Raw genomic sequence first — 57,240 nt, forward strand, 5'->3', positions numbered from 1 at the left:
GCGTGCGCTTCGGCGAGTCGCCCGGCGCCGTCAACGCCGCGAGCTACGCGCAGGCGACGGGCGTCGTGGTGCGGGCCCGGGTCACCACCAGCCGCACCCGCGTGACCACCCGCTTGGGGAAGGCCTTCCGCCTGACCGGCACCTACGCGCCGGTGAACGACGGCGTGCAGGTGGACGAGCGGGTCGGCCGCTCGTGGAAGTTCGCGGCCGACCGCATCGACACGCGGGCCGGGCGCTACACCGCGACCGTCACCCCGCACCGGCGAGGCCGGCTCGTCTACCGGGTCCGCGCCGGGGGCAACGTCTCCGTCGCGGCCGCCGTGACGATCCAGGTGGAGGTGGTCTGACGTGCGCCGCACGATCGTTCCGGTCCTGTCGGCAGCCCTGCTGGGGCTGACAGCCCCGCCTGCCTCGGCCGACACGGGCGGGACGCCGACCGCGACCCCCGCTCCGGAGGCGGTCTACGTGGTCGCGCGCTCGTGGCCGGGCTACTACGACACCAACGTGCAGGAGGTGTGGGCGGTCTCGCCCGACGGCGCCCGCCGGGAGCTGGTCGGTGCGGTGCGCGGCACCGTCGCCGCGGTCGGGCCGACGGGCGACCGGGTCGCCGCCTGGGACGCGACCGACGACACCACCGCGCGGACACTGTTCGTCAGCGGTCTGGACGGCCGGTCGAGGCGCGCCGTCGCACGCTTCGGGGCGGACTCCTTCGGCGGCGAGGTCTCGTGGTCGGCCGACGGGACCACCCTGCTCGTCAGCGAGGGCGACAAGCTGTGGCTCGCCCACGTCGACGGCGAGCCGCCGGTCGAGGTCGCGCACTCGGAGGGCCTGTCGGGCGCGGCGTTCGACCCGCACGACAGCGGCGCCTACGTCGCCAGCACCGGCAGGCAGGTCGTGCACGCCCGCCTCGGTGAGGTGCCCGTGCCGGTGCCCGGCACCGAGTCCGAGGGGTCCACCGCGGCGCGACTCTCGCCCGACGGCTCGCGACTCGCGTTCTCGCGGTTCCGCTGGACCGACGCGACGCACAAGACGGCGGTCAACGACGTCGTCGTGCAGGCCCTCGACGGCTCGCAGCAGACCGTGCTCTCCTCCACCGAGCTGCCTGCCGGCACCACGTGGTCCGCTGACGGCACGTCGCTCTACGGCCTGCGGGGCGTCAACCCTCCGGGGCAGAGCTTCGGCCCTGCGGACGTGTTCCGCTCGCCGCTCGACGGCTCGGTCGCGGTCGACGTGACGGAGACCCCCGACCTCGACGAGGTGGCGCTCATGGGGGTCGGGACGAGGTCGGCCTGGGCGGCAGCGCCGACGGTCAACAGCATCGAGCTCGCCGCGAGCGCACTGACGCTGTCCTTCACGCCTGCGACCGGGACCACCGTGCGCGTCTACACCTCGCCGAGCCTGGTGCCCGCCGCACCGGGGACCCTGGTGGCCGACGCCGCCACGAGCCCGCTGGCCGTCCCGGTCGAGCCCGACGAGGCGGTGACGCTGACCCTGGTGTCGATCGACGCCTCTGGGACGGAGGTCGGTCGCGCAGTGGCGCACGCCGAGGCCGTCCGGCCGGCCGTCGTGACGCTTCCTCCGACGACGTCCACGGCCACGGCGGACCTCGCCTTCCCCGTCTCCTTCTTCCCACCCGACGAGCGGCTCATCACCAGCTACGACGCCGAGTACGCGGTGCGTAGCCCCAGCGGCGCCCTGTCTGCCTGGACGACCTACCAGCAGACCGGCTCGTTCGCTCCGGCGCGCCCCGGCACGACCTACGTCCTGCGGGCGCGCGTCCACGACCGCTTCGGCAACGCGGGCGGCTGGGTGGTCGGGCCTGCCGCGTCGGTGCCGTTCGACGACACGGCCGGCCGCTACTCCGCGGGCTGGCGCCTGCAGCACGTCAAGAGCCGGTTCCTCGGGACGCTGCACACCACCAGCCGCCCCGGCTTCTCAGTGGTCTTCCGTGGCACGGGCAGCCAGCTGCGTCTGGTCGGAGACCGCGGCCCGACCGCGCTGCGGTTCCGGGTCTACGTCGACGGCAGGGCCGTCGCGGTGGTCGACCCGCGTGCGGCGCGCGCGGCCGTGCGCAAGGTCCTCTGGTCGACGCACGGTCTGCGGCGGGGGCGCCACGTCGTGAAGGTCGTCGCGTTGAAGACGCCGCACGGTCGTACGTTGGCGCTCGACGGCTTCGTCGCGGCGCCCTAGGTGCCGGTGCGCTCCGCGGCGTGACGCTCGGCGACGACGCCCTCGAGGAGGACGGCCACTCCGTCGTCGTCGTTGCTCGCCGTGACGAGCTCGACGGCGGCCAGCACGTCGGGGTGGGCGTTGGCGACGGCGTAGGCGGTGCCGGCCCACGCCAGCATCGGCAGGTCGTTGGGCATGTCACCGACGGCGACGACCTGCTCCGGCCCGAGGCCGCGCTCCTCGCAGAAGCGCGCCAGGGTGCTGGCCTTGGTGACGCCGGCTGCCGAGATCTCGAGCAGCGCGTGCGGGCCGCGCGTGGAGTGCGTCGCGGTCACGGTGTCGCCGAGCACCTCGCGGGCAGCTTCGAGCAGCTCGTCGGAGTCGTGGTCGCTCGAGCGCACGAGCAGCTTCGCCACCGGCGAGTCGACCAGCTCGGCGATGGCGGCGACGCGCACGTCGGGCATGTCGGCGTCGGAGACGTAGTCGGCCTCGCGGCCGAAGCTGGTCGCCGTCTCGACGGCGAAGCGGACGCCGGGGAACGCGGCGCGCAGGTCCTCGGCCGCCTGGCGCGCGACCTCGACCGAGATGGGGAACGACTCGACGACCTGCTCGGTGTGCAGGTCGTAGACGAGGGCGCCGTTGGTGCAGATCGCCAGGCCGGAGCCGCCGGTCGCCCGGGCCACGTCGCCGAGCCAGCGCGGTGGGCGGCCGGTCACGAAGACGACCGTGACCCCCGCCTGCTCCGCAGCCCGGATGGCCTCGACCGAGCGCTGCGAGATCGAGCCGTCGGAGCGTACGAGCGTGCCGTCGAGGTCGGAGGCGAGCAGCTCGATCACGCGAACCACCGCTCCAGCGCGGCCGCGCAGCCGTCGGCCTCGAAGTCCTCGGTCACCAGATCCGCGGCGTCCTGCACCTCGGCGGGCGCGTGGCCCATCGCCACGCCGACCCCGGCCCACTGCAGCATCTCGAGGTCGTTGCGCCCGTCGCCGACAGCCAGCACGCCCGTCTGCGCGACGCCGAGCCGCTCGCACACGGTGGCGAGCGCCGTGGCCTTGCTCACCCCGACGGGAGTGAGGTCGAGCCACGCGTCGTAGCCGACGGCGTACGACACGTCCTGCAGCCCGAGGCGAGCGATGATCTCGAGGAAGTGCTCGGACTCGTGCTCAGGACTGCGCAGCACGACCCGCGTCACCGGCTCCTCGACCAGCGCGTCGATGTCGAGGACCACCTGCTCGCCGGTCAGCTCACCCGGCGGGAACGGCGCGCTCACGTGGTAGCCGACCCCGAGCTCCTCGACCGCGACCAGGGCACCCGGCACCTCGCGCCGCAGGACCTCGAGCGCCGGACGGGCGTCGAAGGTGACGGTGTCGGTGACCACCGGCGGGTCGAGCGTCGCGATGACCGTGCCGTTGCTGCACACCAGCCAGCCGTCGGCGAGGCCGAGCTCCGCGGCGACCGGGCGGGTGCCGAGCACCGAGCGACCGGTCGAGAGCACGAGGGGTACGCCTGCGGCCCGGACCGCCGCCACGGCCGCGCGCACCCGCGGCGAGATCGACTCGTCCGGCGCCACGACGGTGCCGTCGAGGTCGAGGGCGACCAGTGCCGGCCGCCACGAGGGGTCGAGCGGCACTCAGCGCCCCGCGACCGGCTCGAGCACGTCGCGGCCGACGTAGGGGCGCAGCACCTCGGGCACCACGACCGAGCCGTCGGCCTGCTGGAAGTTCTCGAGCACAGCCACGACGATGCGCGGCACCGCGACCAGGGTGCCGTTGAGCGTGGCGACCGGGCGGGTGCCGCTCTCGTCGCGGAAGCGGGTGCGCAGCCGGCGGGCCTGGAACTCGGTGCAGTTGGAGGTCGAGGTGACCTCGCGGTAGCGGCCCTGCGTCGGCACCCACGCCTCGCAGTCGAACTTGCGCGCGGCGCTCGAGCCGAGGTCGCCGGTGGCGACGTCGATCACGCGGAACGGCAGGCCGATCTGCGTGAGCACGGCCTTCTCGTGCTCGAGCAGGCGCTCGTGCTCGTCCTTGGCGTCCTCCGGGCGGCAGAAGACGAACATCTCGACCTTGTCGAACTGGTGCACGCGGATGATCCCGCGGGTGTCGCGGCCGTGGGCGCCGGCCTCCTTGCGGAAGCACGCCGAGTAGGCCGCGTAGCGCAGCGGCAGCGCGCCGCCGTCGAGGATCTCGTCCATGTGGAACGCGGCCAGCGGCACCTCGGAGGTGCCCACGAGGTAGAGGCCCTCGTCCTCGAGGTGGTAGACGTCGCCCGCCGCCTGGCCGAGGAAGCCGGTGCCCTCCATGGCCTCGGGGCGCACGAGCACCGGGGGCAGCACGGGCGTGAATCCCGCACGCACCGAGTAGTCCTGGCCGAAGCGCACGATCGCGTTGGCGAGCAGGGCACCCACGCCGGTGAAGAAGTAGAACCGCGAGCCCGACACCTTGGCGCCGCGCTCGAGGTCGATGGCGCCGAGGCGCTGCCCGATCTCGACGTGGTCGCGCGGCTCGAAGTCGAAGGCGGTCGGGGTGCCGACCTCCTCGACGAGCCGGAAGTCGTCCTCGCCGCCGACGGGGGCGTCCGGGTCGACGACGTTGGAGACCGCGAGCAGCGCGGCGTCAGCAGTCGCGGCGGCCTCGCCCGCGGCGGACTCCGCGGCGCGTACGTCCTGCGAGAGCGCCTTGGTACGCGTCAGCAGCTCGGCCTTCTCGTCGCCCTTCGCCTTCGCGACCTGGGCGCCGAGCGCCTTCTGCTCGGCGCGGAGGGCCTCGAAGCGGGACAGGGCCGCCCGGCGGGCGGAGTCGGCTTCGACCAGGGCGTAGACGAGCGACTCGTCCTCTCCGCGGGCCCGCTGGCTCGCGCGCACGGCGTCAGGGTCTTCACGGAGGAGCCGCAGGTCGATCACGCCTCCGAGCCTAACGGTCGCCGCCGGTCCGGCCCTTTCGGGATGTATCCGCTCAGGGTCTGGACATCGCCCGTGGTCGCCGGCAGGTTGTCGGTCGACGCGACCCCCGACCCCGATGCGGAGACCCACATGCGCAGCCAGCTCTTCAGCCAGGAATTCCTCGAACGCACCTCGCCCGAGTCGTTCGCGCTGCAGAACAGCAAGATGCTCAAGGTGCGGCTGCAGGCCGCGACGGTGATGGCGCGGCAGGGCTCGATGGTCGCGTTCCAGGGCGACGTGCGCTTCGACTACCAGTCGGCCGGCGGCATCGGCAAGGTGATCAAGAAGGCCGTCACGGGCGAGGGCCTCGACGTCATGAGCTGCACCGGCAGCGGTGACGTGTTCTTCGCCGACAACGCCGCCGACGTGCACGTCTTCGACCTCGACGGCTCCGACGGGCTCTCGGTCAACGGCGCCAACGTGCTCGCCTTCGAGCCGCAGCTGAAGTGGGACATCAAGATGATCGGCAGCGCGGGCATGCTCGGCGGCGGGCTCTTCAACACCGTCTTCACCGGCACCGGCAAGCTGGCGATCACCACCAAGGGCACGCCCGTCGTGCTCCAGGTCGACGCGCCCACCTTCGTCGACACCGACGCTGTGGTCGCCTGGTCGGCATCGCTGCAGACCTCGCTGCGCTCGGGCGGGTTCAAGCCCGGCGCGCTGATCGGCCGCACCTCCGGCGAGGCGTTCCAGCTCGGCTTCGCCGGCCAGGGCTTCGTCATCGTCCAGCCCTCGGAGAACGTCCGCGCCGGCGGCGGCTCGGGCGGCGGCGCCACGGGCGGCATCGGCGGCATGCTCGGCCGCCTCGGCGGCTAGCCCCTCCTGCGGAGCGACGTTTGGCACGATGTGACTCCTCGCCAATCAGATGGGCAAGAAGTCACATCGTGCCAAACAGCGGGCGGAGCGCTAGAGGCGCTGGCGGCGGGTGAGGTAGGTCTGGATGACCACCACGACGACCAGGAACGCGCCGTTGACGACCGGCTGCCAGTTGGCGTTGCTCAGGTTGAGCTGGTTGATGATGTTGGCGATCACGCCGAGGAGCAGGACGCCGGCGAGCGTGCCGCCCGTGGTGCCGGCGCCGCCGGTGAGCAGCGTGCCACCGATGACCACGGCCGAGATCGCGGTCAGCTCGAAGCCGACGCCGATGTTGGGCACGCCCGAGGACGACTGGGCCGCCTGCATAGCCCCGCCGAAGCCGGCCAGCAGGCCCGACATGACGTAGACCCACATCTTGGTGCGCGCCACGGGCAGGCCCATCAGCCGGGCGGCGTCCTCGTTGCTGCCCATGGCGAGCACGGTCTGTCCGAAGCGCGTGCGCTGCAGCAGCAGGGTGCCGAGCGCGAACAGCCCGATGGCGATCCACACCGGCCACGGCAGGCCGAGCACCGAGCCCTGGCCCATCGTGGCGAAGTGCGAGCCCGACGGCACGACGTGGACGACGCTGCCCTCTGTGGTGAGAGCGAGGTCGAGTCCGCGGGCCGCCAGCAGGGTCGTCAGCGTCACGATGAACGGCGCCATGCCGAACGATGTGATCAGGACGCCGTTGAGCAGCCCGATCGCTCCGCACACCACCAGCGGAAGCACCAGGGCGAGCAGCACGCTGTGCTCGGAGCCCCAGGCGGCGAGCACGCCACCCAGCGCGAACACCGAGCCGACCGACAGGTCGATGCCGCCGGTGAGGATGACGAACGTCATGCCGAGCGCGACCACCGCCGTGAACGAGCTCGTCAGCGCGATGTTGCGCAGGTTGTCGACGCTGCCGAACGAGTCGAAGGCGAACGACGCCACGATGCCGGTCAGCACCAGCACGACGAGCGAGCCGCGGCGCTGGGCGACCTCCGCGTACTTCTCGTAGCGCGTCAGCACCAGGCCGGTGGGCGCGTCGGCGGACGCACCGGCCGGGCCCGCGCCGGTCTCCTCGACCCCGACTCCAGGACTCTGCATACCGGTGCTCACGCCTTCCGTCCGAGCTGTGCGTAGACCGCGACCGCGATGATGGCCGCCTGCACGAGCTGCGCGGCCGAGTCCTTGAGGTTGTGCGCGATCAGCGTCGAGTGGATCAGCTGCATGAGGATCGCTCCGGCGACGGTGCCCACGATCTTGACGCGGCCGCCGGAGAGCGGGGTGCCACCGACGACGACGGCGGTGATGGCGCTGAGCTCGATCAGGTTGCCGAGGGTGTTGGGCGTGCTGGCCGTGAGCCGCGCGGTGGCGAGCACGCCGGCCAGCGCCGCGAGGGCCGCGGACACGACGTAGACGGTGATCAGCGTACGCCGCACCGGCAGTCCGGCGAGCTCGCTCGCCACGCGGTTGCCGCCGATCGAGACGACCTGGCGGCCGAACGTCGTGCGCCGCACGACGAACGCGACGACCACCGTGATCACGACCGCGATCAGCACGAGGTAGGGGATGCCGGCGACGCTGTTGGCGCCCAGGTCGAGCAGGGTGCCGTTGCGGATGTCGGCCTGGTTGTCGAGGATGATGTTGGCCAGCCCGCGGATGCCGATCAGCGAGGCGAGCGTCGCGACGATCGGCTGCAGCCCGATGTAGGACACCAGCCAGCCGTTGAGCAGCCCGACCAGCACCCCGCCGACCAGGCAGACCAGCACGGCCGGCACCACGCCGTAGCCGAGGTAGGTCGGGAGCAGGGCCGAGGCCAGCGCCATCACCGAGCCGACCGAGAGGTCGATGCCCTCGGTGCCGATGACCAGCGCCATGCCGAGCGCCACGATGACGACCGGCACCACCTGGATCAGCTGGGTTCGCAGGTTGTCGACGGTCACGAAGTTGTCGGTGAACGCCAGGTCGATCAGGAGCAGGACGACGAGCGCGGCGTAGACGCCGTTGTCCTGCATCCACCCCGGCCGCAGCCGTGGCAGCGTGCGGGGGGCGATGGCCTCACTCGCCATGGGTGTCTCCTCCGGAGGTCTTCGCGGCCAGCAGGTCGAGCAGGTGGCCCTCGGTCACGTCCTCGCCGGAGACGGTGCCGACGACGCCGCCCTCCTTGAGCACGACGATGCGGTCGGAGCCCTCGATGAGCTCCTCGGTCTCGCTCGAGATGAGCACGACGGCCAGGCCCTCCTCGGCGAGCTCGGCGATGAGCGCCTGCACCTCGGCCTTCGCGCCGACGTCGATGCCGCGCGTGGGCTCGTCGAGCAGCAGGACCTTGGGCTTGGTGCACAGCCAGCGCGCGAGCAGCACCTTCTGCTGGTTGCCGCCGCTGAGCTGGGAGACCAGCTGGTCGGGCGAGGACGCCTTGATGCGCAACCGCTTGATGAAGGTCTCGACGATGCGGTCCTGCTTGGCGCGGGAGACGAGCCCGCCCTTGGACAGCTGCGGCAGCGCGGCGAGCACGATGTTCTCGCGCACGGAGAGGTTGGGGATGATGCCCTCGACCTTGCGGTCCTCGGAGAGCAGCGCGATGCCGGCGCCGAGCGCCGCGGCGGTGCTGTGCTTCTTGACGTGCTTGCCGTCGACCACCACCTCGCCGCCGTCGAGCGGCAGCGCGCCCACGATCGCCTTGGCGGTCTCGCTGCGGCCGGCCCCGAGCAGACCACCCAGACCGACGACCTCGCCGGGGGCGACGTCGAACGAGATGCCGTGCAGGGCGTGCTTGCTGGTCAGGTCGCGCACCGAGAGCACCGGCCGGCCGTCGCGCGCGTGGCCGCCGCTGAGCTCGGTGCGGCCCGCGGCGCGCACCGTGGAGACCTCGCGGCCCAGCATCATCGAGACGAGCTCGAGCCGGGTCAGCCCGGCGAGCTCCCCGGTGTGCACGACGCGGCCGTCGCGCATGACCGTCACCTGCTTGCAGATGCGGTAGAGCTCGTCCATCTTGTGGCTGACGTAGATGATCGCCACGCCCTGGGCGTTGAGCTGCGAGATGACGCCGAACAGGATCTCGACCTCGCGCGGCTCGAGCGAGCTGGTCGGCTCGTCCATGATGACGACGCGCGCGTCGATGGACACCGCGCGGGCCAGGGCGACCATCTGCTGCAGACCGAGCCCCAGCGAGCGCAGCTGTCGCGTGACGTCGACGTGCACGCCGTACCTGCCGAGCAGCTCGGCCGCCTCGCGGTTCATGCGCGCGAAGTCGATGAGCCCCAGCCGGTTGCGCGGCTCGCGCCCCAGGTAGATGTTGCGCGCCAGGCTCTGCAGCGGGATGAGGTTGACCTCTTGGTAGATCGTGCTGATCCCGGCGTCCTGCGCGGCGGCCGGGCGGGCGAACCGCACGGGTGAGCCGTTGTAGCGCAGCTCGCCCGAGTCGGGCTGGTAGACGCCGGTGAGCACCTTGATCAGCGTCGACTTGCCGGCGCCGTTCTCGCCCACGACGGCATGGACGTCACCCGGGCGCAGCGAGAACGACACGGAGTCGAGGGCGAGCACGCCCGGGAACTGCTTGACGACGTCGACGACCTCGAGCACGGGCCCGGCGGCGGGCTGGTCCACGGTTCTCCTTGCAGGTGCAGGTGTGCGGAGCCTCGGACGCCGGATGGTACGCAGTGGTGCGCCCCGGCGCCGACGCTGGGGCGCCGCCCCGCCCGGAAGGGGACACGACCGGGCGGGGCGGCGAGCTCGCGCTGTGGCTGGTGCGCCAGGCTCAGAAGGCCTTGGAGACGCCGGCCTTCGCGTTGTCGGCGTCGTACTGGCCGTCGGAGATGATGACGTTGGCCGGGATCGCCTTGCCGGCGAAGAAGTCGGTCAGCGTGGAGAACGCCAGCGGACCGAAGCGGGGGTTCGACTCGATGACCGCGTTGTACTTGCCGTCGACGATGGCCTGGACCGCGTTCTTGGTGCCGTCGATCGAGACGACCTTGACGTCCTTGCCCGGCGTCTTGCCGGCGGCCTTGATGGCGACGATGGCCCCGAGGCCCATCTCGTCGTTCTCGGCGTAGACCGCGTTGATGTCCGGGTGCGCCTGGAGCAGGGTCTCCATGACGGCCTGGCCCTTGTCGCGGGCGAACTCGCCGGTCTGCTGGGCGACGATCTTGATGCCGGGGGCGCTCTTGACCTGGTCGACGAAGCCCGAGGTGCGGTCGGTGGTGACGTTGTTGCCCGACGAGCCGAGCAGCACCGCGACGTTGGCCTTGCCACCGGTCGCCTTGATGAGGGCGTCGGCCGCGCGCTTGCCCTGGTCGACGAAGTTCGACCCGATGAAGGTGAGGTAGTCGGTGCAGGGCGTCGCGTTGACCTTGCGGTCGATCGTGACGACCGGGATGTGCTTGGCAGCAGCGGCCTTCAGGGCCGGCTCGAGGCCGTCGCTGTTGAGCGGCGCGACGATGAGGGCCTGCGCGCCCTGCGTGATCATCTGCTGGATGTCGGAGATCTGCTTCGACAGCTGGGAGTTCGCGTCGGTGTGCAGGAGCTTCTTGACGCCGAGCTTCTTGGCCTCGTCCTGGATGGACTTGGTCTCCGCGATGCGGAAGGCGGCCGTCTCGGGCTCGGACTGGGAGAAGCCGACGACCGCGTCCTTGAGGTCGATCTTCGTGGCACCGGTGGACTGCAGCGTGCAGCCGGCGTCGGAGGCGGCGTCGCCGGAGGCGGCGGGCGCAGAGGACGCTGCGTCAGAGGCGGCGGGCGCCGAGCTTGCGGCGGGGGCAGCCGCTGCGGCGCCGTCGGACGACGCGGCCGCCGGGCTGTCCGAGCTGCTGGAGTCCGACTTCGCGCACGCGGTGGCCGAGAGGGCCAGGGCGAGCGACGCGACACCGATGCCGGCGCGACGGATGGCCACCGAAGTGGGCAGAAGGGCGCTCATTGACCGTCTACTCCTTGAGAGTCTGCTGCTGAGGTCGAGCGGACGCGTCGGCGGTGCTCGCCGGGAGCGCGTGCTCGTGTGGCAGGGACACTGCCAGGCCGCGATCACAGGTGTCAACAACCGATCAGTAACGATCGGGACACGCACGCCTGCCCCAGCACCCCGCTCAGCGTGGTGTGAACGTTCTCATCCGGTTCGCGGGCGGCAAACGCTCATCCCCGGTCAGGCCGCGTCCCAATCCGGACGCGGACCGTTCGCGTCCCAGCCCAGCGGCACGACGTAGGGCTGGCGCCGCGTACGCGTCGTGTCGTAGGCGTGGAAGACCAGGTGGTCGTCGCCCGCGGCGTCGGTGAGGACGCTGTTGTGGCCCGGGCCGATCAGCCCTGCTACGCCGGTGTGCAGGACGCTGGCGCCGGAGCCCACGAGCGACCACGGCCCGGTGACCGCGTCGGCGACAGCGAGCCCGACGCCGTAGGTGTCGTCCTGGAAGTTGCCGGCGGAGAAGAACATCCAGTAGCGGCCGGCGCGGTGGACGACGTGCGGTCCCTCCAGCGTGTGCCAGTCGTAGCGAGCGCCGTAGATCTCGCGGTCGGCCTCGAAGCGCTGCCAGTCGGCCGTCGCGCGCAGGAGCAGCTGAGGACTTCCCGCCAGCGAGGTCGGCGACTCGAGCCGCTGCACGGCCAGGACCGTGCCCGGCCGCTCACCGCTCAGCTCGTCGGTGGCGAAGAACAGCCACCACGTGCCGTCACGGTCCTGGAACGGCGACGGGTCGATGGCGAAGGGCAGGTCGGGGCTGAGGTCGACGCCCGCGTCGACGAAGGGGCCGAGCGGGTCGCGTGAGGTCGCCACGCGCAGGTGGTGCGCGGACTGCTCGCTGCCGACCGAGTAGTACATGACCCACGTGCCGTCCACGTGCGCGACCTCCGGCGCCCAGTAGCTCGCCTGCGGCGGCTCGTCGGCCAGCCGCTCGAGGGCGCCGCCCCGGTCGGTCCACGTCACGAGGTCGGGCGAGCTCAGGACCTGGAAGGCCCGGTCGCCGCCCGGGCCGCCGGTGCCGTACATGACGTAGCCGTCGGGCACGCGCAGCGCGAAGGGGTCGGCGCACGTGCCGGTCCAGACGGGGGCGGGAGTCGTCACGGTGCTCCTCTGCAACGTTGGACACGAGCGTCTGACAGCATGGCACCCGTGCCGACCAGCCTGCTCGTGGACTACGGCTGCGTGATCAGCCTTCCCCAGCCCGCCGCCGCCGTACGCGCGCTCGAGACCGCGGTCCCCGACGTCGCGCCGGTCGACTTCTGGCACGGCTACTGGGACCTCCGGCTCGACTACGACCGCGGGATGCCCGACCTCGACTACTGGAGCGGCGTCCTGGGCCGCCCGGCCACCGAGGCGGAGTCGACGCGGCTGACCGAGCTCGACATCGCCGGCTGGAGCACCGTGGACGAGCGCGTGACGGCCCTGCTCGACCGCGCCGTCGACGCCGGCGTGCCGCTCGGGCTGCTGTCCAACGCCCCCGTCACCATGGCCCGGGCGCTGGAGGCGGCCCCGTGGGCCGCCCGCTTCACGAGCCTCACGTTCAGCGGCGACCTGCGCGTGGCCAAGCCGGACGCCGAGGCCTACCTCGCGGCGGCCCGCGCGCTGGGGGCGCACCCCTCCGAGGTCGTCTTCGTCGACGACCGCCCCGAGAACATCGCCGGCGCGCACGCGGTCGGCATGACCGCGCTGCACCACACCAGCGCCGACGCGCTCGAGCGCGACCTGGGCCGCCACCTCCCGCTGCGCTGACTCGACGTAGCCTGCGCGCATGCCACGAGTCCTCGTCACCGGGTCCACCCAGGGCATCGGCCTGCAGACCGCGCGCGACCTGGTCGCGGCCGGCGCCGACGTCGTCCTGCACGCCCGCACGCCCGAGAAGGCCGAGCAGGCCCAGCGCGACGTCCCAGGTGCGTCCGGCGTGGTCGTCGGCGACCTGTCGTCGGTCGACGCACTGCGCGAGGTGGCCGAGCAGGCGGCGGAGGAGGGCGCGTACGACGCCGTCATCCACAACGCCGGGCTCGGCGCCAGCCCCACGCGCGTCGAGACCGCCGACGGGCTGAGCGAGATCTTCGCGGTCAACGTGCTGGCGCCCTACGTGCTCACGGCGCTGCTCCCGCCCCCTCGTCGGCTGGTCCTCCTCACCTCCGGCCTGCAGGCGCAGGGCAAGCTCCGCCTCGACGACCTGCAGTGGAGCTCCCGGCGCTGGCACGGCATGCAGGCCTACAGCGACTCGAAGCTGCACGACGTCGTGCTCGCGCTGTGGTTCGCGCGCCGCTGGCCGCAGGTGAGCAGCAACGCGGTCGACCCCGGCTGGATCAAGACCCGCATGGGCGGTGCGGGCGCGACCGACGAGCTGCCCGAGGGCGCCGAGACGCAGGTCTGGCTCGCGACCTCCGACGAGCCGGCGGCGCTCGGGTCCGGGCGCTACCTGCGCCGGCGCCGCGAGCTCGAGCCCAACCCGCAGGCGCTCGACGAGTCGCTGCAGGACGCGCTGGTCGAGCGCCTCGCCGAGCTCTCGGGCGTGCAGCCGCCGACGTAGTCCCCGGGGTGCGCACGGGCGGGTGCTGACCGACGATGACAGGCATGCAGCGAGAGGTCCCCGGCCCGGGGCAGCAGTCGGTGTGGGACTTCCCGCGCCCGCCGGCCGTCGAGGCCAGCTCCCGCCGGGTCGTCGTCGAGCTCGGCGGAGCTCCCGTCGCCCGCACGTCGCGGGCGCTGCGGGTGCTCGAGACGAGCCACCCGCCGGTGTTCTACGTGCCCTTCGAGGACGTCGAGCCCGGTGCCCTGGAGCCGGCGCCCGGGTCGTCGTGGTGCGAGTTCAAGGGGCGGGCGGCGTACGTCGACGTGGTCGCGGGCGGGCAGCGGGCCGCCGCTGCCGGCTGGCACTACCCCGACCCCTCGCCCGGCTACGAGCTGCTGCGCGGCCACGTCGCGTTCTACCCCGGCCGGATGGGCCGCTGCCTCGTCGACGGCGAGCTGGTGCTGGCGCAGGAGGGCGACTTCTACGGCGGGTGGATCACCTCCGAGGTCGTCGGGCCGTTCAAGGGCGGCCCGGGCACGCGCGGCTGGTGACGCGCGCTCAGTACGCGGCGCCCTCCTCGCGCACGCGGGCCAGCCACGCCTGCGCCTCGCGGAACCGCGCGTCGGCCTGCGCGCGCTCGGCCGGCGCGGGCGCGACGCCCGCCCGCCGGTAGGAGCCGAGGTAGCGGACCTCCGCGCACACGCGGCGCAGTCCCATCAGCGCCTCGCCGACGGGCGCGTCGTCGACGTGGCCGTCGCAGTCGATGAAGAAGCGGTAGTGCCCGAGCCGCTCACCGGTCGGCCGCGACACGATCGTCGTCATGTTGACCCCACGCACGCTGAGCTCCTCGAGGATCTGCATGAGCGCGCCCGGGTGGTCGTGGCGGATGTAGCAGACCAGCGTCGTGCGGTCGGCGCCCGTCGGCAGCGGCGGCGGCACCGGGCGGCTCAGCAGCGCGAAGCGCGTCACCGCGTCGGGGTTGTCGCCGACCTGGTCGGCCAGCACCTCGAGCCCGTAGGTCGTCGCCGCGATGCGGGCCGAGAGCGCCGCGTCGTAGGCCGCCGTGCCGGTCGCGAGCGCCTCGGCCGCCGCCGCCGTCGACGACGCGGTGACGTAGGCCGCCCCGGGCAGCGTCTGCGACAGCCAGCGCCGGCACTGGGCCTCGGCGTGCGGGTGGGTGCCGACACGCCGCACGTCGTCGAGGGACGTGCCCCGCCGGGCGAGCAGCGCGAAGTTGACCGGCAGCAGCACCTCGGCGGTGATCACGAGCGGAGCCCCGCCGGCGAGGTCGTCGAGCGTCGCGGGCACCGCGCCCTCGACGCTGTTCTCGATCGGCACCATGGCGAGGTCCGCCGCCCCGCCGCGGACGGCGTCGAGTGCCAGGGGCACCGTCGCGTACGGCGTCAGCACCGAGCCCTCGGCCGGCGAGGTGGAGCGCAGCGCAGCCTCGGTGAACGTGCCCGCGGGACCGAAGTAGGCGTACGTCGTCGGCTCGGTCACCGGCGCGCGCCCTCGCCGCGCCGCGCGAACGACACGGCCTGCTCCTCCTCGGGCGAGAGGGCGTGCTCGCTGGCGCCGGCCTTCACGCCCTTGGCGTAGGTGCGGGTCTCGGAGCGCCCGTTGATCGAGGTGAGCACCACGCCGTCGCCGCCGTCGTCGAGCAGCGCGGCGGAGAACGAGAGCCGTCCGCCCATGTCGCCGAAGGCGTCGTAGCGGACGACGGCCACGTGGCGCAGGGAGTCGGCCACCTCGGCGCGGGCCCTGCGCGCCTCGGCCATCGCGGCGGCGGTCTCGGCGCGCACCTCGGCGACCTGCGCCGACTGGCGCGCCATCAGCGTGAGGACGTCGTGCCCGCCCTCGGCCCCGAGCACCGCGAGCTGTCGGCGGGTCGAGCGCAGGCGGAGCAGGGCCCAGGCCGCGAGCAGCAGCGCCAGGGCGGCCACGACGCACGCGACGAGCGCGACCGTGCCGGCGTCGTGGGCACTCAGGTCTGGCACGCGGCGATCGTATCCAGAGGTGGCGACGGGACCCCCGTACCCGTCGCCATCCTCCACAGAGGAAGAGGGCGGCGGGCGGCCGTTGATACAGCTCAGTGGTGCTCGGACAGGGCGAGGCCCTGCTCTGCCTCGTCGACCGGCGCGGCCTGCCCGTCGCGGTCCGGCGCCGGGCGGGTCCCTCCGCGCAGCACGAGCACGTGGACGGCGACGAAGATGAGCACGGCCCCGGCGCTGAAGGAGGACTGCGCGAGGCGCTCGAGCGGCAGGGGGGCGGCACCGGCGTACATCCAGCGCCCGGCGCGCCAGGGCAGCTCGAGCGGCGCGCAGTAGAGCAGCCAGACCGCGACCCCTGCGGCCGTGCGCAGCCGGGCGCGGCCGTCGCCCACCAGCCCGAGCATCGCCGGCACGACCCAGACCATGTGGTGGAGCCAGGCGATGGGCGAGACGAGCACGGTGAGCAGGCCGACGACCGCGACGGCCAGCACCTGCTCGCCCGCGCGCGACAGCTTGGCCGCCAGCCACAGGCCGTAGGCCGTGACGGCGGTGCCGATGACGCCCCAGAGCAGGTGCCCCCCGGTGCCGGAGGGGCCGAGCCGCGCCGCCGCGCCGATGATCGAGCCGTTGTAGGCGATGCTCGTGCTGCCGATGCGCGAGGAGTCGAAGAACGCCTGGCCCCAGTAGACGAACGTCGCGTGCGGCACGACCAGAGCCGTGCCGACCGTGAGCACCACCGCCGACACGACCGCGCCGCGCGCCTCCCGGAGACGCCCGGCCAGCACGTAGAACACGGCGAACAGCGCAGGGGTCAGCTTGATCGCCGCGGCTGCACCGACGAGCGAGCCGGGCACCCAGCGGCCGCGGCGGGTGACGTCGACCAGGCACAGGGCCGTGAGCGCGACGCCGACCTGGCCGAAGTAGAGCCCGTCGTCGACCGGCAGGGTCCAGCACCCTGCGGTGGTCAGCGCCGCCAGCGCGACGGGAGCCGCGTCGCCGCAGCGGGCCAGCAGCGGCCGCGCGCTGATCGCGGTGACCAGCACCATCAGCGCCACCTGGACCACGACCCACGCGCCCTGCGCGACGCCGAAGGGCACCATCGCGAGCGGCACGGCGACCACGGCCGCGAACGGCGGGTAGGTGAACGGCAGCAGGTTCGGCACGTCGGTGACGTAGTCGTAGAGCGAGCGGCCCTGCAGCAGCGACTGGCCCGCCGCGCGGTAGACCTCGAGGTCGACGTTGCGCCGCCAGGCGGCCACGTCGAGGTCGGGCACGAGCACCGGCCCGACGCCGAGCAGCAGCACCGCGACGCCGAGCAGCCACCACGACCACGGGATGCCCGACCAGGGCCCCGACGTCCGCGGACCTGCGCCGGAGCGGGGTCGGGGAGCCGGCTGCACGGCCCTCAGCGTACGGCGCGGCACCGTCGGTGCCAGCCCGTAGCCTGCTCGTCGACAACCGGACGGCGAGGGGGCGGGCGCGTGCATCGAGCAGTCGTACGCGTGCTGCTCGCCTGCGCGCTGGCCGCGGTCGCGCTGTGCACCGGGCTGACCGCTCCCGCGCAGGCGGCCCCGGGCGACCGCCCGCTGGTCGTCCTCGGGGTCGGCGGCCTGCGCTGGGACCAGCTCTCGTCGAGCTCGACGCCGGGGCTCTGGTCGCTGCTCGACGGCGCCGCGCTCGGCTCGCTGGTGACGCGCACGGCGCGGCCGGTGACCTGCCCGAGCGACGGCTGGCTGACCATCGGCGCCGGCCGCCGGGCCCAGGCCGTGGCCCACAGCGGCCCTGCGGGCAGCCGCGAGCGGTGCCCTGCCCAGGGCCCGGGCGTCCGGGCCGGCTCCGGCACGGCCTCGGTCGCGGGCTGGGCCGGGATCCTGGCGCGGGCCGACCGCTCGGACTTCGACGCGCAGCCGGGCCTGCTCGGCGAGACCCTGGCGGCCGCCGACCGCTGCGCCCTCGCGGTCGGGCCCGGCGCTGCGCTCGCGCTGGCCACGCGCGACGGCTCCGTCGTGCGCTACCTCGGCTCGGCCGCCGAGCTGGACGGCCCGGCGCTGACCACCTGCCCGGTGACCGTGGTCGACCTGGGCACGACCGACGACCTGGGCGCTGCGGACGCCGCCGCGGAGCGGCTGGCGCAGCTGGCGCGCTCCGCCGGAGCCGACACGCTGCTGCTCGGGGTGTCCGGCGACGGGCGGAGCTCCACCCCCCACCTCGGGGTCGCCGCCTACGCGGAGGCGGGCGCTTCCGGGCGGTGGCTGACCAGCCGGTCGACCCGGCGACCGACGCTCTCGCAGCTCACCGACCTGGCTCCGACGCTGCTCGACCGGCTCGCCGTGCCGCTGCCCGACACGCTGATCGGTGCGCGGCTCACGCCCGGCGACGTCCGCCCGGCTGCTCAGCAGGCCGTGGAGCGGCTGGTGCGCGACGACTCCGACGAGCAGACCGCCCGCCGCACCCAGGCGTGGTTCTGGACCGCGCTGCTCGTGCTGCAGGTGCTGCTCTACCTCGCCGTCGGCGTGGCACTGGGCCGGTCGTGGGCCGGGCCGGCGGTGCGGCAGCGCGCGGTCGGGCTGGCGCGGCTGGCTTCGTTGGTGTTCGGCGCGGTGCCCGTCGCGACCTTTCTGGCCGACCTCGTGCCGTGGGAGCGCAGCGGCGCGCCCACGCTCGTGCTCATCGCCGTGGTGCTGGCCTTCGCCGGGCTGACCGCGGCGCTGGCCGTGGCCGGCCCGTGGCGGCGCCGGCCGCTCGGCCCGCCGACGGTGGTCGGGGCGGTGACCGGTCTAGTGATCGGCGTCGACGTCGTGCTGGGCGGCTCGCTGCAGGAGGGCAGCCTGATGGGCTACTTCCCGACGGTGGCCGGCCGCTTCTTCGGGCTGGGCAACCAGGCGTTCTCGCTGTTCGCGACCGGCGCGCTGCTGGGCGCGGCCGGTGCGGCCGCCGCGCTGCTGGCCGCCGGCCGCAGCCGGGTCCTGGCCGCCGCGGCGGTCGGCGTCGTGGGCCTGGCGACCCTGGTGGTCGACGGGTCGCCGGGGCTGGGCGCCGACGTGGGCGGCGTGCTGGCGATCGTGCCGGGCTTCGCCGTGCTGTGCCTGCTGGTCGCCGGGCGCCGGCTCTCGGTCGGCCGGCTGGCTGCCGCGGGAGCCGCCGCGGTCGCCGCGCTCGCGGCGCTCGCAGCCCTCGACGCCGCCCGGCCTGCGGAGTCGCGGACGCACCTCGGCAGGTTCGCGCGCGACGTGGCCGGCGGCCGCGCGGTCGACGTCCTGCAGCGCAAGGCCGACGCCAACCTCGGCCTGCTCGTCAGCAGTCCGCTGACCCTGCTGCTGCCGGCGGCCTTCGCCTTCATCGTGCTGGTGCTGCGCCGCCCGGCCCGCTGGCACGCGCCCGCCCTGGCCAGCGCCTACGACCGCGAGCCGCTGCTCCGGCCCCTGCTCGTCGCCTTCCTGGTGCTGCAGGTGCTCGGCTTCGCCCTCAACGACTCGGGGGTGGCGATCCCGGCCGTCGCGCTCATGGTGGTCGTGCCGCTGCTCATCGCGGCGAGCGCGCAGGCGCTGCGGCTCGACGCCGCTGCCGCCCCGGGCTGAGCCCGGCCACCAGCACGGCAGCCACCACGGCCCAGGCCCACCACGGCGCGACGTCGCGGCGAAGCACGAGCGTGAGGTGCTCGACCCCGGCCGACAGCCCCTCCACCCGACCGGGCACGTACGCCGCAGCCAGCACCGCGGCGTGGGCGACCAGCAGCGCCGCCGCACGAGCCGACCGGGCGGCGCTGGGTGCGATCAGCGCGAGCGGCGCCCAGGCGATCGCGTCGTACCACGGCAGCGCGTAGGGCGCGGCCAGCACGTAGGCCGTGCCGAGCAGCAGCCAGGCGCGCGCCGCGTCGGCGCTCCGGTCGCTCCGCGCCGCCTCCGGCAGCAGGCGGTGCAGGGCCGCGACCAGGGCCAAGGCGAGGAGGACGGCACCGACGCGTACGAGCCAGCGCGACGTGCCGAAGCCGAGCGGCCCGTCGAGCGCGTGCGCCACCGGCCCCCACGGCGAGGCGAGGCTGACCATCTTGGCCGCGGGGCCGGTGCGGCTCAGGGCGTGCGGACCGGCGAGGGCGTACGCGGTGGCGACGACCCCCGCCGCCCCGACGAGCGCCCGCACGACCGCCGGCCGCTCGCGCCGCACCGCCCAGAGCACCGCGAGCAGCACGACGCCGAACGGCAGCTTGACCGACAGCGCTGCGCCCGCCAGGGCTCCCGCGAGCAGGGGTCCCCACCGCCCGGGGCGCCGCAGCAGCAGGACCGCGGCGACGGCCGGCAGCGCCGCGAGCGCGTCGACGTGGGCGCCGGCCACCAGCGCCCAGAGCAGCAGCGGGTTCAGCCCCCACAGCAGCAGCGGCAGCGGGTCGTCGGGGAAGGCGCGGGCCAGCGCTGCGCCCACCAGCGCGAACGCGGCGCCGAACAGCAGCGACAGCGCCCAGACGACGTGGCGCACGGAGTCGCCGCCGACCACCGCCGCACCGGCCATCGCGGCGGTGGCCACCGGGCCGTAGACCGAGGGCGTCGAGCGCCACGGCGGCCGCACGGCGCTGACGACCGGGTCGCGGTCCGAGCGCCAGGCGTCGGGCGCGACGGCGTACGCGTCGCCACCCTGCACCGTGATCCGGCCGTAGGCCGCGTAGCTGAGGTGGTCCGCCGAGCCCATCGGCGGCACCAGGGCGAGCAGGCCGACAGCGGCGCACGAGCCGGCGAGCAGGGCACGCACGCGCGGGCGCCATCCGGCGCGTACGGCGACGACGGCCGCGACCGATCCGGCGGTGCCGACAGCCAGTGCCAGCCAGAGCAGGGCGGTGACCGTTGCGGAGGACGCGCCGGCCCGTGCCGACCAGGGGGGCAGGACGCCTCGTGGACCGAGCGGCGGCGTCGCGGCGCTGTCGCCGAGGGCGCCGACGACGACCAGGAGGGCGACGGACAGGGCGACACCCGCGAGCCCGAGCCGGCCCTGTGTCCCGCCTCGCGAGCTGGGCACTGCCGGGTTCAGCGGCCGAGGCGGCGCAGGCGCGCGGGCACGAGGTCCTCGCGCAGGCCGGCGCGCGGCGGCAGTGCACCGCGGGCCGCAAGAGCGCGGGCGACGTCACGCCACTGCTTGGCCCGGTGCAGCTGGCCGCGCCAGTCGTTGCCCGTGGCGCGGTGGGCGACGTCGACGTCGAGCTCGGCCACGCGGAACCGCCCGCGCAGCAGGTCGACGGTCATGCCGGCCTCGACCCCGAACCCGGGCGCCAGGGGCAGCGCCGCGTCGAAGGCCGCGCGGGTCATCGCCCGCTGGCCCGACAGCGGCTGGCGCGGCTCCCAGCCCGAGACCGTGCGGATGCCGTCGCGCGCCAGGCGCACGACGAACCCGTGGCCGCCCGCCGACCCGCCGTCGGGCCGGACCTGCGGCGGGAGCACCCCGATCGCCAGGTCGAGCTCGCCCTCGGCGACCGGGGCCAGCAGCGGCTCCAGCCGGGTGGCGCTCGCACCGAGGTCGGCGTCGGCGAGGAGGAGGTTGCGGGAGGTGCCCTCCCGCGCGTCGATCGCGGCGACCAGCGCAGCGCCGGTCTCGAGCGCCGCCGCCTTGCCGCGCGTGCGTTCATGGCGCGCGACCAGCGCGCCGGCGGACTCGGCCGCGGTGCGCGTGGCGTCGGTGGAGCCGTCGTCGACCACGACGACGAGGTCGACGGCTTCGAGGGCGGCGAGGGCTGCGACGGTGGCGGCGATGCGGTCCTGCTCGTCGAGGGCGGGAACGACCGCGGCGAAGGAGGCGGTCTCGCCGGGGGTGCTGCTCGCGTCGCTGGTCACGGCGCGAAGGCTACTGCTCGACCGGCCGCCACGGCGGGGAGCTGGGGACCCGAGCGCTGCAGACGGGGGATGCAGCAGCGCCCGGGCTGAGCCCGACCTTACAACGATGCACCTGTTGCGTCTGCACCGACTCCGCGGTTGCGTTCGGCGCGTGAGGCGTGATCTGAGTCACACGATCCGCCATGCTCGCGCAACCGCGGCCGAAGTGCGTGAGTTCGTCCTGCTCTGGTCCCCCGAGGTCACGCGAACCCGTTCTCGCGACCGGGCTCAGGACCGATCGGACGACCGCCGCACCGTACGCGCGTCGAGGTCGATGACGGCCCAGACGGTGGTCTCGGGGCCCTGCTCGCGCACGCCCCAGTCGGCGGAGAGCCGGCGCACGACGCCGAGGCCGCGGCCGCCGGCGGAGGTCGCGCTCTGCTGCTGGAGCCGTGGGCGCGTGACCCCGCCGCCGTCGGTCACCTGGAGCGCGAGCCGGCCGTCCTCGAGGGCCCAGCTGACGCGTACCTTGCCGTCGGGCAGCGGGCGTGCGTGCTTGAGCGCGTTGCTCACCATCTCGGAGAGCACGAGCACGGAGACGTCGACGACGTCGTCGTCGACGCCGCGGCGGGCGAGGTCGTCCTGGACGCGACTGCGCGCCTCGCGCACGCTGGCGGAGTCGTGCGGCACCGAGATCTCACCGGTGCCGACCGCGTCGGGAACCACGAGCACAGCTCCTCCCCGGACGCACCTGCCCCTGAGACCGGAAGTGCCCGACCGGGCGGGCGCTCAAACGGTCTGGGCCTGCCGGCTAGGGATCTCTTCGCTCGTCTAGCGCTTCGGCTAGATCGCGTTCGCGGGGGCGAGACTCGGTCTCGAGGTAGTAGACCGGCCGGCCCTGCGCCTGCTCGAACAGCCGTCCGAGGTACTCGCCCAGCAGGCCCACGCACAGCAGCTGGACCGCGCCCAGGAACAGCACGGCGAGCAGCACCGAGGTCCAGCCGGGCACGACGTGGCCGGCGAGCCGCGCGACGATCGCCCACAGCCCCAGTAGGAACGCGACCGCCGAGCCGCCGCCGCCGAGCCACGTGGCCCAGCGCAGCGGGGCACCCGTGAAGGCGGTGACGCTGTCGAGCCCGAGCCGCACCATCTTGCTGAGCGGGTAGTGCGTGCGCCCGGCCGCCCGCGGCTCGCGGACGTAGTCGACGCTCGCGCTCGGGTAGCCGAGCCAGGGCACCAGCAGCCGGTAGACGCGGTGGCGCTCGGGCAGCTCGAGCAGGTCGCGCACCACCGCCCGGCTCATCAGCCGGAAGTCGCCGGCATGGGCCGGGATGTCGGCGCCTGCCACGCGGCGCATCACGCGGTAGTAGACGCGCGCCGATCCCCGCTTGAACCACGAGTCGCTCGCCCGGCTGGCACGCACGGCATAGACGACGTCGACGCCTTCGCGCCGGGCAGCGCCGACGAGCTCGGCGATGACCTCGGGTGGGTCCTGCAGGTCGGCGTCGATCGTGACGACGAGCTCGCCGCGCGAGGCCTCCAGCCCCGCGGTGATCGCGGCCTGGTGGCCGGCGTTGCGACGCAGCCGGAGCGTACGCAGCTGCGGCCACCGCGCCGCGGCCGCGGCGAGCACCTCGCGGGTGCCGTCGGTGCTGCCGTCGTCGACGGCGAGCAGCTCGTAGTCGACGCCGAGGGCGTCGAGCACCGGGCGGGTGCGCGCGGCGAACAGGTCGAAGACCTCGACCTCGTTGAAGACCGGGACGACGACGCTGAGCACGGGCGTCACGAGTCGGCCGGCTGGCGGCGCAGGAAGCGGCCGAAGTGCGGGACCGTGAACGCGATGGAGCCGCGCTCGGCCGAGAAGACGAGCCCCTTCTTGATCAGCCCGTCGCGCACGGGCGACAGGCTGGCAGGCTTGCGGCCGAGCTGCGTCGCGACCGCGCTGGTCAGGACCGCGACGTCGCCCTCGGCGAGCTCGGCCATGGCGCGCATGTAGTCGCGCTCGGCGGGCGTCGCGCGGTCGTAGCGGCTGCCGAAGAAGCCGACGGCCAGCTCCTCCTCGGCGCTGGGGACCGCGACGCGTACGTCGTCCGCCGTGATCGGCGTCGCGGGCGCGGTGTCCCACACCGTCTTGCCGTAGGCCTGCACGAAGTAGGGGTAGCCGTCGGTCGCCGCGTAGAGCGCCGCGAGCGCCTCCTCGTCGAACTCGGCGCCCTCCTCCTTGGCCGGCGTCGTCAGCGCGCGGTCGAACTCGGCCCGGTCGAGCCGGTCGATGCGGGCGTAGCGGAACAGCCGCTCGGAGTAGGACTTGCTGGCGCTCAGCGTGGCCGGCAGGTGGGGGAGCCCGGCGCCGACGACCACAAGCGGTGCACCGGTCTGGCTGAGCTCGTGGCAGGCGGCGCAGAGGGCGTCGACGTCGCCTGGCGGGAGGTCCTGCATCTCGTCGAGGAACAGCGCGATGCCGGTGCCGACGTCCTGCGCGATGCTGGCGGCGTCGGTGAGCAGCTCGACCAGGTCGATCTCGAGGTCACCGGTGTCGGCGCGGCCCTTGGCCGGCAGCACGTCGATGCCCGGGTGCCAGCGGCCGGTGCCGCTCTTGAGGGCGAAGGCCTTGAGCGTGGCGAGGAACGCCTCGACGCGCTCGGGGTCGCGGTGGCGCGGGGCGAGCTCCCGGACGGCGAGGTGGAGCGCGCTGCTCAGCGGGCCGCGGAAGGACTGGCCCGGGCGGGCCTCGATCTTGCCGGTGCCCCACAGGCGCGTGATCGCGGCTGACCGCAGGGCGTTGAGGAGCACGGTCTTGCCGACGCCCCGCAGGCCGACGAGCACCAGGCTGCGCTCCGGGCGGCCCTTCGCCACGCGCTCGAGCACCACGTCGAAGGCGTCCAGCTCGCGGTCGCGGCCGGCCAGCTCGGGCGGGCGCTGGCCGGCGCCGGGGGCGTACGGGTTGCGGACGGGGTCCATGGCTAGGAGCGTATCCGGGCGTCTAGCGGTGACCCTAGAGCGACACAGCCACCGCGCCGCGGCGCGGCGAACACACGTCGGACTCGGCGTGGGTGATCGGGTGCCCGGAGCGGTGCTGCCGGAGTCACGACACGCGGGACGTCGCCCTTGACGAGGCCGACGATGTTGACGCAGTAGAGCAGCGCAGAGGCCGCGCCCCACACCACCGCCCCAGGCGGCCGGAGCCGAAGACCGCAAGCGTCAGCACGGAGGTCACGACCGGCGTCACGACGAGCATGGGCAGCAGCCGAGCCGCGCGGCCCAGGTAGAAGGCGGCGAGGCCGCCCGGGTGAGAGCCGACTGCCGCAGCACCAACGTGATGATCAAGAAGCCCGACAAGGTGCAAGCAGATCGAGACACCGACGTGCCCGCCGACGAGCTTCGCAACGCCGGGCGTGGTGGAGCATGACGCCGAGGATGGCCACAGCACGGATGCCGTCGATCCCCCGGGCCAGTAGCCGAGCCGATCGGGTGACGACGGTGCGGTGACGGGTCGCCCGTCGACGCCGGAGGAGTGGGTCACCGCCCAAGGACCCGTGACCGGGAGTGGCCGTGTCGCCGACGCAGTCCTCCTGCCAGCCCCTACCGGCCGCCCAGCAGCACGGTGCTGAGGACCTTCGACCGCCTGAGCAGCAGCACCGACACCGCCAGGGAGCCCGCGATGGCGGCCGCCGCTACGGGCACGACCGCGAGGCCCGGGATGTGCCAGCGGAAGAAGTAGACGTGGATCGCGTAGACGTCCAGAGTGAAGGGCGCCAGCCACAGCAGCGGGATGAGCAGGGCCCGCCGCCACCGCAGGACCGCGGCCACGACGGTGAAGCACGCGGCGATGCCGAGGCAGGGCACGAGGTACTCGTAGGCCTTCAGAACCGGGTGGTCGAGCGAAGACAGGTGAGCCGTAGAGAGTCGCTCCGACAGCCGCGCGGCGAAGTTGGGGTCTGCGTTGCGCCGCCACGTGAGGGCCAGCGGCAGGAACGCCAGCGCGGGCACGACCCCCCACCAGAGGTGCCACGGCACCCGGGCCCGCTTGAGCAGGTAGCCCGCGAAGAAGAAGAACAGGTGCCAGCGCAGCAGCACCGCGCCGTAGGCCGTCACCGGCGCCTCGTAGACCAGGACGAAGACCAGGACGAAGGACGCCAGCCCGACCAGGCGCTCGAGGCGCACCGCCACGCCCAGCGCGCAGTAGCAGAGGAACAGCACCCACAGGAACCAGAGCCCGAAGTCAGGCGAGCGGACCAGCTGCTTGACGTAGGCGGCGACTCCGATGTCGTCCCAGCGGTGCAGCACGACGTAGCTGACGGCGTACCACGCGGCGAACGGCACCACCAGGGTCCGAGCCCGGCGCCAGATGCTCGCGGCGCTGACCAGGTCGCGGGAGTAGGCGGCGGCGACACCGCTGAGGAACATGAACAGCGGCATGTGGAACGAGTAGATGACCCGGAAGACCGGGTTCGCGTCGAAGTCCCCGGTCGTGTCCTCGAGGCCGTGGCCCACCACCACCAGCACGATCGCCAGACCCTTGAGGGCGTCGAGGAGCACGTCGCGCCGCGACCCCGCCCGGGCGGCCGGAGCGGTCGGGTCACCGGCCGGGACCTCGGCCGCTCCGGCGACCGACCGCTCGAGCGGCGCAGTCATCGGTCCGCGCGCGGGCCGCCGCGCCGCCGTCCCTGCATGCCAGAACCCTAGCCCTGCACGTTGCACAGGGTCCACGACGCCGTAGGCGGGACGGCGGGCACCGGTACGCTGGGGCGCCGCTGCGGCCCCGTCGCGTCGCGGTGCCCCGGACCCGATCCTCGGAGGACAGCGCACGGTGCGAGCTCTTCTCCGCGACGGACGGCTCGCCGGGCTCGTCGCCCACTGGAGCCTGCTGGCCCTGGTCGCCGTGACGCTCGTGATCCGCCCGCTGGTCGACGCCTCCGGGCTCCCCAGCGTCGCGGAGAACGCCAACGCCGTGCTCGCCTTCGTGGCGGCCGCGTCGGTCGCCGCCCTGGTGGCTGCGAACTGGTCCGCGCAGACGGCCTCGGTCCGGCGGGCGACCGCAGCGTTCGCGGCGCTGGTCGTCGCGACGGCGGCCTCCTGGGTGGCCGGCTCGCCGCGCAGCCTGGCGAGCCTGGGCCTGGGGCTGGGGCTGGTGCTCCTGCTGCCGGGCGCCCTGCTGCTGGCAGCCGTCGCCAGCGCCTCCGCGCACGGCGGCCTCGACGTGCTGCTGCTGAAGCTGGCAGTGCTCCTGCAGGTGGCCTTCGGCCTGTTCCAGTACTTCCACGAGTCGGTCGCCGACCGCGCCCCGTTCGCCGCCGACGCCGTGAACGGCACGACCTCCCACAACTTCTGGCCCGCCTTCGCGCTGCCGGCCGCCACGGTCCTGGCCCTGCTGGTGCGCGGCTCGTGGCGGACCGCGTGGCCGGTGGCCGTGGTGACCCTGTCGGTCTACGCCGAGGCCAAGGCAGCGCTGGTCGTCTGGGTGCCGCTGCTCCTCCTGCTCGCCGTGCTGAGCGCGGCGCGGGTGGTGCGCACCCGTCTCGCGCGGGGGGATCGCGCCAGCTCGGCCGCCGAGGTCCAGGGCCTGCTGGTCGTGGCGGCAGCAGCCGCCGTGCTCATGGGCGGTCTCGCCTACACACCCTCGGTCGAGGGCACGTGGCAGGTCTTCAAGGGCCATGCCACCGAGCTCGACGCCTTCGCGCACGACCAGCCGACGGCCGAGACCGGCACCCCGGCCGCGACGCTGCGCGACGCGCTCACGACGCTCGGCCACGACGTGCCCGCGTCACCACGCACCTTCCTGCTCGGGCTCGGCCCGGCCAACTCGGTGAGCCACGCCGCCGAGGTGGCCGCGTCGGGCGGCAAGGGGTCGACGCACCTGCCGGCCCCCGGGCCGGTCGCGCGCCTACTGCTCGGCACCAAGGGCCAGCTGCAGTTCGAGGACGCCCAGAGCAGCCTGCTCGGCGTCTGGGGGGACCTCGGCGCCGTAGGTGCGCTGCTCTACCTGCTCTCCCTCGGCCTGTCAGCGTGGGCCGCCCTGACCGTCGTGCTCGCGCGCCGCACCGACGTGCTGCGTCGGGCGCTCATGGTGGTGCTGGTGCCGCTCGGTGTCCTGGGCGCCTCGTCGGCGCTCGACTGGAGCGAACAGGCGAGCATCGTGCTGCCGGTCGCGCTCGTGGTCGTCGTCGCCGTCAGCAGCGGCGACGAGGGCCCGCTCGCCGTCGGAGCGGGAGATCGTCGGAAGGTAGGATCCGCGGGTGCGCGTATTGGTGGTCCACAACCGGTACCGCAGCGTCAACCCCTCCGGCGAGAACCGCGTCGTCGACCTCGAGGTGGAGGAGCTCCGGCGCGCCGGGCATGACGTCGCCACGTACGTCCGCGACAGCGACGAGCTCGAGACCATGGGCACGGCGGAGAAGCTGAGGTCGGTCGTCGCGCCGGTCCGCTCGCCGCGCGCTGTCCACGACGTGGCCCGGCTGCTGGCCACCCACCGCTCGCAGGTGCTGCACCTCCACAACCCCTACCCGCTGGTGTCGCTCTCGGTCGTCGACACGGCGAGGGCGCACGGCGTACCCGTCGTGCAGACGGTCCACAACCACCGGCACACCTGCATGAAGGGCACCTACCTGCGCGACGGGCACGAGTGCCGCGACTGCCTCGTGTCGGGCACCCCGCTGCCCGGAGTGCGGCACCGCTGCTACCGCGACTCGTTGCCCCAGAGCGTCGTCATGGCCACCGCGCTGGTGACGCACCGGCGCACGCTCGACCGCATCGACAGGTTCATCGCTCTGACGCCCGAGATCCGCGAGAGCCTCCTGCAGCGGGGCACTGACCCCGCCCGCATCGTCGTCAAGCCGAACGCCGTGCCCGACCCGGGCTCACCGGCGCCACTCGGGCGCTCGGTGACCTACATCGGGCGCGTGTCGCGCGAGAAGGGCGTCCTGGCGCTGCTGGACGCCTGGACCCGGCTGCCCGCGCAGCGAGGGAGGCAGCTGCGCATCGCAGGTGCCGGACCCGAGTCCGACGAGATCGCCCGCCGGGCGGTCGACCGCGACGACGTCGAGGTGCTCGGCCTGCTCGACCCCGACGGCGTCCGCCGGGTGCTGGAGGACTCGGCCCTGGTCGTCGTCCCCTCGCTCTGGGCCGAGGCGCTCCCGCTGGTCGTGCTGGAAGCCATGGCGGCCGGACGGCCGCTCCTCGTGACCGACCAGGGCGGCCTCCCGGCGGTCGTCGGCTCCGAGACCGGGCTCGTCGTGCCCGCGAGCGTCGACGGGATCGAGGGTGGCCTGGCGACGCTGCTCTCCGACCGCGCGCTGCTCGAGCAGCGCGGGAGCGCCGCACGAGCCGCCTACGAGCAGCGCTACTCCCCGAGCGTCGTCACCCGCGAGCTGGTGGCCGTCTACGAGTCGGTCGTGGCCGGCAGCGCCGGGGCGGCCGCGTGACGGGTCGGGCCGGTGCGCCGCTGGTCGTGGTGAGCAACTACTCCGGCGGCATCCGGCGCTACGTCTGGCTGGCCGCTGCCGCCGCCCCTGGCGAGGTGCAGGAGCTCGACAGCGCCGGCCCGCTGCCCGCCAAGGTGCGCCGGCTGCGCCGGCTGCTGCACGAGCGCAGCGGCTCGGAGGTGGTCGTCACCCACGGCGTCGCGGCAGGGGTGGCCGCGCGACTGCGCGGGCGACGCCATCGCGAGTCGGTCCATGTCGAGTTCTGGCACGGCGACCCCTTCTTCCTGTCGCCGCGCAAGCGCGTCGTCTTCGACGCCGCCCGTCGCGTGGGGCGTGCGCCCGACCTGCAGGTCTTCGTGCACGAGGGCCTCCGTCCGCTCTACGCCGACCGCTCCGTCCGCAGCGTGGTCCTGCCCAACACCGTCCCGCTGGCCGAGGCCGCGTCCGGGCAGCGCGAGCGCGTCGTGCTCTACCTCGGCCGCTACTCCGCCGAGAAGGGCGTCGAGGACCTCCTCGCTGCCTGGCGGCTGCTCGGCGGCCCGTCCACCGGTGGGCCGGCTGCCGAGGGGTGGCGGCTGCAGCTGCACGGCGACGGCGACCTGCCAGGTGGTGACCCGGCCGGGTCGCCGGCGCTGCGCGTCGGAGGCCCCACCGAAGACCCGCTCGCCGAGCTGGCGCGCGCGTCGCTGCTCGTCGTGCCCAGCCACGCGGAGTGCTCGCCCTACGTCGCGCTCGAGGCCCTGGCCTCGGCCACCCCCCTCGTCGCGACCTCCGTCGGCGACCTGCCCGAGACGGCCGGCAGTTCGGGCGCCGGGTGGCTGGTCGACCCGCGCGAGCCGGCTGCCCTGGCAGCCTCGATCGCCGCCGCGACGGCCGTGGGTGACGCCGAGCTGCGCCGCCGCGGCGAGCTCGGACGTGCCTGGCTGGCCCGGTCGCGACCCTTCGACGCCTGGTCGGCAGCCGTGTCGGCGCTCTACGCAGGAGAGGCCCCGTGACGACGCTGCGGACGATCATCCGGCCGCCCAGGACGGCGGCCCGCGGCCGTCACGCCCGCGGCGACGCGCCGGGCTCCCCGCTGCTGGCCTCCCTCGCCCTGCTCGCAGCCCTGTGCTGGCTGCTCGCCACCGGCCGCTGGGGCGCCTACGTCGGCCTGCCCCACGACCGGCTCTTCGCCACCGACATCGCTCTCGGGGCGTCGGCGCTCGCGCTGCTGCCTCACCTGCGTACGCAGGCGCGGGGCCTGCGACGCCTGGCGCGCGACCCCCTGGCGGTCGTGATGCTCGCCCTGTTCGCCTGGTGCACGGTGCGCTTCCTGTCGCCGCTGCACTGGACGCACGACGGGCTGCGCGACTACGTGCCCTACGGCTACGCGCTGGTGGCCCTGCTCGCGGTGCTGACCCGGTCCTGGCGCCGGCTGCGGGCCTGGCACGTCGGGGTGGTGCTCGTCGCCCACCTCGTCTGGGTCTACTACAGCGCCCGGATCCTCGCGCGCTGGGACACCCCGGTGCTCGGACCCATCCGCATGTTCACCCTCCGCACGGACTTCGAGGCGATGGTCTTCGGGCTCGGGGGCATCTTCTCGCTGCTCCAGCTGCTGCGCCCCTCCCACTGGGCGGCACGCGCCGGCTGGCTGGCCCTCGGCCTGGCCAGTTTCTACGAGCTGCTGCAGCAGAACAACCGGGCCTCCGTCGTCGCCACGGCCGTCGGCATCGTGGGCGTCGGCCTGCCGCTCGCCGTCCGGCTGCTCTCGACGCCGCGACTGTCCCGCTGGCACAAGGCCGCCTTGGCTGCGCTGACGCTCGTCGTCGTGGTGGTCGGCGGCATCCTGTCTGCCCACTCCCCGACCGTGGTCAAGATCCAGAACACGCTCAACGGCAAGGAGGAGGGAACGGTCCAGGCCCGTCAGGAGGTCTACCGGCGCGTCGTGCACCACGCCACGTCCTCGCCCTCGCACGTGCTCGTGGGCGACGGGTTCGGCCCCGACTTCCTCGAGGAGATCGGAGCCGCGCGCTACTACGAAGCGTCCTACGACCGGGTGCGCGCGCCGCACGACATCGTCCTCAACACCCTGGCCCGCACCGGCTTCCCAGGTGCCGTCCTGCACGCCGGCGTCATACTGCTGGCCATGGTCTCGGCGGTCCGCGCCCTCTGGCGGCCCAACCGGTCGCCCGGGCTCCAGCTCGCCGCGGTGTCCGTGCTCGTGGTGCCCGTCGTCGCCCTCTTCGGCGTCATCCTCGAGTCGCCGTTCGGGGCGGTGCCGTACTTCTGGGCGGTGGGGACCCTGCTCGCGGCGCTCAGCTTCGGTGACGAGGCCGAGGTCGATCAGTGAGCCTCCACGCCGGGGGCCCTGCACCGACCAGCGGTGAACGGCCCCGGGTGTCGGTGCTGCTGCCGGTCTACAACGCCGGCGAGTTCCTCGCGCCGGCGGTCGAGAGCGTGCTGCAGCAGCAGGACGTCGAGCTCGAGCTGCTCGCGCTCGACGACGGGTCGACCGACGGGTCCGGCGACTACCTCGACCGCCTCGACGACCCGCGCGTCACCGTGGTGCACCAGCCCAACGCGGGACTGGTCGCCACGCTCCAGCGCGGGCTCCAGCTCGCCTCCCACCCCCTCGTCGCACGGATGGACGCCGACGACCTGTCGCGACCCGGCCGGCTGCGGCGCCAGGCCGAGGCCCTGCTCGCCGACCCGGCCCTCGCTGCGGTGGCGTGCTGCTTCGCGACCGTGGACGACGGTGGGCGGCGGCTGCGCGAGACGCACCTCTACGGCGACCCCGCGCTGCTGCGGCGCCAGCTCTACTTCCGCAACGTGCTGCCGCACGGTGCCGTCATGATGCGCAAGGAGCTGGCGCTGGCGGTGGGCGGCTACCGCGAGGTCGGCCCGGCCGAGGACTACGACCTCTGGTGCCGCCTGTCGGACGTCGCGAGCATCGGGGCGCTGCCAGAGGTGCTCTACGACCACCGCTCGAACCCGGGCGGGGTGAGCCAGACCGGCAGGGAGCGCCAGCTGCAGAGCCTCGCCTCGCTGCGCGCGCAGCTGCACGCACGGTCCCCTTTGCGCCTGCCCGGACCGCTGGCCGTGGCGCGGGAGGGCAGCCGCCTGGTGGACCAGCAACCGCGGTGCCCGGACCTCGCGGCCAGCTACGCGTTCGACTGCGTAGGCCTCGCGGTGACGCTCGCGCGCCGGCATCGCTGGCTGCAGGCGGCGCGTGCAGCGCTCGGCGCCGCCGCCTTCGGCGCCGCGCGGCCGCGTGCGCTGCACGGCGCCTGGCAGCTCGCGCGCAGCGGCTGAGCCGTCAGCGCGATCCCGGTCGCGCCCGCAGGGCGGTGCCGCCCAGCGCCTTGAGCCGGCGGCCCGACGACAGCGCACGGGCGACCGCTCGCGCGCCGCGCTCGGAGGTCTCGGCGAGCAGCGCTGCCCGCACCCCGCGGCCCAGCGCCTGTTCCGCCAACTCGAGCGGGCGCCCGGCCTCGCGCCGCCAGAGGACGAAGTCCAGCCAGGCGGCCTGCTGGCCGGGGTGCACGGCGAACTCCTCCGCGCCCCGGATGCTGGTCGAGGGCTCGTCGGTGTAGCGCACGAGCGGCTCGTCGATGCCGCTCCAGTCGTGCGACGTGGCTACGCGCAGCCACGTGGCGTAGTCCTCGCAGCCGCGCACCGAGTAGGACGCCGCCACTCCGCCGACCGACAGGAGCACGTCGCGGCGCAGCAGCACGGTGCTGTTGATGACGCTGTTGACCTTCACGAGGTCGGCGAGGGCGAGCGTGGCGGGCAGCCCGTCGAGCACGCGGCCCGCGACCTGGCCGTCGACGACGCGGTCCGCGTTCGAGCACAGCGCGACGGCGCCGGTCCGGGCCGCCTGCTGCAGCTGTCGCTCCAGCCGCTCGGGAGCCCACGTGTCGTCGGAGTCGAGGAACGCGACCCAGTCGGTGTCCAGCACCGCCACGCCGGCGTTGCGGCTGCGGCCCGGCAGCGCGGTGCGCGGCGCCTTGACCAGCGTCGCCAGTCCGGCGAGGCGGATCTCCAGCGCCTCGACGGTCGCCGACGAGCTGCCGTCGTCGACCACGACGACCTGGTCGGCGGGCCGCGTCTGCTCCAGGACGCTGCGCACCGCGCGCTCGGTCTCGTCGACGCGCTCGTAGGTCGGGATCACGACGCCGACTGTGGGCGTGGGCACCAGGGGCTCCTCGGAGGTCGACGGGCTGCGGGGTGGGCGGTCGTGCGGAGCGGTTCGGGCGCGACGGCGCCCCTCAGCGGCCCGAGAAGGTGCGCCGGTCGAGGGTCAGCCACGAGGGCGGCAGCAGGTCACGGTCGCTGACGGTCGGCTCGTCGAACCACGGGCGCGGCGAGACGACCGGACGCCCGGGGCGCTGCCCCGACCAGCCGCCCCACCAGGAGAAGGAGCTGTTGGCGGTGACGAGGGCCGGCGCGGCCCTCATCAGGAGCAGCTCGTCGACGGCGTCCATGCCGGGCTGTGCGAGCGGCACGAGCTCGCCCAGGTCGGAGAGCTCCTCGAGCGCGAGCGGCAGGTCGTCGCTCAGCAGCAGCAGCGGCCCCGAGAACCCGCAGCGGCGCAGGAGTCCGACCGCCTCGCGGTAGTACTGCGCTCCAGCAAGGCCGTGGTAGCCCGCCGCCGCGAGGTAGTCACCGCGGCGCACGTGCACGACGACGGCACCGGGGTCGATGTCGACGGCCGCGAGCCGCTCGGCACGATGCTCGGCGAGGCGGCGGAAGTGGGCGTGCATCTGCTCGCTCACCGGCTCGACGTAGCGCCACGACTGGAAGTAGCCGAACAGGCAGCTGCCCGCAGGCTGGGCCAGCGCCTGCTGGTCGAAGGAGAACGCGGGCTCGCGGTAGCTGCACGCCCGAGGGGCGGCCCGGAACTTCTCGAGGAGGCCCGCGCCCGGGTGCTCGGCGTATCCGAGGTCGACCACCTCGGCGGGCAGTCCGAGGGAGTCGAGCAGCCACGGCCGGTCGTCGCGCTCGCGGTGCAGCCCGACGTCTACGCGCAGCTCCGCACCGGCTGCACGTGCTGCCGAGAGGCCCGCCGCGTAGATGAACAGCTGGTTGCCCAGACCGCCCTGCGAGTGCACGGTCACCGTGCCCTCGGCACCGTGGCCCGGCTGGCGCTCCGCGTAGGCCGTCAGCGCCCGGTGAGCGATCGTCCCGGCCGCGGACCGGGCGCTGCGCAGCGGGCTCACGGGCCCACCCGCTCGGAGGTGAGGCCGGAGAGCTCGACCTGGCGGGCGAAGTCGGGCACGGCAGCCCCCACCTCGTCGAAGGTCCCGTGCGCCACGAGGTACCCCTCGCGGAAGAACAGCACCTGGTCGGCCTCCCTGACCGTGGAGAGGCGGTGGGCGACGACGATCTTGGTCAGCCCCTCGAGCTGGGTGAGCGTCTCGGTGATGCGCGCCTCGGTCTCGACGTCGAGGGCGCTGGTCGCCTCGTCGAGGATGAGCACCTGCGGTCCGGTGAACAGCGCCCTGGCGATGCCCAGCCGCTGGCGCTGCCCGCCCGACAGGCCGGACCCCCCGTCACCGAGGGTGAAGTCGAGCCCGCCCGGCAGCTTGCGCACGACGTCGTCCATGGACGCCCGCCGCAGTGCGTCCCACACACGCTGGTCGGTGTCGGTGTCGTGGGGCACCCCGAGAGCGACGTTGTCGCGGATGGTCGCCGGCATGAGGAAGATCGACTGCGGCACGTAGCCGACGAGGCTCAGCCACTGGCGCCGCACGCCGCGCAGCGGCAGGCCGTCGACGCGCACCTCTCCCGCCGACGGCGGCAGCAGCCCGAGCAGGATGTCGACCAGCGTGCTCTTGCCCGAGCCCGAGGACCCGACGACGGCCGTCATCCGCCCGGCGGGCATGAGCACCGAGACGTCCGTGAGCGCGTCGCGGTCGGCGCCGTCGTAGCGGAAGCCCACGCCCTCCAGGGCGACGCCCTGCGTCAGCTCCAGCTCGACGTCGAGCTCAGGCTCGTCGCGCGCCGCGCGCGCCTCGACGGCGAGGGCCTCGTCGAGCTGGCCCTGCAGGGCGAGGGCGCGCTCCCCGAAGGGCTGGCCGCTGCGGATCAGGGCGGCGCTGCTCTGCAGCCGTTGGAGGCTCGGCAACAGGCGGAACCCGGTGACGGCGAACAACGCGAGCCCGGACACGGCGCCCGAGAACCCGACGAAGGGCAGCTGGATCGCGAACGCGAAGGCCATGCCGAGCACGAGCGCGGACTCGAGGAAGTATCGCGGCAGGATGTTGAGGTAGGCGACCTCGGCGCGGCTGGCGGCACCGCGCGAGCGGATGTCGGACACCCGGTCGACGAAGTGGTCGGAGACCCCGCGGGTCACGACCTCGCGGAAGCCACCGAGGGCCCACTGGATGACGATCATGCCGGAGCGAGTCGTGTCGACGTCGACCTCGCCCGCGCGGCGGGCGCGCGTACCGATCCACCGGTTGAGCACTGTCAGCACGACGGTGAAGTAGAGCAGCGACCCGAGCGCCACGAGGGGCGCGAGGAGCAGCAGCCCGACCGTCAGCATGGCCACCAGCACGAGCTCGGCGGCGATGAGGACGACCGGCGCGACCGCCTTCATGAGCAGCGCCTCGGAGCCCACGGTGATGTCGGTCATCACGTCGATGTAGCGACGAGGCAGGTGGAAGGTCAGGGGTGCGCGCATGAGCTTGGCCATGAGGCCGGAGGTGAGCGCCGCCTCCTGTCGGGCGAGGAACCGCATCACCCGGCGCAGGACGCCCGCCGCGAGGACCCCCTTGCCCACGAACAGCAGCACCACGACGATGCCCAACGTGCTGACGACCGCATTGGGTGAGCTGATGCCCACGTCCGACAGCGGCGTGCGCACGAAGCCCGGGATCGGCTTGAGCCGGTCCTCCTCGCTCGCCGAGCCCAGCGCCGTGATGCCCAGGACGAGCACGAGGGCCACCAGGTCGAGCACCGAGATCAGGGCCAGCGCGAGGACGACGAGACGGAGGTGACGCTGCGACCGCCGAGGCACCGTCCTGTACGCGGCCAGGAGGTACTGCTTCAGGGGCATGCATCGGCTTCCGTCGAGGTCAGCCGCGCTCGTCACGGCCGGGACGGTCCCCTAGGGTACGCGGCGGCGCCGCACGCCCGGCGCACCGCGAGCGCTCGGCTACCCTCGCACGAGCGGTCGCGCCGTGAAGAGACGAAGGAGCTGGTCGTGCCCACAGAGGTGTCACCGACGTCGCAGCCGCACGCCGAGGGCACCGCGTGACCAGATCCGTGGGACTGCTCGTCATCGCCACCGGCCGCTACGTCCAGTTCGCCGACGACCTCGTGCGCGACGTCGAGGAGCACCTGGTCGACGCGGCCGAGGTGACGCTCAACCTGTTCACCGACGCCGCGCCCGACGAGCTCGCCGCGCGTTGGCCCTCGCGGACGGTGCGCCTCAACGTGCTGCCGGTGCCGGCGCTGCGCTGGCCGGAGGCGTCGCTCTACCGCTACGAGCTGTTCTCCCGAGCGGGGGACGACCTCGTCGGCGACGAGCTGGTCTACCTCGACTCCGACCTGCGCATCGTCCGCCCGTTCCTCGACCAGGTCCGGCCGGCCGACTGGCCCGGTCAGCTGGCGGCGGTGCGCCACCCCGGCTACTACCGCCCCCGCCAGGTGCGCCCTCGCGGCACCTGGGAGACCCGTCGCGAGTCGACGGCACGCGTGCCCCGGTGGCGGCAGCGGCGCTACGTCTGCGGCGGGGTGTGGATGGGCTCGCGCGGCTCGGTGCTCGGCATGAGCACGGAGCTCGCCGAGCACGTGCGCACCGACGCATCCCGCGGCGTCACCGCGGTCTGGCACGACGAGAGCCACTGGAACTGGTGGGTGGCCAACCGCCCGACGGCCGTGCTCGACCCCCGCTTCTGCTACGTCCCCGACTACCCCTGGCTGGAGGGACTCGATCCCTACGTGCTCGCGGTCGACAAGGGCGCGTCGTTCGTGCGCGAGGCGACCGACGCCTCGGCGCGGACCGCCCTCATGGGCGGGCCGCCCGACGGCGGGCAGCGCGAAGCGCCCGAGGGCGGGCCCCACCCCTCCCCGTGAGCCGGGGAGGGGCTGCGCTCACTTGTCGACGCGTACGTGCCGGCCGCTGAGCTGGTCCTCGAGCGACTGGCGGTCGGCGTCGACCATGAGCTCGGCGAGCGCGCGCCAGTCGGTCTTGGGCTCCCAGCCCAGGACCTCCTTGCACTTGGTCGGGTCGCCGATCAGCGCATCGACCTCGGAGGGGCGCTCGTAGCGCGGGTCGGTGCGGACGTACTGCTGGTAGTCGAGCCCGGCCCGGGCGAAGGAGACCTCGCAGAAGTCGCGCACGGTCGCCGCACGGCCGGTCGCGACCACGTAGTCGTCGCCGGCGTCCTGCTGCAGCATCAGCCACTGCGCCTCGACGTACTCCTTGGCGTAGCCCCAGTCGCGCACCGCGTCCAGGTTGCCCAGGTAGAGCGCCTCCTGCAGCCCCGCCGCGATCCGCGCGACCGCCCGGGTGATCTTGCGGGTGACGAACGTCTCACCGCGGCGCGGGGACTCGTGGTTGAACAGGATCCCGTTGGTCGCGTGCATGCCGTAGGCCTCGCGGTAGTTCACCGTGGCCCAGTAGGCGTAGACCTTCGCCGCGCCGTACGGGGAGCGCGGGTGGAACGGAGTCGACTCGTTCTGCGGCGGCGGGGTCGAGCCGAACATCTCCGAGCTCGAGGCCTGGTAGAACCGGGTCGCCACCCCGCTCGCGCGGATCGCCTCGAGCAGCCGGATCGTGCCCAGCCCGGTCACGTCGCCGGTGTACTCCGGCATCTCGAAGCTGACCTTCACGTGGGACTGCGCGCCCAAGTGGTAGACCTCGTCGGGCTGCACGTCGCGCATCAGGTTGACCAGCATCGTCGCGTCGGACAGGTCACCGTGGTGCAGCACCATGTGCACGTCGGACTCGTGGGGGTCCTGGTAGATGTGGTCGATCCGGTCGGTGTTGAAGGTCGACGCCCGACGGATGATCCCGTGGACCTCGTAGCCCTTCTCCAGCAGCAGCTCGGCGAGGTACGAGCCGTCCTGGCCGGTCACACCGGTGATGAGCGCAGACTTCGTCATTCGGAGAGTGTCCCCAGGGTGCGTGGACGCGGCATCGCCGCGGCTTCTGGCCGCCGAGTATTCCACGAGCGCCCTGGTGGGCGCCTCGAGCCGCTGCCGCAGGAGCCCTGGCGAGACGTTCCCGAGAAAAGTTCGCCGAGCACTGAACCTCGGCGTGGCCTCACCGTCTCACACCGGATGTTCTGCATTCTTCGGAGCGCGACCTCGGTCTCGTCCCACGCACGATGGAGGCCACATGAGCGCCCTGCTCGAGCCGACCCCTGGACGCCGCGGGGAGCGCGCTGCACGAGGCGGAGCCCAGGTCGCGGAGCCCGATGGTTCCCGTCAGACCGGTACAGTCCCTCAGATGCCCGCCGCCAGCCACGCCGCAGACGCCCGCTCGGGCCTGCGCCGCGCCCCGCGAGCCGACCGCGCTCGACTGCTCCAGGGCCTCGGCCCCCGCTTCCGCTTCGGCGAGGTCGAGCTCGTCGACTCCACCGTCGACGAGGCGGCCGACGCCATCGTCGCCGCCGGCCTCGCGCGCCAGAGCGTGGGCATCCACATGTGCAACGCCTTCACGCTGACGATCGCGATGCGCGAGCCGCGCTACGCCGCGTCGCTCTCGCACCACTCCTTGAACCTCCCCGACGGCACCCCGCTCGTGTGGTTCAACCGCCTGGTCAACGGCCGCGCTCCGCGCGGGCCCGTGCGCGGCCCGAGCTTGATGAAGGCCGTGCTGGCACGCCCGGACGTGCGCCACTTCCTCCTCGGCGGCTCGGAGGCGGTGCTCGCCGACCTGGAGCGTGAGATCAAGAGCACCTACCCCGACGCCCAGCTCGTCGGCGTGCTCGCCCCCCCCGTTCCGCGACCCGACCGAGCACGACGTCGAGGAGTACGCCGCGCGCATCGCCGAGTCCGGCGCGCACGTCGTGTGGGTGGGCCTCGGCACTCCGCGCCAGGACAACCTGATCGCGGCCCTGACCGACCAGGTCTCGTGCGTGCTGGTCGGCGTCGGCGCGGCGTTCGACTTCCTGTCCGGCGCCAAGCCCGAGGCTCCGGCGTTCCTGCACGGCACCGGCCTCGAGTGGGTGCACCGCCTGCTCAGCGAGCCGCGGCGGCTGTGGCGGCGCTACCTCGTCTGCAACGCGCTCTTCCTGGCCTTCGCCGGCCGTGAGGCCGTGCGCCAGCGCAGGGAGACCCGCGCCTAGCTCGGGCACGGCTAGCCGCGCACGACGGGCAGCCCCCGGGCCTCCCACTCGTCGAGCCCGCCCGCGAGGTTCAGGGCGTCGACGCCTTGGGCCCGCAGCCACGCCACGACCTGCGCGGAGCGTCCGCCCAGGTGGCACGCGACGACCAGCGGCCCGCTCTCGGGGACCACGATCTCGCCGGCCCGCGCCGACAGCTCGCTCAGCGGGATGTGCTGCGCGCGCTCCAGGTGGACCTCGTCCCACTCCGCCTGCTCGCGCACGTCGAGAACGGGTGTCCCTGGCACGACGTCGGCGGCGTCGATCGTCGGCAGCGCTCCGTAGACCATGTGCCCACGCTAAGGTCTGACGGTGCTGACACGACGCATCACCGCCGGTGTCCTACGACGGGTCTCCGACCTGGCCTACCGGGCGCACGGCGGTCGGAGCACCTGGCGCCTCGGCGTCCACGGCACACGGCAGCTCGACGCGCTGCGCGACCTCGAGCACCGCTTCGGCCTGCACGTGCGGACGGTCCTCTACGTCGGTGCCAACCGAGGGCAGGAGGTCGACCTGCTCTGCCTGGCCTTCCCCGAGGCGGTCGTGCACTGCTTCGAGCCGCAGAGCGAGTGCCAGGACGACCTGCGCGTCGTGGCGGCTCGTTGGCCGGGACGGGTCGAGGTGCACGCCGTCGCACTGTCCGACTCCGTCGGGGAGGCGACGCTGCGCCGCCCGAGCAGCCACGACCAGGCGGCCTCGCTGCTCGAGCCGGGGTCCGAGATGGCGGTGCAGTTCCCCCACGTCAACGGCTGGGCGGGCGAGGTCGTGAGAACTGACACCCTCGACCGCTGGGCGGCAGGGCGCACGCTCTCAGACGACGTCCTGCTCAAGATGGACGTCCAGGGTGCGGAGCCCCTGGTGCTCGACGGGGGGTCCGAGACGCTCCGGCGGGTACGCCTGGTCATCAGCGAGCTGGCGGTCGTCCCGACCTACGACGCGGCCCCCGACATGCACACCATGTTCGACCGGCTGGGCGGTCTGGGCTTCCGCTACGGCGGCGAGCTGGAGCAAGTGCGTGGTCAGGATGTGACCGTGGTCGAGTTCGACGGCGCCTTCGTGCGCTCCCAGGTCTCGGGCGTCGTCTAGCCCGCCGCGTACGACTCCGCCAGCAGGGCGAAGCCCTGCTCGAGGGGGACGGCCGGCTCCCACCGCAGCGCCCGCCGGGTCTCCCGCTGGTCGAACCAGTGCGCGGTCGAGAGCTGCTCGGCGAGGAAGCGCGTCATCGGCGGCTCGTCGTCGCCGCTCACCCGCGGTCCGACCACCGGCCACACCTTCTCGACCAGCGACCCGGCCGCCGCAGCGACCCGGAAGGGCACGTGCCGCGTGGGCGCCGGCGCACCCGCTGCTGCGCAGATGCGCTCGACGAGCTCGGCCAGCGGGCGCGGCTCGCCGTTGGTGACGACGTGGGCGGTGCCGGCGAGCTCCCGCGCCCGGTCCAGCGCGGCCACCATCGCATCGGCCGCGTTGGTGACGTAGGTCGTGTCCACCAGCGCCGCGCCGCTGCCGACGAGCGCGAGGCGCCCGGCGCGGGCGCGCGCGACGATGCGGGCGACGAGCTGGGTGTCACCCGGTCCCCACACCAGGTGCGGACGCACCGCCACCGCTCCGGCCTCGAGCGCGAGCAGCTCGGCGGCGGCCTTGGTGCGCGCGTAGGAGCCGCGGGCGCGTACGGGGTCGGCCGGTCCCGCTCCCGCCCCGACCAGAGCGCGGCCGGCGTGCGCGACCGAGGGCGACGACACGAAGACGAACGGCACGTCGCCGGCGGCGGCGAGCAGCCGCTGCGTACCGTCCACGTTCACGTGCCGGAACTCTGCCTGCGGGCCGGTCATCGAGACCTTGGCGGCGAGGTGCACGACGCCGTCGACGCCGGCGCAGGCGCGCTCGACGGCTCCCCCGTCGGTGACCGAGCCGAGGACCTCCTCGACGCCGACGAGCCCGGAGGGGCGGCGCTGGAGGACGCGTACGTGGTCCCCGCGAGCCTGCAGCGCGCGGACCGTCGCGGCGCCGAGCATGCCGGACGCGCCGGTGACCAGCACGGTCACGGCCGGCCGGCCCGCTCCCCGGCGAGCAGTCGCCCGGCCCAGCGGGCGACCCGGGTGCGCTCGATCTTCGAGTTGTGCCGGATGTCGGTGGGCAGCGCCGGCACGACGAGGACGGCGACGACGTCGACGCCGGCAGCGGCGCGTACGCGGTCGGCGAGCTCCACGGGCGCGACCCCCGCGCTCGTGGCGTGGGGCGTGGTCTCGGCGACGACGACCGCGCGTTGGGCGCCAATGGGGCCGACGCCGACGAGCGCCGCGCGGGCGACGCCCTCGGCCGTCTCGACGCGCTGCTCGACGCCCACCGGCGGCAGCGGCCCGTCGGCCGTGGTCAGGACGTGGGCGAGGCGGCCCTCGACCCAGAGCCGGCCGTCGGCGTCGAGGTGGCCGACGTCGCCGGTGCGGTGCCAGCCGGCGTCGCGCGCGGAGGCCTGCTGCGCGAGCCACAGCTGGTCGTAGCCGCGCTTGACGTGCTCGCCCCGCACGGCGATCTCGCCAGATATGCCCACCTCGTCGGTCAGCGGGCCGGGTGCGGTGGCCGTGGCGGTCAGCGGCGCGATCGCCACCTCGACGCCCGCGACGGGTCGCCCGACGCAGACACCCTCGCCCTGACCTGCCTTCTCGATCTCCTCGAGCGTGACGTCGGTGACGGGCAGCGCCTCGGTCATGCCGTAGGGCGTGTGCAGGCTCGCGGCGGGCAGCAGGTCCTGCAGCTGGCGCAGCAGCGGGACCGGCACGGGAGCGCCGGCGGAGAGCAGGGTGCGTACGCCGCCCAGCGCCGCCCGGGATGCCGGGCTCAGCTCGTCCGCCGAGGCGAGCACCGCGGCCAGCGCCGCCGGGGAGGCGAAGACGGTGGTCGCCTCGACCGCGGCGACCGCCTCGGCGAGGGTGCGTGCGCTCAGAGTCCGCGGAGCGGTGACGTCCATGTCGGGCACGGCGGACACGGCGCCGAGCGCCGGACCGAAGAGCGCGAAGGGCGCGAACGCCGCGACGAGACGCGTGCCCGGGCCGACGTCGTAGGTCTCGGCGAGCAGGTCCCGGATGCGCGCGAGCTGGCCGAAGCTGTAGACGACGCCCTTGGCGGGCCCGGTCGAGCCCGAGGTGAACAGCACCGCGGCCTCGTCGTCGGGGCCCGGCGCCGGTGGCAGCTCCGCGCCCCGGCCGCGGCGGGCGACGTCGCGCAGGCTGAGCTCGACGCCGAGTGCGCGGGCCGTGACGCGGTCGAGGGGACCGGCGGCGATCCGCTGGCCCGGCCAGCCGAGCGCCCGGGCCGCGGCGAGGGCGCGCGGGATGCCGATGACGTGCTGCGGGCCGGCGCCGCGCACCGCGCGGTGGAGCCCACGGATGCCGAGCCCGGCGTCGGCCACGACGATGACCGCGCCGATGCGCAGGCAGGCGTAGAGCACGGCCGTGAGGTCGGCGCCCGGTGGGACGAGGAGCGCGACGCGGTCACCCCTGCGTACCCCGCTCTGCGCGAGCCCGGCGGCGAGCTCGTCGACGCGGCGGGCGAGCATCGCCCAGCTGACCGTCCGCCCCGCGCCCGCCAGCTCCACCACCGCTGGCTCCTGCTCGCCCCTCCGCTCCTCCAGCCCTGCCCAGAGCGGGCGCGCCGCCGACGTTGATCGCCCTGGCCGATCGAACTCGTGCGAGGCCGACTCACGTTGCTCGGCCTGGCGCGAGGTTGATCGCCCTAGCCGATCAACATCGGGCCCGCTGGCACTGCCGAGCCAGGCGAAGAGGGTGGCGGCGACGTCCGCGTCCTCGGCCACCAGGTGGCCGGCGGTCTCGAAGCGGTGGACGTCGGCGTGGGGCAGCCGCGTGCGCAGGTCGCGGAGGTAGCGGTCGGAGAAGACGGGGTCGCGCGGGCCCCACAGGAGCAGCGCGGGCACGTCGGCGAGCTCGCCGAGGCGCGAGGCGACCGCCTCGAGCGCCGGAGCGGACGGGTGCGCGGGCGAGAGCGGGATGTCGTCGACGAACGCGCCGACGGCACCCCGCCGCCGCGCGCCGCGGTAGGGAGCGCGGTACGCAGCGGCGACGTCGCGCGCCAGGCGCGGGTGCGCGAGGGCGAGGGTGGTCTCGAGGAACGCGGGCGTGTCCACCGTGCCGAGGTGGAGCAGACCGCGGGCGTGCGCCACCCGGAGCGCGGGCGGCAGTCCCGCACCTGCGTCGGACACGGCCGTGTTGAGCAGGACGACACCGGCGAGCGACGAGCGGTGGGCTAGCGCCCAGCCCAGCGAGATGGCGCCGCCCCAGTCGTGGGCGACCGTCACGACCGGCCCGGACAGCGACAAGGCGTTAGAGACACGCGAGAGGTCGTCGACGCGCCGCTCGAGACGCCGCACCGTGCCGGTGCGCTCCGAGAAGCCCATGTCGAGGTGGTCGACGGCGAGGACGCGCCAGCCCTTCTCGGCGCCCAGCGCGAGCAGCGAGCGCCACAGGTAGGACCACGTCGGGTTGCCGTGGACGCACAGCAGCGTGCCCACGGGTTCGCCGGACAGCGACGGGGCGTTGTCGAGGACGTGCCACGTACGCGTCGCGCCCTCGCCGTCGACCGCCTGCACCAGCCGCGACCAGGCGGGGTCGAGACCCGGAAGGCCGGCCGGGGGCCGGACGGCGGGGGACGGCGGGTTGCGGAAGCGGTCGGCAGGATCGCCGAGGCCCCGCTTCACCAGACGATCTCCATGACCGAGGCGTTGAGGCCGGAGCCGATGCCCATGCACAGCACCCGGTCGCCGGCGGCCAGCTTGTCGGCCTCGGCGGCGAGCGTGATCGGCAGCGAGGCGGGGCCGACGTTGCCCAGCCGGGGGAACGTGGTCGGCGCCTTGGCCGCGTCGATGCCGAGGGCGTCGACGACCGAGCTGATGTGGACCGCCGACACCTGGTGCATGACGTAGCAGTCCATGTCGGACCAGTCCCAGCCGCTGTCGCGGGCGTCCTGCCAGACGTCCTTGGCGAGCGCGACACCGGCGTCGAGCAGGGCGCGGTGGTCGGTGCGCATCTGGGTCAGGTCGCCGATGCAGAGCTCGTGGTGCTGGGTGCTCGCGCGCGAGATGCCCCCGAGGATGCGGTGGGCGCCGGGGTGCTCGTCGGCCCGGCCGAGAACGGCCGCCGCGGAGCCCGAGCCGAGCGTGAGCGTCGCGAACTCCTGCAGGAAGTCCTCGCGGGTCGTCTCGGGGCGCGAGAGCCGGGCGATGGTGGCCTCGTGGGTGGCGCGGGCCCCCTCGGCGTTGACCACGACGGCGTACTTCACCGCGCCGGAGTCGATCATCGTGCCGGCGATCTGCATCGCGTTGACGAAGCCGAGGCAGGCGTTGGTGATGTCGAAGTTGAGCGCCGACGGCGGCAGGCCCAGCATGTGGTGGACCGCCGACGCGGTCGAGGGCTCGAGGTGGTCGCGTGAGACCGACGAGTTGATCAGCAGGCCCACCTCGGAGGCGTCGATGCCCGCCTCGGAGATCGCCTTGGCGCCCGCCATCGCCGCGGCCTCGGCGAACGAGACCTCCTCCGGCCACCAGCGCCGCTCGGAGATGCCGGTGAGCGCACGCAGCGTGCCCGGGCGCAGCTTGAGCCGCGTCATGCTCTCGGCGAGCCGCGCGTCGATCTCGTCGGACGTGACGACGACCGGACCTTCGAGGGCCGCGACCGCGACCAGCGCGGTGTTGGAGAGCGTGTAGGAGGCGATGCCGGTCACGTGCGTCCTGTGGTCGTCGGGGCGCGGGACGGCCTCCCGCAGGTACTCATTGTCCCCCGCTGGGGCGTGTGCACTCGTCAGCCCTTGACGAGGGACACCGACACGGTGCGCTGGCGGTCGAGCGCGACGTTGACGACGCCCTGCCCGGCGAGCACCTGCACACCGTCGCCGGGCGCCACTCGGTAGCCCGCCGGCGGGATCACGACGACCCGGGTGTTGGTGACGTTCAACGCGTTGTCGGGGTCGTAGGTGAGGGTCACGGTCATGCCGGTGTCGGTCGGCACGGCCACCTTCGGGGCGCTGAACGAGAACTCCTGGCCCAGCACGGCGCCCGGCGCGATCTGCACCGTCTGCCGGGCCCACGGCCGCCCGAGCGCGTCGACCAGCAGCGGCTTCTCCAGCGCGGAGAGCATCCCGCTCTTGCCCGCGACGATGGCAGCGTTGGAACCGAGTCCCGACTCGGCCGGCGCGCTCTTGGTGACCTTCGCGCCCTTGGGCAGCAGGCTGATCAAGCCGGTACGCGCCCAGCCGCTCTGCTCCGACTTGATCACTCCGTGGGTGCGGTCGGCGGCCTTGTTGTGCTGGGTCACCGTGCGGGTGATCGCCGCGGAGCCGTCGGCGGCGAGGCGGACCACCTCGTCGACCGTGCGGTCCTGCAGCGCGTCGACCTTCGTGAGGCCGGCGTTCTGGGAGTAGACCGCGATGTGGTCGCCGGTGTCGGGGTCGGAGATCGCGCCCGCGAAGCCGTTCTCGGTGAGCGTCTGCTGCAGCGAGGAGTCCTTCATCCACATCTGCAGGTGCCGTCCCGGCGCCACGGCGGCGAGCGCCTTGGCCTTGTCGGTGAGCTGCTCGCCGCTGGCGAGCCGCTGCACGATCGCGCCCATCAGTGCGGCGTTGAGCTGGTGGCGCGCCGGGCTGTCTGCCGTGGCGTAGACGTCGGCGAGCAGCGCCTGGGCGATGTTGCCAGCGTTGATCTCGCCGTAGCCCGGTGCCTGCACCGGCCCGGTGACCGCCAGCAGCTGCCGGATGGCGGAGACGTCGAGCGACACCACGCCGTCGACCTCCTGCCCGGTGCCGCCCTGCCAGGCGCGCGCCATGCTCTCGCCCGCCACCCGGAAGTCGGGGTTGAGCCCCGCGGTGACGAACGGCGTCGCCTGCTTGCCGTTGGCGTAGGTGCCCACCGCATAGAAGGGGTCGCCCTTGACCGGCTTCCACAGCAGCGGCGGGTTGGCGTTGCCCCGCGCCGTCGGCTGCGGCAGCGCCTTCGGGAACACGTAGTCCGACGTGCTCGACGGGGTGCCGAGCCCGAGCAGCCCGTTGGTCAGCGTGACGGTGCCGACGGAGAGCGGCGCGCCGCCCGAGCCGTGCATCTCGGCCTGGTTGTTGATGGTGACGAGGTACGTCTTGGGCCCGTTCGCGCCCAGCGCCGGCGGCAGGATCTGCAGCAGCGGGATCGCGCTCTCCATCTGGCGGCGCAGGTCGCGCGCCTGCGACAGCGCCTTGTCGCGGATGCCGGGCACCTCCTGCTCCTTGACCCCGGTGCCGTCGACCGCGAGCAGCTCGCGCTCGGCGCGGACCATGAGGTCGCGGATGCGCTCGGCCTTGGCGGTCGCCTGGCGCAGGACCGGGATGTTGAAGCTGCCGTTGGAGTAGATGCCGGGCGCGCCGCCGACGGTGGTCTTGGGCTGCACGGCGGCGGCCACGTCGAGCGCGTCACGGCCCGCCTCGACGCTGAGGTCGGCGGCGGTGAGCAGGTGGCCCAGGTCGGAGACCGGGATCTTGGCGTAGGGGACCTTGCCCGCGATGTGCATCTGCGGGGTGTCCGCCGCGGCGTGCGCGGAGGCCAGCTGAAGGGCGGCGGCCTCGAGGTGGCTCTTGGCGGCGGCCTGGTCGGTGCGGGCCACGTCCTTGAACGCGGTGAGCTCGTCCTGCGCCGCGGTGGCGCTGGTCTTGACCTTCTTGGCCGAGTCCTGCAGGCCCAGCGCGAGCCAGGTGGCGAACCCCGCGAGGGCGCCGACGACCAGCAGCGCCACGAGCGTCCAGAGGAGCAGGCGGCGACGGCGCACCCACCAGCGCGGGCGCAGGGCCTCGGCCGGGCGCTCGGACTCGATCTCGTCGAGCGGGTGCGTCCAGACGACCTTGGCGGTGCCGGCGTCACCGGGGTCGCCGAGGCGCTCAGGCTCGCCGAAGCCGCCCGACCGTCGACCCGGCTCGGGCGGCGGCGTGCTTCTCTGGTCGCTGATCGTCACAGGCAGGTCCCGGGGGAGCTCGGGGTCAGGGCGCGGACGCGTGGGTGCGGTGACCCGGCAGTCGCGGAAGTCTACGGCTCCTCGCGCGCGGCTGGCCATGTCCGAGCGTCCGAGCGGAGAACGAGCAGGGCCACGTCGTCGTCCCCGCCCTGCTCACGGCCGGTCGCGCGCAGCAGGTGGTCGGCCACCAGCTCGGGCGGCAGCGACACCTCCTGCAGCGCGAGGCGCAGGCGCTCCAGCCCCAGCGTGAGGCTCTCCCCGCGGTTCTCGACGAGCCCGTCGCTGAAGAGCACGACGGTGCCGCCGACCGGCACCTCGACCGTCACCATCGGGTAGGCGCCGTGCTCGGGCAGGTCCTCGGCGCCGACTCCCAGCGGCGGCCCGGCGTCGAGCTCGACGTAGGCCGCCGGCCCGCCGACCGCGGTGACCAGCGGCGGCGGATGGCCGGCCGAGGCCACCGCCAGCGAGCGGGTCGCGGTGTCGAACCGGCAGACCAGCAGGGTGGCGAGCCCGAGGTCGAGCAGCTTGTCGACGTCGGCGGCGATGCGGCCGAGCAGCTCGCCGGGGTCGAGCCGCTGCAGCGCGAGGGCGGCGACGATCGCGCGCAGCTGGCCCATGCGCGCGGCCGAGCGCATCCCGTGGCCGACGACGTCACCGAGCGCGAGCACCAGCCCGTCGGGCGTCTCGAGCGCCTCGTAGAAGTCGCCGCCGGTCAGCGCGCCCTGGCTCGAGGGCAGGTAGCGCGTGGCGATCTGGGCGCCCGGCACCTGCGGCGAGCTGCGCGGGAGCAGGTGGCGCTGCAGCTCGATGCCGTTGCGCCGCTCGGCGCGGTAGAGCAGCGCGTTGTCGAGCGCGACCGCCGCCCGGGCGGCCAGCTCGTCGACCAGCGTGCGGTCGGTCGTCCCTTCCTCGGGGGCTGCGACGACGACCGCGCCCAGCGTGCGTCCGCGGCTGACGAGCGGCACGGCGTACGCGTCGGTGGCGGTGAGCTCCGCGAGCGCCGGGTCGAGCGGCGAGTCGCCCCACCGGACCCCGGCGGGCAGCTCGGTCGCGACACCGGAGCGCGTCACGGCGCCCGGGCCGCTCTCGTCGGAGGTCCGCAGCGCCACCCCGCCGAGCAGCGCGGCCAGCTCGGCCTCGCGGGAGCGGTCGGCGTGGCGCAGGTGCACGAGGCGTACGTCGTCGTCGCCGCGCGGCGCTCCCTGCAGCATCGCGGCGCCGACGGTGGAGCGCAGGGCGACCAGCGCGTACGAGCCCATCGCCGGCACGAGCAGGGCGGTGAGCGCGTCGAGCACCTCGGCGGGCTCGAGCAGGGCGGCGAAGCGCGAGCTGGCGGCCGCCACCGTGCGCAGCCGCTCGTTGGCGCGCTCGCGCTCGGCCTCCATCGCCCGGCGCTCGTCGACGCGGTGCAGGAAGACGGACAGACCCTCGGGGTCGGGAGTCGCGCGCACCTCGACCCACGCGTCGAAGGGCTGGTAGTAGGCCTCGAACGTCACCTGCTGCCCGGTCTGCATGGCCGAGCGGTAGCCCAGCTCGAAGTCGGTGCCGAGGGCGGCGGGGTAGAGGTCCCACATGCTGCGCCCCAGCAGCTCCTCGCGACGGCGCATCAGCAGGCGCTCGGCGGGACGGTTGACGTAGACGAAGCGCCACTCGGTGTCGATCCGGAAGAAGGCGTCGACCACGGTCTCGAGGATCGCGGCGAGGCGCTCCGCGGACTCGCCGCCCTCCTGGGCGCTGCCCAGCCCGGCCCCCAGCGCGGCGAACAGCCGTGCGTTGTCGATGGCCACCGCGACGCGACGGGCGAGGTCCTGGGCGAAGGCGAAGTCGGCCTCGCCGTAGTGCCGGTGGGAGCCGGAGGTCATGAGCGAGAGCGCGCCCAGGGTGCGGCCGCGAGCCGACAGCGGCACGAGCAGGAGGCTCTCGAACCCGAGCTCCTGCAGCACCGCGGTGTGCTGCGGGTCGCGGTCGGGCAGGTGGTGGGCCGTCACCGCGGGGATGTCCGGCACGAAGACGGGCACGCCCGTGCGGACCACCCGCCCGATGCCGGTGCCGTCGTTGACCGAGGCCGGCCAGCGCTCCTGCACCTCGCGGGCGAGCTCGCGGCGGTCGGCGTCGACGTGCTCGACGGCGACGACCCGCAGCTCACCCTCCTCGAACAGGTGCACCACGCACCAGTCGGCCAGCTCGGGCACCGCGAGCCGGGCCAGGTTGACCAGCGTGCGGTCGATGTCAAAGCTCTCGCCCAGCTGACCGGTCGCGTCGGCGAGGAAGGCCAGCTTGCGGTTGGCGTCCTGCACGCTCTCGGCGACCCGCGCGCGCTCCAGGGCCTGGGCGCAGGCGTCGGCGAAGGCGGTGAAGAACTCCCACGCGGGCTCGCCGCCGCCGTGGTCGCCCTCGGAGAAGCTCAGGGTGAGCACGCCCAGCACGCTGTCGTCGACGGCCAGGGGCAGCACCGCCGTGGTGTGCTCGAAGTCGTCGGAGACACCGCGCAGCGCGGGCCAGCGCGAGTTGCGCTCGGCGACGGAGCCCACCCAGATCGGGTCCCCGGTGCGCAGGGCCTCCGACGCCGGCAGGTCGTCGTGCAGCGAGTAGCTGGCCCAGCGGTGGAGCTCCTCGCCGGGCGTCGGCTGCAGCCGACGCGTGCGCAGGGTCGCGCCGTCGGGGTCGAGCAGGCTCAGCGAGGCGATCCGGGCGCCGACCAGGCCGACCGCGTGCGAGATGACGACGTCGAGGACGCCCTCGGTGTCGCGCACCTGCGCCAGCGCGCTGGTCACCGCCTGCAGCCGGGTCAGCCGCTGCACGATCTGCCGGCGGGACTCGTCGAGCCGCACCCGCTCGAGCGTCTGCGCGGCCACTCCGCCGAGCGCCGTGCAGAACGCGCGCTCGTCGGGGCTGAAGAGCCGCCCTTCGGAGAAGACGAGCTCGAGCGCGCCGATGCTGTGGCCCGCCACCACGAGCGGCACGGCGCAGGTGGCGACGACGCCGTCACCGCGTACGACGAGGGCCGGGAACTGCTCGTCGCGCTCCTCGCGCGACTCGACCCACACCGCCTCGCCGGTGCGGTGCGCCTGCGCGCCGGGCAGCGGCGCGGAGACCTGCGCCTCGCCCTCGACGGTGACCGAGCCGACGGTGGCCAGCGCCCGCAGCCAGCGCCCGTCGGCGAGCAGCACGGCACCGCCCGCGGCGGCCAGCTCGCTCACCGCGTGCTCGACCGCCACCTCCGCGACCGCCGCGAGGTCCTGGGCGCCGGCCAGCGCCTCGGTCGCGCGGTGCAGGCGGGCGGCCAGCGCGGACGCCAGCTGGAGCTCGGCGAGCTCGTCGACCGCGTGCAGGAGGAAGGACTCGAAGCTCGTCGGGGGCTGGTCCGGCTCGCCGGCCTGGGCGCGCTCGAGCGCCCGGACCAGCTCGCTGACGTACCACCGGCGGAACAGCGTGTGCTGCGGCGGCGAGGCGAGGGTCAGCAGCCGCTCGCCGCGCGCGTAGCGGTCCGCCTCCTCCAGAGCGGCGAGGTAGCGCCGGCCGGCGTCGGCAGCGCCAGGCGGGAGCGTGAGGGTGAGCGAGGTACGCGCCTCGCCCCGCTCGTCGGCCGCCAGCGCCTGGCGCTTGATCGACTGGCGCGCCTCGGCGAACTCGACGCTGACCGTGCGGATGAGCTCGGAGAGGTGGGCGGGCAGGGCGCCCGTGATGCCGCTCTCGGCGCCGGTGGCCGTCAGCGTGAGCTCGCGCACCAGGGAGTCGACGTGGTACTTCGCGGCGAGCAGCAGGTCTGTCGGCACGTCGCCCAGGTGCACGGTGTGGCGGGTCGGACCGGTCTCGGCGAGCAGGTCGCCCCACGACTCGAGGTCGAACTCGTCGCCGGCCGGAGCGCTCGGCCAGAGCGCCTCGGCCTCCTGGGCCTCGGGCCCGATCTCGCACCAGACGAGCTTGCCCTCACCCTCGGGCTCGGCCCCCCAGTGCTCGGCGAGCAGTGCCACCAGACCCATGCCGCGCCCCGTCGTGGCGTCGGTGTCGGCGCGCGGGCGCAGCGGCATGTGAGGGGAGCCGTCGTGGACCTCGATGCGCAGGCCGCGCTCGCCGTGGGGCTCGAGCACCAGTCGGATCGGCTCGCAGGCGTGCAGCACCGCGTTGGTCAGCAGCTCGGTCACCACGACGGCCGCGCCGTCGACGAGCTCGTCGAGGTTCCAGGCGCTCAACGCGCCACGCAGGACGCGGCGGGCCTCGGGCACCGACTCAGGGGTGGCGGCGAACTCCCGCTCCTCCCTGGTCCTCAGCATGGCGCCAGTGTGTCAGTGAGGACGCGTGCGCGGGCCGTGACAGCCCGGCTCACTTGAGCAGCCGCGAGAGCCGCCGGTCGGCGAGCACCTGACCGCCGGTCTGGCAGGTGGGGCAGTACTGCAGCGAGCGGTCGGCGAAGGACACCTCGCGCACCGTGTCGCCGCACACCGGGCACGCCTCGCCGGTGCGGCCGTGCACGCGCATGCCGATCTTCTTCTCGGCCTTCAGCTTCCCGGCGGCCAGCCCGACCGAGCGACCCACCGCGTCCTCGAGCGTGGTCTCGACCGCCGCGTAGAGGCGCGCGACCTCGTCGGCGCTCAGGCCGGAGGCGGGCTTGAACGGCGAGAGCCGCGCCGCGTGCAGCACCTCGTCGGAGTAGGCGTTGCCGATCCCGGCGATCACCGACTGGTCGCGCAGCACGCCCTTGACCTGCTGGCGGCCCGCGCGCGCCAGGATGCCGGCGAGCACGTCGACGGTGAACTCCTCGGCCAGCGGCTCGGGACCCAGCGTGCGGATGCCTGGCACCTCGAGCGGGTCGCTGACCAGGTAGACCGCGAGCCGCTTCTGCGTGCCGGCCTCGGTGAGGTCGAAGCCCGAGCCGTCGTCGAGGTGCAGGCGCAGCGCGATCGGTCCCTTGCCGCCCGGCTTCGGCGGGGTCGCGCCCAGGGTGTCGGACCAGCGCAGCCAGCCGGCACGTGCCAGGTGGATGACCAGGTGCAGGCCGCTGACGTCGATGTCGAGGAACTTGCCGTGCCGGGTGACCGACTCGACGGCCAGCCCGCCGAGCGAGGTGATGGGCGGTGAGTACGTCTTCAGCACGTTGATCGCGGCCACGTCGACGCGCGCCACGACGTGGCCCACGGCGCGCTCGGTGAGGAACCTCGCGAGCGCCTCGACCTCGGGAAGCTCCGGCACGGTGATCATCCTGCCCCGCGGCGGGGGCGTTCGCACCTACCGGTGCGACGATGTGCGCCCTCAGCGTCTCCCAGCGTCGGAAGGCAGCGCACATGGACCTCGGACTCGCCGGCAAGGTCGCCGTCGTCACCGGAGCGAGCGTCGGCATCGGGCTCGCCGTCAGCGAGGGGTTCGCGGCCGAGGGCGCCTCGGTCGTCATGGCGGCCCGCGGGGCCGACCGGCTCGCCGCCGAGGCCGGACGCATCGCGGCCGAGCGCGGCGTCGAGACGCTGGCCCTGGCCTGCGACGTCGCGACGGCAGCCGGGTGCGCGGAGCTGGTGGCGCGTACGACCGAGCGCTTCGGCGGCGCCGACGTGCTGGTCAACAACGCCGGGTCCGGCTCGAACGAGACGATCCAGGAGGCGCCCGACGAGAAGTGGCAGGCCTACTGGGACCTGCACGTCATGGCCGCGGTGCGACTGGCGCGCGGGTTCGTCCCCACGATGCGGGCGCGCGGGGGCGGGGTCGTGCTGCACAACGCGTCGATCTGCGCGGTGCAGCCGCTGTCGTACGAGCCGATCTACAACGTCACCAAGGCCGCGCTGATGATGTTCAGCAAGACGCTGTCCACCGAGGTCGTGGGCGACGGCATCCGGGTCAACTGCATCAACCCCGGGCTGGTGCTCACGCCGGACTGGGTCAAGACGGCCAAGCAGCTCACGGCCGACAGCGGCGGCGACTGGCAGGCCCACCTCGACGGCGTCGCGCGCGAGCACGCGGCGAACGGCCGCTTCGCGACGCCGGCGGAGGTGGCCGACTTCATGGTGTTCCTCTGCTCCGAGCGGGCCAGCTACTCCGTCGGCAGCACCTACCCCGTCGACGGGGGCATGCTGCGCGGGGTCTGAGCTCCGCACCGCTCGCAAGCCATCGCGGTCCTGAGGGTCGGGTCAGGCGAGGACGACCTGGTCGCCCTGGACGGCGACGCTGGCCTTGGGCAGGGGCTTCGGGGCGGGGCCGCGGGCGACCGAGCCGTCGCTGAGGCGGAAGCGGGAGCCGTGGGCGGGGCAGGCGGCCTGGTCGCCGTCGACGCCCACGACCACGCCCTGGTGGGTGCAGATGGCGGAGTAGGCGACGACCGTGCCGGCCTGGGGCTGGGCGACGACCAGCGGGCCGTCGGAGCCGTCGACGACGACGCCCGAGCCGACGGGCACGTCTGCGAGCGCCACCAGCCCCTTCGAACCGGAGGACGCGCTGGCCGACGCCGAGCCCGAGGCCGAGCTCGACGCCGCGGCGCTGGGAGCCGCGGCGGGTGCGGAGCCGGCGGGCTGGGCAGGCGCGGAGCCGGAGTCGGAGCCCGACGAGGACGAGCAGCCGGCGACGGCTCCGACGCAGGTCAGGCACGCTCCGGCGAGCATCGCGCGGCGGCCGAGGACGGGGGACGAGGTCATGGGTGCTCCGGGGTCTGGTCGAGGCCTCGAGGGCGTCGCGGGGTCGGTCGTCCCTGTCGAACGGGCGCCGAGGCGGTCGCGTTCACTTCCTGTGCAAGTTCACAGGTTCAGCTGCGCGACGCCCCCACGCCGTCCCAGACCGCCTTGGCGCCGGAGTCGCCGATCCGGTAGGTCATCCACGTCGAGCCCACGGCCACCACGACGGCCACGACCGCGGTGACGGCGTGCAGCGCCCGCGGCGTCGCCGGCCGGCGCATGAGGAACCACGCCACCGCCGCGACGACGAAGAGGACGGCGACCCACGGCAGCAGCTGGTCGCCGAGGTGCGCGTGCTTCTCGACGAGCGGGTTCTCCACGCCGAGGTCGTGCTCGAGCGCCTCGCCGGCGTGCGTGGTGGGGGGGATCGAGACCAGAGCGGCGAGCGCCACGAGCGGCGGGACGACCCCGAGCCGGACGCGCGCGGCCGGCCACACGGCGGCCACGACGACGAGGATCGCCGCGAGGGGCACCAGCCCGACCACCGCGTGCACGAGCAGCGGGTGGGCCGGCAGCCCGTTGATGTGCGTGGGTCCCATGGTCCGCTCCTCCGTGCCTGGCGTCGTGCGACGCCGGGGGAAACGTACGTCAGTGGCTGCGTGTTCAACCGTCCGTGCACGTACGCGTTCAGCACGCGTTCAGAGCACCCGCCCGCCCGCACGCGGGCCCGCACGGCCTACTGTCGTCGCGCGCGGCCGACGGGCCGCCGGAGGAGGAGCAGCATGCCCGAGGACACGCCGGCCGGTGCCGTCGAGACCGTCGACGTGCACTTCGACGACCTCGACGCGCTGGGCATGCTCCACAACTCGCGCTACGTCGTGCTCGTCGAGCGCGCGCTGGCGGCCTACTGGACCGCGCGCGGCTACAGCTTCCGCTACGGAAAGCCCACCAAGCCCGACGTCATCCAGGTCGTCCGCGAGCTGCGGATCACCTACAGCGTGCCGGTGCTCCACCCGGGCCCGCTCAGCGTGCACTTCTGGGTGGCGAAGGTCGGCACCACCTCGGTGACCTACCGCTTCCGCGTCGAGTCGGCCGACCGCTCGGTCGTGCACGCCGAGGGCAGCCGGGTCGTCGTCCGCGTCGACCCCGAGAGCGGTCGCCCGACGCCGTGGACCGACGAGGCCCGCGCCGACGCGCAGGCGCTGCTCAGCCCTGACGCCTGAGCCAGCTCAGCCGAGGCCGAGCCGCTTCGCGAGCGCCGAGCGGTCGGCGACGTAGAGCCGCAGCGGGTAGACGTCGAGCACCTCGGTCCAGCCGTCGTCGTCCATCGGGGCGTCGAAGTAGAGCGACGTGCCGGGCAGGTGCTCGCCCTTCGGCCCGGTCGGCGCGACGAGCAGCGCGTCGTCGGCGGGGTAGCGCGTGGCAGGCAGGTGGCCGCGGAAGCTCGAGTTGAGCGCCGGCGGCCGTGACGGGTCGAAGTCGCCCAGGTAGGCGTCGATGGCCCCGCCCCACACGACGTCGCCGCCGACCGGCTCGCGCGTGTAGAACGTCAGCGTCCGCGCGGCGCGCGGCTCGGCCAGCACCCGGCGCGGCTCGTTGTGGACCAGCCACGCGCGTACGGCGTTCCAGGCGGGCTCGTCGTTGCCGGGGTGGCGCAACAGGTCGACGGAGGGCACCGCGTACCACGCCAGCGCCGCGACCACCGCCGCCGAGCCGACGACGACCCGGAGCGAGCGCCAGGGCAGCAGCCGCAGCAGCAGCCCGCCGAGCGCGACGGCCACCACGGCCGAGCCGACGTAGGCGGCGGGCAGCACCGGGATCCAGTAGCGGATGTAGAAGTTGCGCAGCGAGGGCGCCTCGGGGTGCAGCCACCCGCCCGTCAGCGTGAGGGCCAGCCAGAACGCCGCGAGCCACGAGCCGAGCACCAGCGCGGCCAGGCGGTGCCGGTGGGCCACCACGACGCCCGCGACCGCGACCAGCGCCAGAACCCCGATCGTCGTGCCGCGAGGGTTGGACTGCAGCGCGTCCCAGAAGCCGTTGAGCGCGCGGTCCTTGGTGGTCGCCCCCGCGCCCTCGGACCCGTGCTTGCTCGCCTCGGTCAGCCGGGCGAAGGGCCAGCCGTAGACGTACTGCCCGTTGGCCAGCTCAAGGGCGTAGCAGGCGAGCGCCGGGAGGACCAGCCAGACCCAGCGCCGCGGCCGCACCTTGAGCGCCAGCACGGCGACGAGGAAGGCAGGGAAGACGAAGGCGGCGTACTCGCGCACGAGGTAGGCCCAGCCCAGCGCGGCACCCGCACCGGCCAGCCACAGCGGGTTGCGCCGCCGCGAGCCCGCGACCAGCAGCGCGTAGGCGAGCGTCAGGAACGCCGCGCACGGCACGTCGGGGGTCAGCTGCAACGCGGTGAGGTTCTGACCGGACCCGGCGTCGACCAGCGCGGGCGTCAGCACCATCGCGGTCGTCGCCAGCACCGCGGCTGCGAACCCGCCGAGCTGGCGCGCCAGAGCGTAGGTGGAGGCGACGAGCAGCACCGAGCAGAGCGCGGGCCAGGCGTAGTAGGAGCCCTGGCCCCGGCCGAGCAGCTCGATCGCCCCGCGCACCGGGATCAGGGTGCCGATGCGCAGCGCGTGGTGCACCGGCTCCGAGCCGCGCTCGGGCCAGGCCAGCGCGTGCCGGTAGACCTCGTAGGAGTCGCCCCAGTAGGGCGCCGGCCGGGTGCGCCACAGCACGGCGAGCTCGGCGACGACGAACGCGAGGCCGACCAGCAGGTCGGGGAGACGACTGGTACGCGGTCGGGCGTGGCGCGCACGGACCGCGCCGGGAGCCGGCGCCACGCCGGCTCCGGCCCCGAGCTCGGGTGCGACCGACGTAGCCATCGCCTGCCAGGGTAGTTGGCGCCCGGGCCCGACCTGCGAAGGTTGGGGCTCGACCACGGCAGCGAGGAGGCGGGATGCGCACACGGCACCGGGCCGCCGCGACGGCGCTCGCGGCGGCGCTGCTCGCCGGCTGCTCGCACGGCGCGTCGACCGCGACGGCACCCCAGCCCGGTACGCCGTCGCCGGCCCCCAGCACACCGACGGCCCCGACGACCAGCCCAGCAAGCTCGCCCACGCCGTCCCCGACCCCGAGGCGCGCAGCGGTCGCGCCGTGGGGACGCGGCCCGCTGTTCCCCGGCCACCTGCTCGTCGGCTTCGCCGGGCACGAGCACGCCAGCACGCTGGGCATCCTGGGCACCGGCACGCTGGAGAGCAAGGGCGCGCAGCTGAAGGCGCGCTCGGCGCCCTACGCCGCGAAGGGGCGCACGGTCGTACCCGTCTTCGAGTTCCTCGCGACCCTCGTGCACGGCTCGGCGGGCAAGGACAAGACCTACCGCTCGCGCTCGGACGACGCGCTCGTCGAGAAGTACCTGCGGGCGGCGCGCAAGGCGCACGCCGTGCTGCTGCTCGGCATCCAGCCGGGCCGCGCCGACTTCCTGCCCGAGGTACAGGCCTACGAGAAGTGGTTGCGCGAGCCGGACGTGGGCATCGCGCTCGACCCCGAGTGGGCGGTCGACGACGACGAGCTGCCCGGCCGGAACTTCGGCCACACGACCGGCAGTGAGCTCGACGTGGTCGCGGCCTACCTCGCCTCGGTGGTCGCCGAGGGGCACCTGCCCGAGAAGGTGATGGTCTACCACCAGCTCTCGCCGCGGATCGTCCGCGACGAGAGGCGGCTGCACCCGCACAAGGGCGT

The 57,240-nt window shown here is 74.2% G+C and carries 49 protein-coding genes and 1 pseudogene (2 of these 50 only partly in view); 19 read left to right on the forward strand and 31 right to left on the reverse strand.

What is annotated here, in order from left to right:
* A protein-coding gene (locus CLV35_RS03395; protein ID WP_121191984.1) for a hypothetical protein crosses the window boundary here: on the forward strand, positions 1–347 show its 3' end. It extends 769 nt beyond the left edge of the window; the window shows 347 of its 1,116 coding nt (coding positions 770–1,116); its start codon lies beyond the left edge, outside the window; the stop codon is at positions 345–347.
* Position 348: 1 nt separating this feature from the next.
* Positions 349–2,190: a PD40 domain-containing protein gene (locus CLV35_RS03400; protein WP_121191985.1), complete on the forward strand. Its 1,842-nt coding sequence runs from the start codon at positions 349–351 to the stop codon at positions 2,188–2,190.
* Here CLV35_RS03400 and CLV35_RS03405 read toward each other — a convergent pair.
* The 3 genes from CLV35_RS03405 to serS are packed head-to-tail and all read right to left on the reverse strand — an operon-like array spanning position 2,187 to position 5,068.
* A complete protein-coding gene (locus CLV35_RS03405; RefSeq protein WP_231121440.1) occupies positions 2,187–3,005 on the reverse strand; it encodes a Cof-type HAD-IIB family hydrolase in 819 nt (272 codons plus the stop codon). The genes CLV35_RS03400 and CLV35_RS03405 overlap by 4 nt on opposite strands.
* Positions 3,002–3,799: an HAD family hydrolase gene (locus CLV35_RS03410; RefSeq protein WP_121191986.1), complete on the reverse strand. Its 798-nt coding sequence runs from the start codon at positions 3,797–3,799 to the stop codon at positions 3,002–3,004. Before CLV35_RS03410 ends, CLV35_RS03405 begins: the two co-directional genes overlap by 4 nt.
* Positions 3,800–5,068 carry a serine--tRNA ligase gene (gene serS, locus CLV35_RS03415; protein WP_121191987.1) on the reverse strand — a complete coding sequence of 423 codons (1,269 nt, stop codon included), beginning with the start codon at positions 5,066–5,068 and terminating at the stop codon, positions 3,800–3,802.
* Between the two features lie 129 nt (positions 5,069–5,197).
* Here serS and CLV35_RS03420 point away from each other — a divergent pair, with 129 nt between their 5' ends.
* Complete coding sequence (locus CLV35_RS03420; RefSeq protein WP_121192346.1) at positions 5,198–5,923, forward strand: AIM24 family protein; 726 nt, start codon at positions 5,198–5,200, stop codon at positions 5,921–5,923.
* A 90-nt stretch (positions 5,924–6,013) separates the two neighbouring features.
* Here CLV35_RS03420 and CLV35_RS03425 read toward each other — a convergent pair whose 3' ends face one another.
* The 5 genes from CLV35_RS03425 to CLV35_RS03445 form a co-directional block, all read right to left on the reverse strand.
* The gene (locus CLV35_RS03425) at positions 6,014–7,051 is read right to left on the reverse strand and encodes an ABC transporter permease (protein WP_121191988.1); all 1,038 of its coding nucleotides are present in this window, start codon (positions 7,049–7,051) and stop codon (positions 6,014–6,016) included.
* 8 nt (positions 7,052–7,059) lie between these two features.
* Positions 7,060–8,016 carry an ABC transporter permease gene (locus tag CLV35_RS03430; RefSeq protein WP_121191989.1) on the reverse strand — a complete coding sequence of 319 codons (957 nt, stop codon included), beginning with the start codon at positions 8,014–8,016 and terminating at the stop codon, positions 7,060–7,062.
* Entirely contained in the window at positions 8,006–9,553 is a 1,548-nt protein-coding gene (locus tag CLV35_RS03435; protein WP_231121442.1) for a sugar ABC transporter ATP-binding protein, read from the reverse strand. Before CLV35_RS03435 ends, CLV35_RS03430 begins: the two co-directional genes overlap by 11 nt.
* 151 nt (positions 9,554–9,704) lie before the next feature.
* On the reverse strand, positions 9,705–10,859 hold the full coding sequence (locus tag CLV35_RS03440; RefSeq protein ID WP_121191990.1) for an ABC transporter substrate-binding protein: 1,155 nt from the start codon (positions 10,857–10,859) through the stop codon (positions 9,705–9,707).
* Positions 10,860–11,081: 222 nt separating this feature from the next.
* Positions 11,082–11,996 carry a glycoside hydrolase family 43 protein gene (locus CLV35_RS03445; protein WP_231121443.1) on the reverse strand — a complete coding sequence of 305 codons (915 nt, stop codon included), beginning with the start codon at positions 11,994–11,996 and terminating at the stop codon, positions 11,082–11,084.
* A 48-nt stretch (positions 11,997–12,044) separates the two neighbouring features.
* On the opposite strand from CLV35_RS03445, the gene CLV35_RS03450 reads away from it, so the two are divergent.
* Genes CLV35_RS03450 through CLV35_RS03460 form a run of 3 tightly spaced genes read left to right on the forward strand, consistent with a single transcriptional unit; the run spans position 12,045 to position 13,967 of the window.
* On the forward strand, positions 12,045–12,644 hold the full coding sequence (locus CLV35_RS03450; protein ID WP_231121444.1) for an HAD-IA family hydrolase: 600 nt from the start codon (positions 12,045–12,047) through the stop codon (positions 12,642–12,644).
* 19 nt (positions 12,645–12,663) lie between these two features.
* On the forward strand, positions 12,664–13,434 hold the full coding sequence (locus CLV35_RS03455) for an SDR family NAD(P)-dependent oxidoreductase (protein ID WP_121191993.1): 771 nt from the start codon (positions 12,664–12,666) through the stop codon (positions 13,432–13,434).
* Positions 13,435–13,469: 35 nt separating this feature from the next.
* Positions 13,470–13,967 carry a DUF427 domain-containing protein gene (locus tag CLV35_RS03460; RefSeq protein ID WP_121191994.1) on the forward strand — a complete coding sequence of 166 codons (498 nt, stop codon included), beginning with the start codon at positions 13,470–13,472 and terminating at the stop codon, positions 13,965–13,967.
* Positions 13,968–13,974: 7 nt separating this feature from the next.
* On the opposite strand, the gene pheA is transcribed toward CLV35_RS03460, so the two are convergent.
* From pheA to CLV35_RS03475, 3 genes are all read right to left on the reverse strand, one after another.
* On the reverse strand, positions 13,975–14,916 hold the full coding sequence (gene pheA, locus CLV35_RS03465; protein ID WP_121191995.1) for a prephenate dehydratase: 942 nt from the start codon (positions 14,914–14,916) through the stop codon (positions 13,975–13,977).
* Entirely contained in the window at positions 14,913–15,413 is a 501-nt protein-coding gene (locus CLV35_RS03470) for a DUF4446 family protein (RefSeq protein WP_231121446.1), read from the reverse strand. The genes pheA and CLV35_RS03470 overlap by 4 nt, the downstream gene beginning before the upstream one ends.
* A gap of 92 nt (positions 15,414–15,505) precedes the next feature.
* Positions 15,506–16,807, reverse strand: coding sequence for a glycosyltransferase 87 family protein (locus CLV35_RS03475; RefSeq protein ID WP_183061646.1), 1,302 nt, complete (start codon positions 16,805–16,807; stop codon positions 15,506–15,508).
* An 81-nt stretch (positions 16,808–16,888) separates the two neighbouring features.
* Here CLV35_RS03475 and CLV35_RS03480 point away from each other — a divergent pair, with 81 nt between their 5' ends.
* Positions 16,889–18,985 (forward strand): hypothetical protein, encoded by a 2,097-nt coding sequence (locus CLV35_RS03480; protein ID WP_147431860.1) that lies wholly within the window; start codon positions 16,889–16,891, stop codon positions 18,983–18,985.
* Here the strand turns inward: CLV35_RS03480 and CLV35_RS03485 are convergent.
* The 6 genes from CLV35_RS03485 to CLV35_RS03510 all read right to left on the reverse strand — a co-directional run bounded on the left by CLV35_RS03485 (position 18,930) and on the right by CLV35_RS03510 (position 25,837).
* Positions 18,930–20,414 (reverse strand): hypothetical protein, encoded by a 1,485-nt coding sequence (locus CLV35_RS03485; protein WP_121191998.1) that lies wholly within the window; start codon positions 20,412–20,414, stop codon positions 18,930–18,932. The genes CLV35_RS03480 and CLV35_RS03485 overlap by 56 nt on opposite strands.
* An 8-nt stretch (positions 20,415–20,422) precedes the next feature.
* A complete protein-coding gene (locus CLV35_RS03490; protein WP_121191999.1) occupies positions 20,423–21,223 on the reverse strand; it encodes a glycosyltransferase in 801 nt (266 codons plus the stop codon).
* A 267-nt stretch (positions 21,224–21,490) separates the two neighbouring features.
* Positions 21,491–21,928 carry an ATP-binding protein gene (locus CLV35_RS03495; RefSeq protein WP_231121447.1) on the reverse strand — a complete coding sequence of 146 codons (438 nt, stop codon included), beginning with the start codon at positions 21,926–21,928 and terminating at the stop codon, positions 21,491–21,493.
* 85 nt (positions 21,929–22,013) lie between these two features.
* Positions 22,014–22,988, reverse strand: coding sequence for a glycosyltransferase family 2 protein (locus CLV35_RS03500; protein WP_121192001.1), 975 nt, complete (start codon positions 22,986–22,988; stop codon positions 22,014–22,016).
* Complete coding sequence (locus CLV35_RS03505; RefSeq protein WP_121192002.1) at positions 22,985–24,163, reverse strand: ATP-binding protein; 1,179 nt, start codon at positions 24,161–24,163, stop codon at positions 22,985–22,987. Before CLV35_RS03505 ends, CLV35_RS03500 begins: the two co-directional genes overlap by 4 nt.
* Positions 24,164–24,784: 621 nt before the next feature.
* A complete protein-coding gene (locus tag CLV35_RS03510; RefSeq protein WP_121192003.1) occupies positions 24,785–25,837 on the reverse strand; it encodes an acyltransferase family protein in 1,053 nt (350 codons plus the stop codon).
* Positions 25,838–26,012: 175 nt separating this feature from the next.
* Here CLV35_RS03510 and CLV35_RS03515 point away from each other — a divergent pair, with 175 nt between their 5' ends.
* Genes CLV35_RS03515 through CLV35_RS03535 form a run of 5 tightly spaced genes read left to right on the forward strand, consistent with a single transcriptional unit; the run spans position 26,013 to position 31,914 of the window.
* Positions 26,013–27,542, forward strand: coding sequence for a hypothetical protein (locus CLV35_RS03515; protein WP_121192004.1), 1,530 nt, complete (start codon positions 26,013–26,015; stop codon positions 27,540–27,542).
* A complete protein-coding gene (locus CLV35_RS03520) occupies positions 27,439–28,623 on the forward strand; it encodes a glycosyltransferase family 4 protein (RefSeq protein WP_121192005.1) in 1,185 nt (394 codons plus the stop codon). The genes CLV35_RS03515 and CLV35_RS03520 overlap by 104 nt, the downstream gene beginning before the upstream one ends.
* Positions 28,620–29,618 (forward strand): glycosyltransferase family 4 protein, encoded by a 999-nt coding sequence (locus CLV35_RS03525; protein WP_121192006.1) that lies wholly within the window; start codon positions 28,620–28,622, stop codon positions 29,616–29,618. Before CLV35_RS03520 ends, CLV35_RS03525 begins: the two co-directional genes overlap by 4 nt.
* The gene (locus tag CLV35_RS03530) at positions 29,615–30,952 is read left to right on the forward strand and encodes an O-antigen ligase family protein (RefSeq protein WP_121192007.1); all 1,338 of its coding nucleotides are present in this window, start codon (positions 29,615–29,617) and stop codon (positions 30,950–30,952) included. Before CLV35_RS03525 ends, CLV35_RS03530 begins: the two co-directional genes overlap by 4 nt.
* Complete coding sequence (locus tag CLV35_RS03535; protein ID WP_121192008.1) at positions 30,949–31,914, forward strand: glycosyltransferase family 2 protein; 966 nt, start codon at positions 30,949–30,951, stop codon at positions 31,912–31,914. The genes CLV35_RS03530 and CLV35_RS03535 overlap by 4 nt, the downstream gene beginning before the upstream one ends.
* A gap of 4 nt (positions 31,915–31,918) precedes the next feature.
* On the opposite strand, the gene CLV35_RS03540 is transcribed toward CLV35_RS03535, so the two are convergent.
* The 3 genes from CLV35_RS03540 to CLV35_RS03550 all read right to left on the reverse strand — a co-directional run bounded on the left by CLV35_RS03540 (position 31,919) and on the right by CLV35_RS03550 (position 35,662).
* Positions 31,919–32,797: a glycosyltransferase family 2 protein gene (locus tag CLV35_RS03540; RefSeq protein ID WP_183061648.1), complete on the reverse strand. Its 879-nt coding sequence runs from the start codon at positions 32,795–32,797 to the stop codon at positions 31,919–31,921.
* Between the two features lie 73 nt (positions 32,798–32,870).
* Positions 32,871–33,821: an alpha-1,2-fucosyltransferase gene (locus tag CLV35_RS03545; protein ID WP_121192010.1), complete on the reverse strand. Its 951-nt coding sequence runs from the start codon at positions 33,819–33,821 to the stop codon at positions 32,871–32,873.
* A complete protein-coding gene (locus CLV35_RS03550) occupies positions 33,818–35,662 on the reverse strand; it encodes an ABC transporter ATP-binding protein (RefSeq protein WP_121192011.1) in 1,845 nt (614 codons plus the stop codon). Before CLV35_RS03550 ends, CLV35_RS03545 begins: the two co-directional genes overlap by 4 nt.
* 197 nt (positions 35,663–35,859) lie before the next feature.
* Between CLV35_RS03550 and CLV35_RS03555 the strand changes: the two genes are divergently transcribed.
* On the forward strand, positions 35,860–36,684 hold the full coding sequence (locus CLV35_RS03555) for a glycosyltransferase family protein (RefSeq protein ID WP_121192012.1): 825 nt from the start codon (positions 35,860–35,862) through the stop codon (positions 36,682–36,684).
* Positions 36,685–36,702: 18 nt separating this feature from the next.
* On the opposite strand, the gene gmd is transcribed toward CLV35_RS03555, so the two are convergent.
* Positions 36,703–37,716, reverse strand: coding sequence for a GDP-mannose 4,6-dehydratase (gmd, locus tag CLV35_RS03560; RefSeq protein ID WP_121192013.1), 1,014 nt, complete (start codon positions 37,714–37,716; stop codon positions 36,703–36,705).
* 571 nt (positions 37,717–38,287) lie between these two features.
* Here gmd and CLV35_RS20955 point away from each other — a divergent pair.
* Both CLV35_RS20955 and CLV35_RS03570 read left to right on the forward strand, forming a co-directional pair.
* Positions 38,288–38,491 (forward strand): annotated as a pseudogene (locus tag CLV35_RS20955) (WecB/TagA/CpsF family glycosyltransferase); the annotation flags it as partial.
* Positions 38,492–38,498: 7 nt separating this feature from the next.
* The gene (locus CLV35_RS03570; protein ID WP_121192014.1) at positions 38,499–38,903 is read left to right on the forward strand and encodes a WecB/TagA/CpsF family glycosyltransferase; all 405 of its coding nucleotides are present in this window, start codon (positions 38,499–38,501) and stop codon (positions 38,901–38,903) included.
* Positions 38,904–38,914: 11 nt separating this feature from the next.
* Here CLV35_RS03570 and CLV35_RS03575 read toward each other — a convergent pair whose 3' ends face one another.
* Positions 38,915–39,229: a rhodanese-like domain-containing protein gene (locus CLV35_RS03575; RefSeq protein WP_121192015.1), complete on the reverse strand. Its 315-nt coding sequence runs from the start codon at positions 39,227–39,229 to the stop codon at positions 38,915–38,917.
* Between the two features lie 22 nt (positions 39,230–39,251).
* Between CLV35_RS03575 and CLV35_RS03580 the strand changes: the two genes are divergently transcribed.
* Complete coding sequence (locus tag CLV35_RS03580; RefSeq protein WP_183061650.1) at positions 39,252–40,025, forward strand: FkbM family methyltransferase; 774 nt, start codon at positions 39,252–39,254, stop codon at positions 40,023–40,025.
* Here the strand turns inward: CLV35_RS03580 and CLV35_RS03585 are convergent.
* From CLV35_RS03585 to CLV35_RS03610, 6 genes are all read right to left on the reverse strand, one after another.
* Positions 40,022–40,981 (reverse strand): NAD-dependent epimerase/dehydratase family protein, encoded by a 960-nt coding sequence (locus CLV35_RS03585; protein ID WP_121192017.1) that lies wholly within the window; start codon positions 40,979–40,981, stop codon positions 40,022–40,024. The genes CLV35_RS03580 and CLV35_RS03585 overlap by 4 nt on opposite strands.
* Entirely contained in the window at positions 40,978–43,647 is a 2,670-nt protein-coding gene (locus CLV35_RS03590) for an alpha/beta fold hydrolase (RefSeq protein ID WP_121192018.1), read from the reverse strand. Before CLV35_RS03590 ends, CLV35_RS03585 begins: the two co-directional genes overlap by 4 nt.
* A complete protein-coding gene (locus CLV35_RS03595) occupies positions 43,644–44,669 on the reverse strand; it encodes a 3-oxoacyl-ACP synthase III (protein ID WP_121192019.1) in 1,026 nt (341 codons plus the stop codon). Before CLV35_RS03595 ends, CLV35_RS03590 begins: the two co-directional genes overlap by 4 nt.
* Positions 44,670–44,746: 77 nt before the next feature.
* Positions 44,747–46,918, reverse strand: coding sequence for a DUF4012 domain-containing protein (locus CLV35_RS03600; RefSeq protein ID WP_147431861.1), 2,172 nt, complete (start codon positions 46,916–46,918; stop codon positions 44,747–44,749).
* A 71-nt stretch (positions 46,919–46,989) separates the two neighbouring features.
* The gene (locus CLV35_RS03605) at positions 46,990–51,192 is read right to left on the reverse strand and encodes a GAF domain-containing protein (protein WP_121192021.1); all 4,203 of its coding nucleotides are present in this window, start codon (positions 51,190–51,192) and stop codon (positions 46,990–46,992) included.
* Between the two features lie 49 nt (positions 51,193–51,241).
* Positions 51,242–52,108 (reverse strand): Fpg/Nei family DNA glycosylase, encoded by an 867-nt coding sequence (locus CLV35_RS03610; protein ID WP_121192351.1) that lies wholly within the window; start codon positions 52,106–52,108, stop codon positions 51,242–51,244.
* Positions 52,109–52,200: 92 nt separating this feature from the next.
* On the opposite strand from CLV35_RS03610, the gene CLV35_RS03615 reads away from it, so the two are divergent.
* Positions 52,201–52,992: an SDR family NAD(P)-dependent oxidoreductase gene (locus CLV35_RS03615; protein WP_121192022.1), complete on the forward strand. Its 792-nt coding sequence runs from the start codon at positions 52,201–52,203 to the stop codon at positions 52,990–52,992.
* Between the two features lie 42 nt (positions 52,993–53,034).
* Here CLV35_RS03615 and CLV35_RS03620 read toward each other — a convergent pair whose 3' ends face one another.
* Both CLV35_RS03620 and CLV35_RS03625 read right to left on the reverse strand, forming a co-directional pair.
* Complete coding sequence (locus CLV35_RS03620) at positions 53,035–53,535, reverse strand: Rieske (2Fe-2S) protein (protein WP_121192023.1); 501 nt, start codon at positions 53,533–53,535, stop codon at positions 53,035–53,037.
* Between the two features lie 107 nt (positions 53,536–53,642).
* Positions 53,643–54,110, reverse strand: a complete 468-nt coding sequence (locus CLV35_RS03625; RefSeq protein WP_121192024.1) for a DUF2231 domain-containing protein — start codon at positions 54,108–54,110, stop codon at positions 53,643–53,645.
* Between the two features lie 183 nt (positions 54,111–54,293).
* On the opposite strand from CLV35_RS03625, the gene CLV35_RS03630 reads away from it, so the two are divergent.
* A complete protein-coding gene (locus CLV35_RS03630; protein WP_121192025.1) occupies positions 54,294–54,734 on the forward strand; it encodes an acyl-CoA thioesterase in 441 nt (146 codons plus the stop codon).
* Between the two features lie 6 nt (positions 54,735–54,740).
* Here CLV35_RS03630 and CLV35_RS03635 read toward each other — a convergent pair whose 3' ends face one another.
* Positions 54,741–56,384, reverse strand: coding sequence for an ArnT family glycosyltransferase (locus tag CLV35_RS03635; RefSeq protein ID WP_121192026.1), 1,644 nt, complete (start codon positions 56,382–56,384; stop codon positions 54,741–54,743).
* Between the two features lie 74 nt (positions 56,385–56,458).
* Here CLV35_RS03635 and CLV35_RS03645 point away from each other — a divergent pair, with 74 nt between their 5' ends.
* Positions 56,459–57,240, forward strand: partial view of a hypothetical protein gene (locus CLV35_RS03645; RefSeq protein WP_231121448.1) — the 5' portion only. The gene runs 205 nt beyond the window's last position; 782 of the gene's 987 nt are visible here — the first part of the coding sequence; it begins with the start codon at positions 56,459–56,461; its stop codon lies beyond the right edge, outside the window.

Origin of the sequence: Motilibacter peucedani, assembly GCF_003634695.1 — a bacterium.
Classification (GTDB): Bacteria; Actinomycetota; Actinomycetes; order Motilibacterales; family Motilibacteraceae; genus Motilibacter; species Motilibacter peucedani.

Coding starts and splice junctions, on each gene's coding strand:
- CLV35_RS03615 (WP_121192022.1), top strand. CDS start 52,201: ATGGACCTCGGACTCGCCGGCAAGGTCGCCGTCGTCACCGGAGCGAGC.
- gmd (WP_121192013.1), bottom strand. CDS start 37,716: ATGACGAAGTCTGCGCTCATCACCGGTGTGACCGGCCAGGACGGCTCG.
- CLV35_RS03635 (WP_121192026.1), bottom strand. CDS start 56,384: ATGGCTACGTCGGTCGCACCCGAGCTCGGGGCCGGAGCCGGCGTGGCG.
- CLV35_RS03605 (WP_121192021.1), bottom strand. CDS start 51,192: ATGCTGAGGACCAGGGAGGAGCGGGAGTTCGCCGCCACCCCTGAGTCG.
- CLV35_RS03575 (WP_121192015.1), bottom strand. CDS start 39,229: ATGGTCTACGGAGCGCTGCCGACGATCGACGCCGCCGACGTCGTGCCA.
- CLV35_RS03630 (WP_121192025.1), top strand. CDS start 54,294: ATGCCCGAGGACACGCCGGCCGGTGCCGTCGAGACCGTCGACGTGCAC.
- CLV35_RS03510 (WP_121192003.1), bottom strand. CDS start 25,837: ATGACTGCGCCGCTCGAGCGGTCGGTCGCCGGAGCGGCCGAGGTCCCG.
- CLV35_RS03455 (WP_121191993.1), top strand. CDS start 12,664: ATGCCACGAGTCCTCGTCACCGGGTCCACCCAGGGCATCGGCCTGCAG.
- CLV35_RS03440 (WP_121191990.1), bottom strand. CDS start 10,859: ATGAGCGCCCTTCTGCCCACTTCGGTGGCCATCCGTCGCGCCGGCATC.
- CLV35_RS03625 (WP_121192024.1), bottom strand. CDS start 54,110: ATGGGACCCACGCACATCAACGGGCTGCCGGCCCACCCGCTGCTCGTG.
- CLV35_RS03420 (WP_121192346.1), top strand. CDS start 5,198: ATGCGCAGCCAGCTCTTCAGCCAGGAATTCCTCGAACGCACCTCGCCC.
- CLV35_RS03550 (WP_121192011.1), bottom strand. CDS start 35,662: ATGCCCCTGAAGCAGTACCTCCTGGCCGCGTACAGGACGGTGCCTCGG.
- CLV35_RS03430 (WP_121191989.1), bottom strand. CDS start 8,016: ATGGCGAGTGAGGCCATCGCCCCCCGCACGCTGCCACGGCTGCGGCCG.
- CLV35_RS03460 (WP_121191994.1), top strand. CDS start 13,470: ATGACAGGCATGCAGCGAGAGGTCCCCGGCCCGGGGCAGCAGTCGGTG.
- CLV35_RS03505 (WP_121192002.1), bottom strand. CDS start 24,163: ATGGACCCCGTCCGCAACCCGTACGCCCCCGGCGCCGGCCAGCGCCCG.
- CLV35_RS03620 (WP_121192023.1), bottom strand. CDS start 53,535: ATGACCTCGTCCCCCGTCCTCGGCCGCCGCGCGATGCTCGCCGGAGCG.
- CLV35_RS03425 (WP_121191988.1), bottom strand. CDS start 7,051: ATGCAGAGTCCTGGAGTCGGGGTCGAGGAGACCGGCGCGGGCCCGGCC.